58 protein-coding genes (2 of these 58 cut by a window edge) are annotated in these 55,145 nt (G+C 64.5%); 30 read left to right on the forward strand and 28 right to left on the reverse strand.

Features of this window, described 5'->3' with window-relative positions:
- A protein-coding gene (locus ACTUWL_RS00310; RefSeq protein WP_021079663.1) for an MBL fold metallo-hydrolase crosses the window boundary here: on the reverse strand, positions 1–10 show its 5' portion. The gene continues 866 nt to the left of window position 1, outside the view; the window shows 10 of its 876 coding nt (coding positions 1–10); it begins with the start codon at positions 8–10; its stop codon lies beyond the left edge, outside the window.
- A gap of 273 nt (positions 11–283) precedes the next feature.
- Here ACTUWL_RS00310 and ACTUWL_RS00315 point away from each other — a divergent pair, with 273 nt between their 5' ends.
- On the forward strand, positions 284–916 hold the full coding sequence (locus ACTUWL_RS00315; protein ID WP_021079664.1) for a DapH/DapD/GlmU-related protein: 633 nt from the start codon (positions 284–286) through the stop codon (positions 914–916).
- A gap of 1 nt (position 917) precedes the next feature.
- Here the strand turns inward: ACTUWL_RS00315 and ACTUWL_RS00320 are convergent, their stop codons facing one another.
- Positions 918–2,540: an ABC-F family ATP-binding cassette domain-containing protein gene (locus tag ACTUWL_RS00320; RefSeq protein ID WP_021079665.1), complete on the reverse strand. Its 1,623-nt coding sequence runs from the start codon at positions 2,538–2,540 to the stop codon at positions 918–920.
- 159 nt (positions 2,541–2,699) lie between these two features.
- On the opposite strand from ACTUWL_RS00320, the gene ACTUWL_RS00325 reads away from it, so the two are divergent.
- The 5 genes from ACTUWL_RS00325 to ACTUWL_RS00345 all read left to right on the forward strand — a co-directional run bounded on the left by ACTUWL_RS00325 (position 2,700) and on the right by ACTUWL_RS00345 (position 8,557).
- Positions 2,700–3,143 carry a DMT family transporter gene (locus ACTUWL_RS00325; RefSeq protein WP_021079666.1) on the forward strand — a complete coding sequence of 148 codons (444 nt, stop codon included), beginning with the start codon at positions 2,700–2,702 and terminating at the stop codon, positions 3,141–3,143.
- A gap of 280 nt (positions 3,144–3,423) precedes the next feature.
- Entirely contained in the window at positions 3,424–4,515 is a 1,092-nt protein-coding gene (locus ACTUWL_RS00330; RefSeq protein ID WP_021079667.1) for a hypothetical protein, read from the forward strand.
- 121 nt (positions 4,516–4,636) lie between these two features.
- Entirely contained in the window at positions 4,637–7,411 is a 2,775-nt protein-coding gene (locus ACTUWL_RS00335; RefSeq protein WP_035651860.1) for a xanthine dehydrogenase family protein molybdopterin-binding subunit, read from the forward strand.
- The gene (locus ACTUWL_RS00340) at positions 7,408–7,932 is read left to right on the forward strand and encodes a (2Fe-2S)-binding protein (RefSeq protein ID WP_021079669.1); all 525 of its coding nucleotides are present in this window, start codon (positions 7,408–7,410) and stop codon (positions 7,930–7,932) included. Before ACTUWL_RS00335 ends, ACTUWL_RS00340 begins: the two co-directional genes overlap by 4 nt.
- Before the next feature lie 7 nt (positions 7,933–7,939).
- Complete coding sequence (locus ACTUWL_RS00345; protein WP_021079670.1) at positions 7,940–8,557, forward strand: hypothetical protein; 618 nt, start codon at positions 7,940–7,942, stop codon at positions 8,555–8,557.
- 12 nt (positions 8,558–8,569) lie between these two features.
- Here ACTUWL_RS00345 and ACTUWL_RS00350 read toward each other — a convergent pair whose 3' ends face one another.
- The 5 genes from ACTUWL_RS00350 to ACTUWL_RS00370 all read right to left on the reverse strand — a co-directional run bounded on the left by ACTUWL_RS00350 (position 8,570) and on the right by ACTUWL_RS00370 (position 12,259).
- Positions 8,570–8,719, reverse strand: a complete 150-nt coding sequence (locus tag ACTUWL_RS00350; protein WP_021079671.1) for a hypothetical protein — start codon at positions 8,717–8,719, stop codon at positions 8,570–8,572.
- A 63-nt stretch (positions 8,720–8,782) separates the two neighbouring features.
- Positions 8,783–9,601 (reverse strand): tetratricopeptide repeat protein, encoded by an 819-nt coding sequence (locus ACTUWL_RS00355; RefSeq protein ID WP_021079672.1) that lies wholly within the window; start codon positions 9,599–9,601, stop codon positions 8,783–8,785.
- Positions 9,602–9,633: 32 nt separating this feature from the next.
- Positions 9,634–10,320 carry a substrate-binding domain-containing protein gene (locus tag ACTUWL_RS00360; RefSeq protein ID WP_021079673.1) on the reverse strand — a complete coding sequence of 229 codons (687 nt, stop codon included), beginning with the start codon at positions 10,318–10,320 and terminating at the stop codon, positions 9,634–9,636.
- Positions 10,321–10,325: 5 nt separating this feature from the next.
- Positions 10,326–11,030, reverse strand: coding sequence for a GrlR family regulatory protein (locus ACTUWL_RS00365; protein WP_021079674.1), 705 nt, complete (start codon positions 11,028–11,030; stop codon positions 10,326–10,328).
- A 194-nt stretch (positions 11,031–11,224) separates the two neighbouring features.
- Positions 11,225–12,259 (reverse strand): glutamine synthetase beta-grasp domain-containing protein, encoded by a 1,035-nt coding sequence (locus ACTUWL_RS00370; RefSeq protein ID WP_021079675.1) that lies wholly within the window; start codon positions 12,257–12,259, stop codon positions 11,225–11,227.
- Positions 12,260–12,798: 539 nt separating this feature from the next.
- Here ACTUWL_RS00370 and ACTUWL_RS00375 point away from each other — a divergent pair.
- Positions 12,799–12,999, forward strand: a complete 201-nt coding sequence (locus tag ACTUWL_RS00375; protein ID WP_021079676.1) for a DUF2735 domain-containing protein — start codon at positions 12,799–12,801, stop codon at positions 12,997–12,999.
- A gap of 87 nt (positions 13,000–13,086) precedes the next feature.
- Here ACTUWL_RS00375 and ACTUWL_RS00380 read toward each other — a convergent pair whose 3' ends face one another.
- Entirely contained in the window at positions 13,087–13,398 is a 312-nt protein-coding gene (locus tag ACTUWL_RS00380) for an MliC family protein (RefSeq protein ID WP_021079677.1), read from the reverse strand.
- Between the two features lie 93 nt (positions 13,399–13,491).
- Between ACTUWL_RS00380 and ACTUWL_RS00385 the strand changes: the two genes are divergently transcribed.
- Positions 13,492–14,235, forward strand: coding sequence for a tyrosine-protein phosphatase (locus tag ACTUWL_RS00385; RefSeq protein ID WP_021079678.1), 744 nt, complete (start codon positions 13,492–13,494; stop codon positions 14,233–14,235).
- Positions 14,236–14,262: 27 nt separating this feature from the next.
- Here ACTUWL_RS00385 and ACTUWL_RS00390 read toward each other — a convergent pair whose 3' ends face one another.
- Together ACTUWL_RS00390 and ACTUWL_RS00395 are read right to left on the reverse strand one after the other, a co-directional pair.
- The gene (locus ACTUWL_RS00390; RefSeq protein WP_021079679.1) at positions 14,263–14,469 is read right to left on the reverse strand and encodes a hypothetical protein; all 207 of its coding nucleotides are present in this window, start codon (positions 14,467–14,469) and stop codon (positions 14,263–14,265) included.
- A gap of 124 nt (positions 14,470–14,593) precedes the next feature.
- Positions 14,594–15,313: an SGNH/GDSL hydrolase family protein gene (locus tag ACTUWL_RS00395; protein WP_021079680.1), complete on the reverse strand. Its 720-nt coding sequence runs from the start codon at positions 15,311–15,313 to the stop codon at positions 14,594–14,596.
- A 123-nt stretch (positions 15,314–15,436) separates the two neighbouring features.
- Here ACTUWL_RS00395 and fabG point away from each other — a divergent pair, with 123 nt between their 5' ends.
- Positions 15,437–16,117, forward strand: coding sequence for a 3-oxoacyl-ACP reductase FabG (gene fabG / locus ACTUWL_RS00400; RefSeq protein ID WP_021079681.1), 681 nt, complete (start codon positions 15,437–15,439; stop codon positions 16,115–16,117).
- Here the strand turns inward: fabG and ACTUWL_RS00405 are convergent.
- On the reverse strand, positions 16,114–16,458 hold the full coding sequence (locus tag ACTUWL_RS00405; protein WP_021079682.1) for a GrlR family regulatory protein: 345 nt from the start codon (positions 16,456–16,458) through the stop codon (positions 16,114–16,116). The genes fabG and ACTUWL_RS00405 overlap by 4 nt on opposite strands.
- A 140-nt stretch (positions 16,459–16,598) precedes the next feature.
- Here ACTUWL_RS00405 and ACTUWL_RS00410 point away from each other — a divergent pair, with 140 nt between their 5' ends.
- The 3 genes from ACTUWL_RS00410 (at position 16,599) to ACTUWL_RS00420 (ending at position 18,000) form a co-directional block, all read left to right on the forward strand.
- Positions 16,599–17,282, forward strand: a complete 684-nt coding sequence (locus ACTUWL_RS00410) for a DUF2161 domain-containing phosphodiesterase (RefSeq protein ID WP_021079683.1) — start codon at positions 16,599–16,601, stop codon at positions 17,280–17,282.
- A 20-nt stretch (positions 17,283–17,302) separates the two neighbouring features.
- A complete protein-coding gene (locus ACTUWL_RS00415) occupies positions 17,303–17,602 on the forward strand; it encodes a putative quinol monooxygenase (RefSeq protein WP_021079684.1) in 300 nt (99 codons plus the stop codon).
- Between the two features lie 89 nt (positions 17,603–17,691).
- Positions 17,692–18,000 (forward strand): hypothetical protein, encoded by a 309-nt coding sequence (locus ACTUWL_RS00420; RefSeq protein WP_021079685.1) that lies wholly within the window; start codon positions 17,692–17,694, stop codon positions 17,998–18,000.
- Between the two features lie 82 nt (positions 18,001–18,082).
- On the opposite strand, the gene ACTUWL_RS00425 is transcribed toward ACTUWL_RS00420, so the two are convergent.
- Both ACTUWL_RS00425 and ACTUWL_RS00430 read right to left on the reverse strand, forming a co-directional pair.
- Positions 18,083–18,706, reverse strand: coding sequence for a GNAT family N-acetyltransferase (locus ACTUWL_RS00425; protein ID WP_021079686.1), 624 nt, complete (start codon positions 18,704–18,706; stop codon positions 18,083–18,085).
- A gap of 140 nt (positions 18,707–18,846) precedes the next feature.
- Positions 18,847–19,245, reverse strand: coding sequence for a PaaI family thioesterase (locus tag ACTUWL_RS00430; RefSeq protein WP_021079687.1), 399 nt, complete (start codon positions 19,243–19,245; stop codon positions 18,847–18,849).
- Positions 19,246–19,383: 138 nt separating this feature from the next.
- Between ACTUWL_RS00430 and ACTUWL_RS00435 the strand changes: the two genes are divergently transcribed.
- A complete protein-coding gene (locus ACTUWL_RS00435) occupies positions 19,384–20,172 on the forward strand; it encodes a cobalamin-binding protein (protein WP_021079688.1) in 789 nt (262 codons plus the stop codon).
- A 45-nt stretch (positions 20,173–20,217) separates the two neighbouring features.
- Here the strand turns inward: ACTUWL_RS00435 and kynU are convergent, their stop codons facing one another.
- From kynU to ACTUWL_RS00460, 5 genes are all read right to left on the reverse strand, one after another.
- A complete protein-coding gene (kynU, locus tag ACTUWL_RS00440) occupies positions 20,218–21,432 on the reverse strand; it encodes a kynureninase (RefSeq protein WP_021079689.1) in 1,215 nt (404 codons plus the stop codon).
- Between the two features lie 10 nt (positions 21,433–21,442).
- Positions 21,443–22,282 (reverse strand): tryptophan 2,3-dioxygenase, encoded by an 840-nt coding sequence (kynA, locus tag ACTUWL_RS00445; RefSeq protein WP_021079690.1) that lies wholly within the window; start codon positions 22,280–22,282, stop codon positions 21,443–21,445.
- Positions 22,283–22,309: 27 nt separating this feature from the next.
- Positions 22,310–23,119, reverse strand: a complete 810-nt coding sequence (locus ACTUWL_RS00450) for an alpha/beta hydrolase (protein ID WP_021079691.1) — start codon at positions 23,117–23,119, stop codon at positions 22,310–22,312.
- Between the two features lie 160 nt (positions 23,120–23,279).
- Positions 23,280–24,557 (reverse strand): ArgE/DapE family deacylase, encoded by a 1,278-nt coding sequence (locus ACTUWL_RS00455; RefSeq protein ID WP_021079692.1) that lies wholly within the window; start codon positions 24,555–24,557, stop codon positions 23,280–23,282.
- A gap of 56 nt (positions 24,558–24,613) precedes the next feature.
- A complete protein-coding gene (locus ACTUWL_RS00460; RefSeq protein ID WP_021079693.1) occupies positions 24,614–25,354 on the reverse strand; it encodes a pyridoxamine 5'-phosphate oxidase family protein in 741 nt (246 codons plus the stop codon).
- Positions 25,355–25,427: 73 nt separating this feature from the next.
- Here ACTUWL_RS00460 and pdxR point away from each other — a divergent pair, with 73 nt between their 5' ends.
- From pdxR to ACTUWL_RS00475, 3 genes are all read left to right on the forward strand, one after another.
- Positions 25,428–26,921, forward strand: coding sequence for a MocR-like pyridoxine biosynthesis transcription factor PdxR (gene pdxR, locus ACTUWL_RS00465; RefSeq protein WP_021079694.1), 1,494 nt, complete (start codon positions 25,428–25,430; stop codon positions 26,919–26,921).
- Positions 26,922–27,078: 157 nt separating this feature from the next.
- A complete protein-coding gene (locus ACTUWL_RS00470; RefSeq protein ID WP_021079695.1) occupies positions 27,079–27,228 on the forward strand; it encodes a hypothetical protein in 150 nt (49 codons plus the stop codon).
- A gap of 11 nt (positions 27,229–27,239) precedes the next feature.
- The gene (locus ACTUWL_RS00475; RefSeq protein WP_021079696.1) at positions 27,240–27,485 is read left to right on the forward strand and encodes a DUF6719 family protein; all 246 of its coding nucleotides are present in this window, start codon (positions 27,240–27,242) and stop codon (positions 27,483–27,485) included.
- A 51-nt stretch (positions 27,486–27,536) separates the two neighbouring features.
- Here the strand turns inward: ACTUWL_RS00475 and ACTUWL_RS00480 are convergent, their stop codons facing one another.
- A complete protein-coding gene (locus ACTUWL_RS00480) occupies positions 27,537–27,842 on the reverse strand; it encodes a hypothetical protein (protein WP_291733886.1) in 306 nt (101 codons plus the stop codon).
- A 141-nt stretch (positions 27,843–27,983) separates the two neighbouring features.
- A complete protein-coding gene (locus ACTUWL_RS00485) occupies positions 27,984–28,133 on the reverse strand; it encodes a hypothetical protein (protein WP_168470986.1) in 150 nt (49 codons plus the stop codon).
- A gap of 436 nt (positions 28,134–28,569) precedes the next feature.
- Between ACTUWL_RS00485 and ACTUWL_RS00490 the strand changes: the two genes are divergently transcribed.
- A complete protein-coding gene (locus ACTUWL_RS00490) occupies positions 28,570–28,797 on the forward strand; it encodes a hypothetical protein (protein WP_035651835.1) in 228 nt (75 codons plus the stop codon).
- A gap of 43 nt (positions 28,798–28,840) precedes the next feature.
- Here ACTUWL_RS00490 and ACTUWL_RS00495 read toward each other — a convergent pair whose 3' ends face one another.
- Complete coding sequence (locus ACTUWL_RS00495; protein WP_106939939.1) at positions 28,841–29,371, reverse strand: CreA family protein; 531 nt, start codon at positions 29,369–29,371, stop codon at positions 28,841–28,843.
- 261 nt (positions 29,372–29,632) lie between these two features.
- Between ACTUWL_RS00495 and ACTUWL_RS00500 the strand changes: the two genes are divergently transcribed.
- The 4 genes from ACTUWL_RS00500 to ACTUWL_RS00515 all read left to right on the forward strand — a co-directional run bounded on the left by ACTUWL_RS00500 (position 29,633) and on the right by ACTUWL_RS00515 (position 33,760).
- Positions 29,633–31,384 carry a L,D-transpeptidase gene (locus ACTUWL_RS00500; RefSeq protein WP_021079701.1) on the forward strand — a complete coding sequence of 584 codons (1,752 nt, stop codon included), beginning with the start codon at positions 29,633–29,635 and terminating at the stop codon, positions 31,382–31,384.
- 80 nt (positions 31,385–31,464) lie between these two features.
- The gene (locus ACTUWL_RS00505) at positions 31,465–32,034 is read left to right on the forward strand and encodes a glutathione peroxidase (RefSeq protein ID WP_035651863.1); all 570 of its coding nucleotides are present in this window, start codon (positions 31,465–31,467) and stop codon (positions 32,032–32,034) included.
- Positions 32,035–32,198: 164 nt separating this feature from the next.
- On the forward strand, positions 32,199–33,182 hold the full coding sequence (locus ACTUWL_RS00510) for a polysaccharide deacetylase family protein (RefSeq protein ID WP_106939940.1): 984 nt from the start codon (positions 32,199–32,201) through the stop codon (positions 33,180–33,182).
- Between the two features lie 20 nt (positions 33,183–33,202).
- Positions 33,203–33,760 (forward strand): hypothetical protein, encoded by a 558-nt coding sequence (locus ACTUWL_RS00515; protein ID WP_021079888.1) that lies wholly within the window; start codon positions 33,203–33,205, stop codon positions 33,758–33,760.
- A gap of 113 nt (positions 33,761–33,873) precedes the next feature.
- On the opposite strand, the gene ACTUWL_RS00520 is transcribed toward ACTUWL_RS00515, so the two are convergent.
- Entirely contained in the window at positions 33,874–34,326 is a 453-nt protein-coding gene (locus ACTUWL_RS00520) for a DoxX family protein (protein ID WP_021079887.1), read from the reverse strand.
- 101 nt (positions 34,327–34,427) lie between these two features.
- Entirely contained in the window at positions 34,428–36,737 is a 2,310-nt protein-coding gene (locus ACTUWL_RS00525) for an NADP-dependent malic enzyme (RefSeq protein ID WP_021079886.1), read from the reverse strand.
- Positions 36,738–36,960: 223 nt separating this feature from the next.
- Between ACTUWL_RS00525 and ACTUWL_RS00530 the strand changes: the two genes are divergently transcribed.
- Positions 36,961–38,973: a hypothetical protein gene (locus ACTUWL_RS00530; RefSeq protein WP_021079885.1), complete on the forward strand. Its 2,013-nt coding sequence runs from the start codon at positions 36,961–36,963 to the stop codon at positions 38,971–38,973.
- 182 nt (positions 38,974–39,155) lie between these two features.
- Here ACTUWL_RS00530 and aspS read toward each other — a convergent pair whose 3' ends face one another.
- Positions 39,156–40,928, reverse strand: a complete 1,773-nt coding sequence (gene aspS, locus ACTUWL_RS00535; protein ID WP_448213031.1) for an aspartate--tRNA ligase — start codon at positions 40,926–40,928, stop codon at positions 39,156–39,158.
- A 196-nt stretch (positions 40,929–41,124) separates the two neighbouring features.
- Between aspS and ACTUWL_RS00540 the strand changes: the two genes are divergently transcribed.
- From ACTUWL_RS00540 to ACTUWL_RS00550, 3 genes are all read left to right on the forward strand, one after another.
- Positions 41,125–42,597: a protein adenylyltransferase SelO gene (locus ACTUWL_RS00540; RefSeq protein WP_035651910.1), complete on the forward strand. Its 1,473-nt coding sequence runs from the start codon at positions 41,125–41,127 to the stop codon at positions 42,595–42,597.
- A gap of 493 nt (positions 42,598–43,090) precedes the next feature.
- Entirely contained in the window at positions 43,091–44,305 is a 1,215-nt protein-coding gene (gene chrA / locus ACTUWL_RS00545; RefSeq protein WP_021079882.1) for a chromate efflux transporter, read from the forward strand.
- A gap of 71 nt (positions 44,306–44,376) precedes the next feature.
- On the forward strand, positions 44,377–45,531 hold the full coding sequence (locus ACTUWL_RS00550; RefSeq protein ID WP_168470991.1) for an acyltransferase family protein: 1,155 nt from the start codon (positions 44,377–44,379) through the stop codon (positions 45,529–45,531).
- Positions 45,532–45,760: 229 nt separating this feature from the next.
- On the opposite strand, the gene ACTUWL_RS00555 is transcribed toward ACTUWL_RS00550, so the two are convergent.
- Positions 45,761–46,378, reverse strand: a complete 618-nt coding sequence (locus tag ACTUWL_RS00555; RefSeq protein ID WP_203369015.1) for a hypothetical protein — start codon at positions 46,376–46,378, stop codon at positions 45,761–45,763.
- Positions 46,379–46,455: 77 nt separating this feature from the next.
- Positions 46,456–47,667: an OpgC domain-containing protein gene (locus ACTUWL_RS00560; RefSeq protein WP_021079879.1), complete on the reverse strand. Its 1,212-nt coding sequence runs from the start codon at positions 47,665–47,667 to the stop codon at positions 46,456–46,458.
- A gap of 588 nt (positions 47,668–48,255) precedes the next feature.
- Between ACTUWL_RS00560 and rnd the strand changes: the two genes are divergently transcribed.
- Together rnd and ACTUWL_RS00570 are read left to right on the forward strand one after the other, a co-directional pair.
- Positions 48,256–49,404 carry a ribonuclease D gene (rnd, locus tag ACTUWL_RS00565; RefSeq protein WP_021079878.1) on the forward strand — a complete coding sequence of 383 codons (1,149 nt, stop codon included), beginning with the start codon at positions 48,256–48,258 and terminating at the stop codon, positions 49,402–49,404.
- 326 nt (positions 49,405–49,730) lie between these two features.
- Positions 49,731–49,934 (forward strand): cold-shock protein, encoded by a 204-nt coding sequence (locus ACTUWL_RS00570; RefSeq protein ID WP_021079877.1) that lies wholly within the window; start codon positions 49,731–49,733, stop codon positions 49,932–49,934.
- Between the two features lie 79 nt (positions 49,935–50,013).
- Here ACTUWL_RS00570 and purN read toward each other — a convergent pair whose 3' ends face one another.
- Entirely contained in the window at positions 50,014–50,664 is a 651-nt protein-coding gene (gene purN, locus ACTUWL_RS00575) for a phosphoribosylglycinamide formyltransferase (RefSeq protein WP_021079876.1), read from the reverse strand.
- Positions 50,661–51,734 carry a phosphoribosylformylglycinamidine cyclo-ligase gene (purM, locus tag ACTUWL_RS00580; RefSeq protein ID WP_021079875.1) on the reverse strand — a complete coding sequence of 358 codons (1,074 nt, stop codon included), beginning with the start codon at positions 51,732–51,734 and terminating at the stop codon, positions 50,661–50,663. The genes purN and purM overlap by 4 nt, the downstream gene beginning before the upstream one ends.
- Positions 51,735–51,894: 160 nt before the next feature.
- Here purM and ACTUWL_RS00585 point away from each other — a divergent pair, with 160 nt between their 5' ends.
- The 3 genes from ACTUWL_RS00585 to ACTUWL_RS00595 all read left to right on the forward strand — a co-directional run.
- The gene (locus ACTUWL_RS00585; RefSeq protein WP_021079874.1) at positions 51,895–52,437 is read left to right on the forward strand and encodes a CDP-alcohol phosphatidyltransferase family protein; all 543 of its coding nucleotides are present in this window, start codon (positions 51,895–51,897) and stop codon (positions 52,435–52,437) included.
- Positions 52,438–52,531: 94 nt separating this feature from the next.
- A complete protein-coding gene (locus ACTUWL_RS00590; RefSeq protein ID WP_021079873.1) occupies positions 52,532–53,209 on the forward strand; it encodes a DnaA/Hda family protein in 678 nt (225 codons plus the stop codon).
- 132 nt (positions 53,210–53,341) lie between these two features.
- Positions 53,342–55,145, forward strand: partial view of an RNA degradosome polyphosphate kinase gene (locus ACTUWL_RS00595; RefSeq protein ID WP_021079872.1) — the 5' portion only. It continues 401 nt past the right edge of the window; 1,804 of the gene's 2,205 nt are visible here — the first part of the coding sequence; its start codon is at positions 53,342–53,344; the stop codon falls past the right edge of the window.

Consider the following 55,145-nt stretch of genomic DNA (forward strand, 5'->3'; position numbering starts at 1 on the left):
TCTGCTTCATGGCCGTCTCGCTCCCGCTTTTTTGTTCAAGCGTAGCGGGCGACGCCTGGCCTCACAAGCCGAGCAGCACGCAGCGTGCCATGCTGCTTTGCATCGCTGAAAGCGCCAGTCGAACCCTGCCAACAGCGCGGTGCTTAAGGACGCGATGGTGCGGGCGATTGCCGCAGGCGACGCACTGAAAAACCAGACAGCAGGTGCCTGCTCTCTTCTCCTGTCATCTCGCCGTAATAGAAATCGTGCGACTGAAACGGCCCGCCGCATCGAGGACAGATTCATGGCCGATCCGAAGCCTTCCCGCCCCAAGATTGCCGAAACCGTCATCGAGCCGACGGTCAAGCTGCGGGAGGTCAAGGTCGGGCGTTGCTGTGAAGTGCTCGGCGACACCGCAATCGAATACACCGAGCTCGGCGATTACTCCTATCTCGGCAGCGGCTGCATGGTCGCGGACGCCGTGATCGGCCGCTTCTGTGCGATCGCGGCGCAGGTCCGGATCGGCGCGCCCAATCATCCGCTCGAGCGCCCTTCCCAGCATCGCTTCACCTATTGTCCGGAATATTACACGGACACCGCCGAGCGCGATCATGACTTCTTCAAGAACAGACGCGCAGATCGCGTCGTGATCGGAAACGACGTCTGGATCGGCCATGGTGTGATCGTGCTGCCCGGCGTCACCGTCGGCGACGGCGCGGTGCTGGCGGCCGGCGCGGTGGTCTCGCGCGACGTCGCCGCCTACACCATCGTGGGCGGCGTGCCGGCCCGGCCGATCAAGGAGCGGTTCAGCCGCAAGATCGCGGCCGAGCTGTCGCAGATCGCCTGGTGGAACTGGCCGCCGGAAACCATCTGGGAGCGCCTGCCGGAGTTTCAGTCCGGCGATGTCGAAGCGTTCTGCGCGCGGTGGCGAACTTGAGCTAGCTCCGCAAGCCCGGTGCTTCCTGACCGGTGCGCGCGACGTATTCGGTGTAGCCGCCGCCATATTGGTGGATGCCGTCCGGCGTCAGCTCCAGCACGCGGTTGGAGAGCGCGGCGAGGAAATGCCGGTCGTGCGAGACGAACAGCATCGTGCCCTCGAACTCTGCGAGCGCATTGATCAGCATCTCCTTGGTGGCGAGATCGAGATGGTTGGTCGGCTCGTCCAGCACCAGGAAGTTCGGCGGATCGAACAGCATCTTGGCCATCACCAGGCGTGCCTTCTCGCCGCCGGAGAGCACGCGGCACTTCTTCTCGACATCGTCGCCGGAGAAGCCGAAGCAGCCGGCGAGCGCGCGCAACGAGCCTTGGCCTGCCTGCGGAAACGCGTCCTCCAGCGATTGAAACACGGTGCGCTCGCCATCGAGCAGATCCATCGCATGCTGGGCGAAATAGCCCATCTTGACGCTGCCGCCGATCGCGACCGCGCCGTCGTCCGGCTCGGTTGAGCCGGCGACCAGCTTCAGCAGCGTCGACTTGCCGGCGCCATTGATGCCCATCACGCACCAGCGCTCCTTGCGGCGGATCATGAAGTCGAGCCCGTCATAGATCCGCTTGCTGCCATAGGCCTTGTGAACGTTCTTGAGGCTGACGACGTCCTCGCCCGAGCGCGGCGCCGGCTGGAATTCGAACGCCACGGTCTGGCGCCGCCGCGGCGGCTCGACCCGTTCGATCTTGTCGAGCTTCTTGACCCGGCTCTGCACTTGAGCCGCGTGGGAGGCGCGCGCCTTGAAGCGCTCGATGAACTTGATCTCCTTGGCGAGCATCGCCTGCTGCCGCTCGAACTGTGCCTGCTGCTGCTTGTCGGAAAGCGCGCGCTGCTGCTCGTAGAACTCGTAATTGCCGGAATAGGTGGTGAGCTGGCCGGCGTCGATCTCGACCACCTTGTTGATGATGCGGTTGATGAACTCGCGGTCGTGCGAGGTCATCAGCAGCGCGCCTTCATAGCCCTTCAGAAACTGCTCGAGCCAGATCAGGCTTTCCAAATCAAGGTGGTTGCTCGGCTCGTCGAGCAGCATGACGTCTGGTCGCATCAGCAGAATACGCGCAAGCGCGACGCGCATCTTCCAGCCGCCGGAGAGTTTTCCGACGTCGCCGTCCATCATCTCCTGGCTGAAGCCGAGGCCAGACAGCGCCTCGCGCGCACGGCCGTCGAGCGCATAGCCGTCGAGCTCCTCGAACTGATGCTGCACCTCGCCATAGCGCGCGATGATGTCGTCCATCTCGTCGGCCTTGTCGGGGTCGGCCATCGCGGCCTCGAGTTCCCGGAGCTCGGCCGCGACCTCGCTGACCGGCCCCGCCCCGTCCATCACCTCGGCGACCGCGCTGCGACCACTCATTTCGCCGACATCCTGGCTGAAATAGCCGATCGAGATGCCGCGATCGAGCGAGACCTGACCTTCATCAGGGATTTCCCGGCCCGAGATCATCCGGAACAGCGTGGTCTTGCCGGCGCCGTTCGGGCCGACAAGGCCGATCTTCTCGCCCTTCTGGAGCGCCGCGGAGGCTTCGATGAAGAGGATCTGGTGGCCGACTTGCTTGGAGACGTTATCGAGGCGGATCATTCGAATACTGGAGAATTGAGGGTTTCCGGCCTCTTATTCGATCTGGGACGTGGGTGGAAGCCCATTCCCGTGGGTTTTGCGCCGTGCTGCATGCATGCCACGATCATGGCCGATGGAATATGACATGACATCCTTCGGTGATCGGGTCTGGGGCATCACATGCAAGTCTGGTTTCTCTATCTCCTCGCACTCGGCGCCGGCATCAGCGTGGCCACGCAGCAGGTCCTGAACGGCAATTTGCGGTCCGCCCTCAACTCCCCCGCCTGGGCCGGGCTGATCAGCTATCTCGGCGGGCTCCTGACCATGGCGGTCGTGCTGGTCGCGACGCGGGAGCCGGTGCCATCATGGAAACTGGTGACGGCCGTGCCCTGGTGGGCCTGGAGCGGCGGCATCCTCGGCGGCGTGTTCATCCTGTTGATGATCCTGCTGCTGCCCTCGCTCGGTGCCGCAACGTTGCTGGCGCTGGTGGTCGCGGGCCAGATGATCGCAGGCATCGCGATGGACCATTTCGGCGTGTTCGGTCTGGCGCAGCATCCGGTATCGATTTCACGGCTGGCCGGCATCGCCCTGATCATCGGCGGCGTGCTTCTGATCAAGGATTGAGGCGATCGACGAGCCCGTCGACGCGAATGATTCCCTGAATGAGAAAGCTTCGCTGAATCCGGCATCGCGTGACGTGATGACGCAACCACCCGCGTCATATCGAAGTGTGGACACCCGCCGATTCGTCACTTAGCTGTAGGCACCCGCTCGCGTTGTGCTGCGTTGCGCGGGATCTACACCCCCTGTTCACCACTCTCCAGTTCATTGCGTCCAAGCATTTGCGCATTCCGCTAATGTTCGCGCGGCCGCGACGTTGGCCCGAGGCCTCGAGGTGCATCACATGATCAATCGCTTTCGCTTGGCCGCTGCGCTGGCGCTGCTGCTCGGCAGCGGTGGCGCTGCGCCGGCACAGTCGATGCCCGACTACATGGCGCCGATCTCGGGCAAAACGACGTCAACGCCGGCCGATGTCGCGACCAAGGACGTGCTCGCGCTCAACACCGGCATGTTCGAGCTCTATGGCGATGCGGCGCGGATCTTCCAGAAGAACATCCTCTACAAGCACCCGGTGATCCTCGGCCTGTTCTCCGGCGCCGGCGGCCGCCTGATCCTGTACCGGCCGGGCAAGCCGCCGACCGAGGCGCCGCAGGTGCCGGTCGTCTATCAGCTGCTCAAGTCGGTCGGCCACAGCACGATGGCGCTGGCCGAGGTGGTCGGCCCCTATGTCGACAATCCTGACGACAAATCGTGGCGCGGGTCGATGCTGGCCTATCGCAGCCGGATGCAGTCGGCGCTCGACGGGCTCGATGCGACGCCGATGCAGGCGGACTGGCGGGACAACAACCGCGCTATCCTCACCAACAACATCGCCTTCATGGACGAATGCCTCGCCGCCGGCGCCATCCCCTTCGTGAAGCTCGAGGCCTTCGGCAAGAAGCAAGCGCCGCTGCTCGCCAGGAACGTCGCCTGGGCGGCGCAGACCCAGGTCGCGCACTGGATGACCGTGATGGCCGACTGGAAAACCCAGCTCGGCGCCGACTGGGACAAGACCTATGCCGCCAGCAACACGATCTATGTGGCGCGGCAGAACAATGTGATCTTCAGCGTGCTGGCGCAGTTCTTCGGGCCTGACGCCATCAACAGCCGCCTGATGCTGATCGAGACCATCTCCTTCACCACGACGCCCTCGGACATGCTGGAATCGCTGACCCGGATCATCGCCGACCGCTCGGTGGGCGCGCTGTTCTTCGGCAGCTATCACTTGATGGACTATGAGTTGATGGGCGGCGACGCGCGCGAGGCGATCATCGCCGAGACCAGGAAGCGCGGCATGACGGCCTTCCTGCCGCCGCTGGTGCCGTTCGGTTCCAAACAATGGCCGACCCTGATCACGCCGGGCCCTGGACCGGCAACGATCGCCGACCTCAAGTGAAGCTACGACCTATTCCGGCATTGCCGTTGCACTCGCTTTGCCGCAATACTTTCACGTGTATTTCAAATATTGTTAAACCCCGGCGCGATACGCCGTCGAGGTGTCGATGAAAGATCGGACCATGCGGCCCTCGCGACGCGAATTCGTGAAGTGGTTGTCGGCAGGCGGCATCTCGGTCAGCCTGTCGCATCTGGCGCTGGCGAAGGAGCCGGCATTCGGGAGCCGCGAGACGCTTCCGGGGCGCGGCCATTTCAATCCAGCGGCGAAAGGCGCCGGCCGCGTCGACGGTGTGGCCAAGGTCACCGGCGCAAAGCTTTACGCTTCCGACTTTCGTGCCGCCGACCTGCCGGGCTGGCCTGCGACGACCTCGCACGCCATCCTGGTCCGCGCCAATGACGCAACGCATGTCTATGCCGGCATGGACCTCGCCCGCCTCGACGGTCCGGCGAAACCCTCGATGATCGTGACGGCGGCCGACCTCGACCGGATCGGCACGCGGGTGCCGGAGTTCTACACCGGCGACCTGTTCTGTCCCGTCGGTAAGACCCCGCTCTACCTCGGACAACCGGTCGCGTTGTTGATCTTCGAGCAGTTCGACGCCTACGATCGCGCGCGGCTCGCGCTGCGCGACGTCGGCTTCGTCAAGTTCGGCGACGAGACCGGGCCGGTGATCCTGCCGGATTACGGCGCGTATCGCTTCACGCGCGTCGCCGGCGCGACATCAGATGCGCCCGACGTCTATTCGCCGATCCAGGCGGGTTGGGTGTCGCCGAGCCGGATCCAGAACGCGGCGCTGCCGGTCTGGCTGCCGCTCGCCAAGGAGACCAAGGCCGACTACGCCAAGGCTGCGACCCATGGCGAGCAGATCCGCGCCCAGCTTGCCAAGGATGATCCCTCGCAACTCGTGCTCGACCGCGAGTTCGAGACCCAGTCGGTCGATCCGATGTTCCTCGAACCGGAGAGCGGGCTCGCCTGGTACAGCGACAACAACGGCCAACTCGAACTGGTGCTCGGCGTGCAGTCGCCCTATGAGGCGACCGAGTCGATCGCCTTCATGCTCGGCAAGGCCCGTGCGCCGTTACGGCCCGCGCACATCAACGCCCAGTTCGCCCATGTCGGCGGCGGCTTCGGCGGCCGCGACCACACCCCGTTCGTGCTCTACGTGGCGCTGGCGGCAATGTTCTTCCCGGGACGGCCGGTGCGGCTGGCGCACGACCGCTACCAGCAGTTCCAGGGCGGCATCAAACGCCACCCGATCAAGATGCGCTCGCGGATCGGGATCGATCGCAAGAGCGGCAAGATCACGGCATTCGCCGCCGATCATGTGCTCGACGGCGGCGGGCTTGCCAACTTCTCCGCCAATGTCGCCACCGTCGCTGCGACCGCGGCGATCGGCATCTACGACATCCCGAAGGTCGACGTCACCACTGTGGCGGTGCATTCGCGCGGCGTCACCGCCGGTTCGATGCGCGGCTACGGCACGCTGCAGACCATGACCGCGCTGGAAGTGCTGATCGACGAGGCGGCGAGCGAGCTCAAGGTCGATCCGATCGCGTTCCGCCGCAACAACGCGCTGAAGCAGAACGGCCGGACCATGACCGGCAATCCCTACATCGTCTCGGTGCGCACGCCTGAGATCCTCGACAAGCTCGAGAAGCATCCGGTCTGGCAGCAGCGCGCTGACTTCAAGCAGAAGGCGCCGGAGGGGCGGCTGGTCGGCACCGGCCTCGCTTGCGTCACCAAGGATTACGGAGCCGGCGCGGATTGCTCGCTCGGCCGCGTCGAGATCGATCAGGAGGGACGGATCGCGATCCACTGCGATCACGTTGAGATGGGCAACGGCATCGGCACCGCGCTCGCCAACCGGGTCGCGGGCCATCTCGGCACTGTGGCCGACGAGGTCGCGGTCTCCCGGGTCGACAGCTACGACGCGCTCGGGCTCGTCACCTCGGGCGATCCCTACACGATGGATCAGAAGACCCAGGATCTCGCCGAGAAGAACCCGTGCTGGGTGCCTGCGATCAGCTCGGCGACCAGCGCATCGATCGGTGCCCATGTCGGCACGCATTCGGCGGCCGAGGCGGCGCGCGTCATCTTCCGCTTCGGCCTGTGGCCGGCGGCGCTCGAGCTCTGGCACATCGCCAAGGCCGATCCGCGCGCCCGGCAATGGGACAGAGCACGCTGGCAGGACGGCCAGCTCGTGCTCGACGATCTCGCGCCGCTGCCCTTGTCCAAGCTTGCCGCGACCGCGCATGCGCGCGGCTTCGTCACCGGCGCAATCGCGCACAGCTTTTCGCGCTGGGCCTGGTCGCGCGCGCGCTTCCCGCTGTTCGGCGAGCAGGTTCGTGCCGAGATCGATGCGCTGGCGATCCGCCGCGGTAGCGGCAAGTTCGAAAGGATCGATCGCGTCAGCGTCAAGTTTCCACCGACCGACAACAACCGGATCGGCACCGCCTACACCTCGATGTGCGGCACGCTGGTCCGCGTCGAGATCGAGCGCGCGACCGGTATCCTGCGTATCGCCAAGGCCTACAGCGTGTTCGAATGCGGCCAGGCGCTGGTGCCTGAAGTGGTGCTCGGCCAGTCCCATGGCGGCTTCGCCATGGGCGTCGGCTACGCGCTGCTGGAAACCCTGCCACCATTCGAAGGCGGTCCCGGCAACGGGCAGTGGAATCTCGGCCAGTACCTGATTGCGCGCGGCTCCGACCTGCCGCTGCACGACCTCGAGATCGAGATGCTGCCGCAGCTGACGCCGGACGAACCGCCCAAGGGCATGGCCGAAGTGGTGATGATCCCAATCGTGCCGGCGCTGCTCAACGCCATCAACGATGCCACCGGCCACCGCTTCCGCTCGTTGCCGGTGACCTCGAGCCTGCTCAAGGGAGCGCTTGCGTGACGACGCTCAGCCTCACCATCAACGGCCAGAAGCATGGTCCGATCGAGATCCGCGACGACCTCTCGATGAACGATTTCCTGCGCGAGATGCTCGGGTTGACCGGCACCAAATTCGGCTGTGGCGCCGCGCAGTGCCTGAGCTGCGCCGTCATCATCGATAACCCTGACGGCACCAGCTACACCACGCCGACTTGCGTGGTGCCGGCGGCGAATTTCGACGGCAAGGCGATCCGCACGGTCGAAGGCCATGCCAAGGACGGCGAGCTCTCCGCATTGCAGCGCGCGTTCATCGACCACTTCGCGTTCCAGTGCGGTTACTGCACGGCGGGTTTCCTCAACGAGGGCCAGGTGCTGCTCGAGCGGCTTGCGAAGACGCCGGTAGCGCGGGACCAACTTGAGACCGTCATCGCGGATGCGCTCGACGGCCATCTGTGCCGCTGCACCGGCTACATCAAATATCACCAGGCGGTGCGCGACGTGATCCTCGCCGATTCCAACCGCTATCTGACCGCCAACAAGTGAGCCCGCGATGACATCGGAAACGCGGTTTCGGATCATTGCGGTGCTGACGGCTCTCGCGACCAGCCTGTGCGCCGGCTACGCAGCGTCGGAGAGCGCAAGCCACGCCCTCGCCTCGCCGGAAGGCTTTGCCGGGATCGAGAATGTCGAGCAGCGCTCCGCTGCGATCTTCACCGAGCTCCGCAAGGTCCTGACCCATCCGCGCTGCACAAATTGCCATCCTGCCGGTGACAGCCCGCGGCAGGGCGACATCAGCCGCATCCACCAGCCGCCGGTCACGCGCGGCGCCGATGGTCACGGCACCAGCGCAATGCGCTGCTCGATCTGCCATCAGCACGCCAATTTCGATCCCGGCCGCGTACCGGGTCACCCGGAATGGCACCTCGCGCCGCGCGAGATGGCATGGGCCGGCAAGACCGTCGGTGAGATCTGCGCGCAGCTCCGCGACCCCGCACGCAACGGCGGCCGCAAGGTCGAGGACCTGATCGAGCATATCGGCAAGGACACGCTGGTGGGTTGGGCCTGGCATCCCGGCTTCGGCCGCTCGCCGGCGCCCGGCACGCAGGCGCAGGCCGGCGCGCTGGTCGAGGCCTGGGTGAAGACCGGTGCGGCCTGCCCGGCGCCATGACAACGCCACCGGCTAGTGGCGCTTGAAGTACTGCACGTCACGCTCGTGCTTCTGTGCCGCGGCGCGTGACTTGAAGGTGCCGAGATTGCGGCGCTTGCCGGTCTTCGGATTGACCTTGCGGGAATACAGCCGGTACTCGCCGGAAGTCAGCTTGCGGATCATGACGTCGCCTCGCCAATGCCTGTCACGGGCCAACGATACGCGAGAACGAGCGTTCCTGATTGATCAGAAGCAAAGATTGGTCACGGCATTGCCGCGCTTGTCCTTGATCACGTAGGGACAGCGTGCCCGCTCCAGTGCCTTCTTGGCTTCCTCATCGCCGAGCGCGGCGGCGCGCTCGTAATAGGCCTTGGCGGCATCGCTGTCCTTCGGCCCGCCGCGGCCGGCCTGCGCGAAGGCACCCATCCGTTCCAGTGCGCCCGGATGGTTCTGCGCGGCGGCCTTCTCGAACAATGCCCGCGCGCCGGCATCGTCCTGCGCGCCGCCCTTGCCCTCCGCCAGCATCAGGCCGAGCTGGTATTGCGCCTCGGCATTGGTCTCGGCGGATTTCGCGAGCAGTTCGCGCGCACGTGCCGGGTCGGATGCCGTGCTGCCGCCGAGCGCCGCGAGATTGCTGACACCGCGCGCGTTGCCGGCCTGCGCCGCGCGCTCGAACAGTTTGCGCGCCTGCGCCTCGTCCTTGGCGACGCCGGTGCCGTTGCCGTAGAGCACACCGAGCTCGACCATCGCCGACGTCGAGCCCTTGTCGGCGGCCTTGCGCCAGGCGCTTGCTGCCTCCAGCGTCTGCTTGTTGGCGGCATAGGCGCGGCCGAGTTCATACATCGCGCGGCGCGAGGACTTTGCCGCCACCGCGCAGTACCTGATCGCGGTCGCAATATCGGCCGGCGCGACGTCAGGCACGCCTTTCACGTCGGCCGGCTTGTCGGGATCGGTGGGATCGGCGGCGAGCCGGTCGCACAGCACAAGGTCGGCCGACTGCGCATGGACAAATGCCGGCGCTGCCAGCGCTGCAACAACGAAAATGGTTTGGAGGGGTCTGAACATGGACATCAGGTTGCGTCGCGGTGCAGGCAAATTCAAGGCTCGAGCCCGGTCTCGCGCAGCACCGGCGCGACCTCGGGTGCCGACAGATAGTGTAGCAGATGCTCGGCGGCCTCCGCGCACCGCGTGGCGGCCATGCGGCCTGCCGAGAACACTGCCGGGGTCTGCAAATCCAGCGGAATTGGCCCGACGACCTCGACGCCATCGACCTGCTTCAACTCGCTGATCTGCTGGATCGCAAGCTCGGCTTCGCCGCTGACGAGCTTCTCCGCGGTGAAGCCCATCGGAATGATTACCGCGCGCGCATTGATCGCCCCGGCGATGCCGAGACGCGCGATCAGCTGCGCGAACAGGATGCCGCTGGCACCGAGCCGCGAATAGGCCACCGCGCGCGCGCCGAGCAGCGCCGTACGAAGCGCGGCTTCGGTCGCGATGTCGGGATGCGGAGCTCCAGCCTTCACCGCGACGCCGACATAGGAGCGCGCCAGGTCGATCGCGCTTGCTCGCGCAATGCGCCCCTCACCGATCATCGCGTCGAGGCCTTCGCGGGTCAGGATCACGAGATCGGCCACCTCGCCGCCAGCCAGGCGTTCGAGCAGAGCCAACGTCGGCGCGAAATCCGCATCGATCCGCACCCCGCTCGCCGCCTGATACGCCGCGGCAAGGCGCACCAGCGCGCCCTTCAGCGCCAGCGTCGAGAGCACACGAACCGTGTTGTCCATTTCGCTTACGCCCGCCGCATCAGCTTGAGCGCGGCGGTCAGGCGAAGACTGCGCTTGCCGGCCAGCGCAGTCGCTTCGAGCACGGCGCTTTCCGCATCGCAGGTGCCGGCGAAGCCGATGCCGACCTCATGGCCGCCGAAGACCGGGTTCTCGCCCATCGCCGAGGTGTGCTCCTGGTTGAGGATCTGGCCCTTCCAGCGGCCCTTCTCGGAGGTATAGGTGCCGAGATAGTAGAAGAACGCATCGCCGCCGAGGATACGGCCGTCGTTCAGCAGCATCACGCCGGTCAGGCCGCCATCGACGCCGTCGAGCACGTGGATGCGGATCGAGTAGAGACCATTGACGATACCACCCTCGCCGACCCCGCCTGCGATCGGGACTTCGTCCTCGGTGATCGGCGTCATCACCGACTGGAACGGCACGCCGGGCAATTCCTTCAGCTCGCCCTTGAAACGATAGAGCTCGCCATCGGGCGCACCCTTAGCAATGAGCGTCGCGTCATCGGTGCCGGCCATCGCGCGGTAGTTCGGATCGGGGTTGTGGCGGACGGTCTGGATCTCGACCGCGACATCCTCACCGTGCTTTTCGTAGGTGCCGATATGGGCGAAGGCCGAGTTGCCGCCGAGCATCTTGCCGCCACCGACATACATCACGCTGCGGCCGACGGCGCCGCCCAGCTCGAACCGGACCTTGTAAAACCCTTCAAACAAGCGCCGTGTCCCCGGCAGCCAACATGCAATCGTTATCTAGCTTGGTTCATAACGCAGCGAAACCGCTTTCGGCCGAAGGCCGCCCACAAAGACAGTCGTTAAAATGCAAGGGTCCGCCAAGGCTGTTGCCCTGGCGGACCCCATTGGGGTACCGGATGGCTCCATCCGGGTCCGATAGCGCTAGGTTGCGGCCATTAAGCGGCGGCCTTGGCGCCGGTCGGAACCTCGGAGATCGTCTTCAGGATCTGCGAAGCGATCTGGTAGGGGTCGCCCTGGGAGTTCGGACGGCGGTCTTCCAGATAGCCCTTGTAGCCGTTGTTGACGAAGGAATGCGGCACGCGGATCGACGCACCACGGTCAGCCACGCCGTAGCTGAACTTGTTCCACGGAGCGGTCTCGTGCTTGCCGGTCAGACGCTTGTCGTTGTCCGGGCCGTAGACGGCAATGTGGTCCATCAGGTTCTTGTCGAAGGCCTTCATCAGGCTCTCGAAGTACTCCTTGCCGCCGACTTCGCGCATGTACTTGGTCGAGAAGTTGGCGTGCATGCCCGAGCCGTTCCAATCGGTGTCGCCGAGCGGCTTGCAGTGGAATTCGATGTCGATGCCGTAGCTCTCAGTGAGGCGCAGCATCAAATAGCGGGCCATCCACATCTGGTCAGCGGCGGTCTTGGAGCCCTTGCCGAAGATCTGGAATTCCCACTGGCCCTTCGCCACTTCGGCGTTGATGCCTTCGTGGTTGATGCCGGCGGCGAGGCAGAGATTGAGATGCTCTTCGACGATCTTGCGGGCGACGCTGCCGACGTTCTTGTAGCCGACGCCGGTGTAGTACGGGCCCTGCGGCGCCGGATAACCCTCTTCCGGGAAGCCGAGCGGACGGCCGTCCTTGTAGAAGAAGTACTCCTGCTCGAAGCCGAACCAGGCGCCTTCGTCATCCAGAACGGTGGCGCGCTTGTTCGAGACATGCGGCGTCCTGCCGTCCGGCATCATGACTTCGCACATCACCAGCACGCCGTTCTCGCGCGCGGCGTCGGGATAGCAGGCAACCGGCTTCAGCACGCAGTCAGAGCTGTGGCCTTCAGCCTGCTGGGTGGACGAACCGTCAAAGCCCCACAGCGGAAGCTGTTCGAGGGTCGGGAACGACGCGAATTCCTTGATCTGCGTCTTGCCGCGCAGGCTCGGCGTCGGCGTATATCCGTCGAGCCAGATATACTCGAGCTTGTACTTGGTCATTGAACCTCTCTGTTGATGATGCAAATCCGTGAGGAACCGAAAGCCAGTCGGCCGCCGCACGCGTACCCGGCCACCATCGGCCGGCTCTTACTAAGCAATTAAAATGCCAGTCGCTGCACTGCGGCACCGCCCAGCCTGCGGATGTCCACAGCGGGCATCGCATTTTTTGCTGCGACAAAGTAGCGCGGCAAACATGCGCCACGGTCAGCCAAAATCTTCTCTCTGTCCCCTCAGCCGCCCGTTTCTGCAGCAAATTCGGCTACGGCATCATCCGCCGATTAATGCGGCGGCAGCGCCGTGTGACAGTTCGTGTCCAACCGCCCGGTGCCCGGCAACCATCGGCTCGGCCCAAGCGTTGGTCAGCTGCATCCTGCCTCGCAGGAAGCAAACCGGGATTTGCACACGAATTGGACAAAACCTGACTATTTCTTGGTCACTTGCACCCTGCCGAGCCCGGACCGATGTTGAAAGCACGGTAACCACACGCGAATGGGTCGGGCGCACCATGGAGGCTCGCACCGGCCAAAGGAGACTTTGACATGATCACCACGGGCCAAAATCAGGGATCGGCAACGATCTATCAATTCCCAGCAGGGGGCCGCGCGGCTCTCGGCGGACGCCGCTACGGCGAAGTGCGGATGGCGCGCGATCTTGCCGCTGAGGTCGAGACCTCGGCATGCAGCGAGAGCTGGTACCACCAGGCCGCCATCGACGACGCCAAGCCGAGCCGCGATCACTGATGTCGATCAGGCAGAGAGGCGTGATACACAAACGTCAGACGACAGAGCAGTAAGAGAGGGTCGGAACGCAGCGTTTCGGCCCTTTTTTCATGCCTGCTCGCAGGCCGTCACCGGCCGCTTCGCATGCCGCAGCCTGGTCAATCCGGCCCGGCCGATCTCGAGCGTGACGCCACCGCCCTTGTAACGCGTGCCGGTCAGCGACAGCCGCTTCGTCAGCGTCACCGCCTTGCCGTCGACTTGCAGATGCGCACGCGTGTCACCATCGAAGAACGCTGTAATGAACTGCGTGCCGTCGGCACAACGATAATTCCGGAAGTCGGACTGCGCCGGCGCTGCCGAGGAACCAAAGACCGTTGTAAGAATTGCGCCGATGACAACGGCATCCCCGCGATAAGTCATATTCTCCCCCCGAGAGGCCGGTTATAGACCTTCCGCGCCGATACTCGTGCGCCAAGACGTCCTGGATCAAGATCTTATCAACAGGCCCGCCCGATGTCAGAAGCTCCTGCCCGTCACCTCAATCTCGCCGGCGCCAGCAATTTTCGTGACCTCGGCGGCTACCAGACGCGTGACGGCCGGACAGTGCGCTGGCGGCAGATCTTCCGCTCCAATCATCTGGCGCATCTCACCGAGCAGGACGTCGCCGTGGTGCGTGGCCTCGGGGTCAGAAGCGCATTCGATTTCCGCGGCGTCGCCGAGCGCGCCGAGGCGCTGTGCGGCATGAATGACGTCACCGTGCATTCCCTGCCCGTCGAGCCGACGGTAGTGGCCGCGCTGCGTAAGATCGCTGGCAACCGCGAGCTGTCCGAAGCCGACGCGATCGACGTGATGCGGGATTCCTATCGCGGCTATGTGCAGGACAACACACCGCGCTATCGCACGCTGTTTACCCATCTGCTCGAAGACCGCGCGCCGCTGGTGATCCACTGCACGGCGGGCAAGGATCGCACCGGCTTTGCCTGCGCGCTGATCCTGCACGCGCTCGGCGTGTCCGAGCAGGTGATCGCGGACGACTATCTCCTGACCAACCGGTTCTACAAGCGCGATCCGGCTCACAGCACCGAGCTGCCCGACGACGTCAAGCAGGTGCTCGGCACCGTGCGCGAGGCGTTTCTGGAGGCTTCGTTCGAGGCGATCGATGCCGACTATGGCAGCCTCGACGGCTATTTCCGCGATGGCCTCGGGCTCGGCCCGGCCGAGCGGAAGGCGCTTGAAGGCCGCTATCTGCAGACCTGATCAGGTCGCTCGATCAGTAGACTTGGCTCAGGCCGCCGCGGCCTCAAGCTCGAGCTCCGCATCGAGATCGGCGATCACGTCCTCGAAGGCCGAGATGGCCTGCTGGATCGCCGCGATCTGCATCAATTCCCAGCTGCTCACCGGTCCGGTACGATTCTGCAGCGCCACGACGAGGTCACGCCGCTGCTCCTTAAGCTGAACGAGCGGTAAACCGTGATCCGGAAGATATCCCATTGCAAACCCCTACCTTGGCTGAGGTTCCGCTTGTACGGAAAGGGTTCTGCAAACGACTTACAGAACTGCCGCAAATTTTATCGAACCTGTCCTCCCCGTAGTCTTACGTAGTGAAGCCCGCACGTCAGGTTTCGGCGCTCTGGGTCGCCTTCAGGATCGTGTCGCACAGCCCGCGGGCGAGCCGCTGCGTGCTTGCGTCGCTCTGGTGCAGTTGGTCCGGATCGGTCGGATCGATCATGCGCTCGAACGAGATATTGTTATGCACGTGCCAATGCCGCATCAGCGCCCAGCGGTGAAAAACGCTGACACCCTTGAGTTCTGCCTTTTTCGAAATCAGCTTCACCATGCATTCCGAGAGCTCCGCCTTGTCATCCTTCAGCATGGCCGTGACATATTGCGGATCAATCAGCATGACGTCCATCTTGGTCGACTTGGCACGCAACAGATCGAGTCCCGCTTCGATCTTCTGGGCAACGGCTTCGATGTTGTAGTCCTGTCGGTGAAAGACCGCGTTGGTTCCAACCTGCCAGATCACCAACGTCGGCTCGAGCTCGAAAATGTCCTCCTGAAAGCGATCGAACTCCTTGTCGGCCTCCTCGCCGCCTCGGCCGCGATTGATAACATCGATCCGCGCATTGCCGTGGGTCGCCGGATCGTTCCGCAAATACATCTCGAGCCAATAGGGATACGGCAGGACATCCGCTCTACCGGCGGTCGACGACGATCCCATAGCGACGATCTTGATCGGACCGCCGCCGGCGATTGCCCTAGCTAGGCAAGGCAATTTGTATTTGAAACCGATGACATCGGCAGGCAGATCGGCAAACATCAAACTATCAACCATTTGAAATACTCGCTCGTTGGCGCCATCTCACGTTGCATATCTCGCCGCAAAATGGCCCTGCATTGCAAATGAAATCCGCCTGATCATAGTGGACAGGAACCTGTTGCTGATACGGAGACCGCCATGAACGGAAAAGCCATCGTCATCACCGGCGCCCTTGGCGCGCTTGGCAAAGTGGTCGCCGAAGAAGCCCTCGCGCGCGGGGCGCGCGTCGCCGGCATCGATCACGCCGCCTCGCAGCTTGCGGCAACCGCCGATCGTATCGAGCTCGGTGGCGTCGATCTCACCGACACCGTGCATGCGACCGCTGCGATCGACAAGGCGGCCGCGCATTTCGGCCGGCTCGACGGACTGATCAACATCGCCGGCGGCTTCACCTTCGAGGCGGTGAGCGACGGCGATCCCGCGACCTGGCAACGCATGTATGCGATGAACGTGATGACGGCATTCAACACCTCGCGCGCGGCGATCCCGCACCTCATCAAATCCGGCGCCGGACGCATCATCAATATCGGCGCGCTCGGCGCCTTGCAGGCCGCCTCCGGCATGGGTCCCTACGCCGCCTCGAAGGCCGGCGTGCACCGCCTCACCGAGTCGCTCGCCGCCGAGCTCAAGGGCAAGGTCACGGTCAACGCCGTGCTGCCGTCGATCATCGATACTGCCGCCAATCGCGCCGCGATGCCGAAGGCCGATATCTCCAAATGGGTGACGCCGAAGGAACTCGCCGAGGTGATCCTGTTCCTCGCCAGCGACGCCGCGAGTGCCGTCACCGGCGCGCTGCTGCCGGTCAACGGGCGGGTCTAGTCCGCAACCAAGAGCCGCAGCTTCGACCTGAAGCGGATGCTCTGCTTGCCGGCGAGCGCTATGCCTTCGCCCTCCGCGGTCTCATCGGTGTAGGAGCCGGTAAACCCGATGGTCACCACCTTGCGTTCCCAGATCGGACGCTCGCCATAGGTCGGCGAATGTTCCTCGTTGGTGACCTCGCCCTTCCACTTGCCGTCGGCCGCGGTGTAGCTGCCATAGGCGAAGAAGAACGAGTCGCCGCCGCGCATCTGGCCGTCGCGCAGCACCATGACGCCCTGGTTGCCGCCAGAGACGCCGTCGAGAAATTCGACGGTGATGTGATAGAGCCCGTTCCGGATCATGCGAATGGTCGCGCCATTGTCCCCGGCCCGACAATAGCCGCTCGGCCGCGCTCTGGGCAAATTCGATCCGCCGCAATGGGCGCAATTCCGCGCTATGCTGCGGCACCGAGTCGCGGCCGGATGCCGCAGGAGCCTGCCTGTTGGAAACCACGCTTTATCCGCCCATCAAACGCTTCCTCGAAAAGCTCGGCTTCACGGTGAAGGGCGAGATCGGCGGCTGTGACCTCGTGGCGCTGAGCGGCGATGATCCGCCCGTTGTCGTGGTTGGAGAGCTCAAGCTCGCCTTCAATCTGGAACTGATCCTGCAGGCGGTCGATCGCGCCGGTGCTGCCGACGAGATATGGATCGCGGCCAAGGTTTCGGCCCGCGGCAAGGGCCGCGAGAGCGACGCGCGGTATCGCAATCTGTGCCGGCGGCTCGGCTTCGGCATGCTCGGCGTCACCGACCGCGGCGACGTCGAGGTGCTGGTGCCGCCGCCGACCGCGACACCACGGCGCAATCCGAAGAAGCGCTCGCGCCTGATCACCGAGCATCGCAAGCGCAAGGGCGATCCTGCAATGGGCGGATCGACGCGTGCGCCGATCATGACCGCGTATCGGCAGCAGGCGCTGGCCTGCGCCTCCGCGATGTCGGATGGACCGCGGCGCGTCAAGGACCTGCGGGCCGAATGCCCTGACGCCGGCAAGATCCTGCAGCATAATGTCTACGGCTGGTTCGATCGCGCCGAGCGCGGCATCTATGTGCTGACCGATGCCGGCCGCGCCGCGCTGAAGCGCTGGCCGCAGCAGCCGAATGGTACGTCAGGGGCAGAAGCTGCCCCGTAACTAACCAACTGGGGGAGATCATGATTGTCGTCACCGGCAGCGTCACCGCCCGCCCCGACTCGTTCGACGAGGTGAAGCGTTTGAGCCTCGAGCATGTGCATCGCTCACGCACCGAACCCGGCTGCATCTCGCACGCAGTCCATGTCGACTGCGAGAATCCGCTCAGGCTGGTGTTTTTCGAGCAATGGGCCGACCGCGCCGCGCTGGCGGCGCATTTCGCGGTCCCCGCATCGCGCGATTTCGTCCGCTCCCTGCAATCTCTGGCAGCTGCGACGACCACCATCGAACTTTATGACGCTCACAAGATTGAGAGACTCTAGCTGCATGGCTGTATTGCCATCCTACATTCATATTGCAATGCAACATTGGGCACCTTACGTATCTTCCGCGATTCAAGGATGAGGCGGCGATGAGCGGAGACTGGAACACCAAATACGGCACTAGGCGCGTGCGGCACGATCCGCCGACGCTGGAAGAGGCAATCTTCGCCGCCATCGGTATCACCGACGACGTGGAGGCCCAGGCCGAGATCGCATCGTCCCTGATGGGCCTGCCCTATGACGAGGTGCTGGCCGAGGTGAAGAAGACCGCGCGTGTCAGCGCCCGCACCGGCACCGCAACCCGCGTGATCGCCGGCGAACAGGGCGCCCAGCGCTCCGTCGTGGTCGAGCGCCGCGTGGTCCGCCGCTTCGCGATCGACAAACGCACCGGCACCTGAAAAGCAACATCCGTTGGTTCAAAGAAAAAGGGCAATCCGCTGAGCGGATTGCCCTTTTTGTATTTGATCTGAGTTTTTGAGCTCAGGCGGCCCGGCCCCAGCCGGACATCTGCATCACCATTCGCCAATAGGCCCGGTTCATGTCGACGAGCGCGCACGCGGCCGCGACAGCTGTCACCGGGGCGATCGTCGGCGCAGGCACGGGTTGGTGTTGCTCGGTCAGGTCGATGCTGCCGGTCGACTCGCCGTGGCGGAACGTCAGCTGCGCACCGAACTTGGTGGCAAGCGCGCGCATCGCGTCGTTCTGCGCGCCGGTGGTGATGCGCAGGCTTGTGTAGCCCTTGGCATGCGCCTCGGCGATCAGCTTGCGGAACAGCGTGCTGCCGACGCCCTTGCGCCGCACCGACCGCTCGACGCTGAAGGCGATCTCGGGCTGCGCGTCGGGCGACTGCTCCGGCGGATGCAGCTCGGCCGCACCGCGAACCACGCCATCCTCGAAATAGGCGATGATGACCGTGCCGTCGTTGGCGCAGCGCTCGGCATAGCGGCGGATGAAACTGTCGTCGATGAAGCCATGAAAACGATCATGACGGCTGGTTCGATCCAGTCTCAGCAGATGATCGCGCAGCAGAGGAAGCTCCTCCTGCTGGCTCAACGTCCGCACGGTGCCTCGGGCAGATGTCGAACTGATGGAATCGTGGTTCACTTCATAACTCCTCTTGGTAGCCCTCGAGGAGGCGTCGACTCCCTAACCCGTCCTATATTGTGCGCCGCACCATATAATTCAAGTGTCTAGATTCATTTAAATAAACAGTGATGTGATCAGAAAATCACATCATTGCCACATCATAATACCAGCTGCGTCTGGGTAACGACCGCAACCAGTTTCCCATCCTCGGTTTCCAGCCTGGTCTGCCAGACCTGGGTCCGGCGGCCCCGGTGAACCGGCGTCGCCGTGGCGATCACAGTGCTCCCCTCCTTGGCGCCGCCGATGAAGTTGGTCTTGCTCTCCAGCGTCGTGGTGCCTTTGGCGTCCTCAGGCAGGTTGATCACGGTGGCGGCCGCGCCGACCGAGTCGGCAAAGGCCATCACTGCGCCGCCGTGGATCGTGTTCCGCAGGGTACAGAGGTCTGGCCGCACCACCATCCGCGCGACCACGCGATCCTGGCTGGCCTCGGTGAAGATGACGCCCTTCAGTTCCGCGAACGGCATCTTCATCGACTGGATCTTTTCGAGCGGCGTCATGGGCACTCCCTGCTTTGTAGCCTTCGTACCGGCATGATGGATGGACCGGCCGGGCGCGGCAATGACGTCCGAGGTAATGGCGACCATGACGTTATGCCGTCGGTGACAACGGGCCGCCAAGCCTGCATACCGTCGTCGATGCGCGACTTCCCTCCCCGCCGGATCGTCTGCTTGACCGAAGAGACGGTCGAAACGCTGTATTTGCTCGGCGAGCAGGACCGCATCGTCGGGGTCTCAGGCTACGCGGTGCGCCCGCCGCAGGTCCGCCGCGAGAAGCCGCGGGTGTCGGCATTCATCTCCGCCGACATACCGAAGATCCTGGCGCTCGACCCCGATCTGGTGCTCGCCTTCTCCGACCTGCAGGCCGACATCGTCGCCGATCTCGTGCGCGCCGGTGTCGCCGTTCATGTCTTCAATCAGCGCGACGTCGCCGGCATCCTCGCAATGATCCGCAGCCTCGGTGCGATGGTAGGCGCGGCCGATCGCGGCGAGCGGCTCGCGCAAGGCCTCGAACAACGGCTGGCCAAGATTGCGGCAACGCCACGTCCGACGCCGCGGCCAAAAGTCTATTTCGAGGAATGGGACGAGCCGCTGATCAGCGGCATCGGCTGGGTGTCCGAACTGATCGAGATCGCCGGCGGCGAGGACGCTCTGCCGCACCTGCGTGCGCACAAGGCCGCCAGGGATCGCATCGTCTCGGCAGATGCCGTGCGCGCAGCGATGCCCGACGTGATCCTGGCATCCTGGTGCGGCAAGAAGGTCGTGGTCGACCGCATCAGGGCCCGTGGCGGCTGGAGCGACATTCCGGCCGTCCGCAACGATCGCATCGTCGAGATCAAGTCGCCGATCATTTTGCAGCCCGGCCCCGCCGCGCTGACCGATGGGCTCGATGCGATCGTCAATGCGTTGTGGTCGCGGCACCCATGATTACTCGCCTCAATCAGTATAAGGCTTTGGGATAGCGCTCGTTGCTCACGTCACCGCATTCACGACCTGATATTCTTGCCGGCGCCACACCTCGCCATTGATCACTTCCTCAATGATCTCGGCGGCCTTCAGCACCTCCGCTTCGCCGATATAGAGCGGTGTGATCCCGAACCGCATGATATCAGGCGCCCGGAAGTCACCGATCACGCCGCGGGCAATCAGCGCCTGCATGGCGGCATATCCGCCGGCGAAGGCGAAGGAAACCTGCGACCCACGCTGCGCATGCGCCGGCGGCGTTACCAGCCTCAGCGACGGACAGCGTCGCGCGATCTCAGCTATCAACAGGTCGCCTAGCGCGAGCGAGCGAGCGCGGACTTCGCCCATATCGACACGATCCCAGATGTCGAGCGATGCCTCCAGCGCGGCCATCGCCAGCACCGGCGGTGTGCCGACACGCATGCGCTCGACGCCATCAGCAGGTTGATAACCAAGATCGAAGGCGAACGGCTTTGCGTGCCCCATCCAGCCCGACAACGCGGCGCGCGCTTGATCGGCATGCTTCGGCGCGACGTAAAGGAAGGCCGGCGCGCCGGGTCCAGCGTTGAGATATTTGTAGGTGCAGCCGGCTGCGAAATCGGCGCCGACGCCGGCGAGGTCGACCGGCAGCGCGCCGGCCGAATGGGCCAGATCCCAGACCGTGACGATGCCGAGCGCATGCGCCTTCGCCGTCAGGGTCCGCATATCGTGGCGACGGCCGGTGCGGTAGTCGACCTCAGTCAAATAGAGCACCGCAACCTCGTCCGACAGCGATGGCTCGACCTCCTCCGGGGCCACCAGCCGCAATTGATGGCCGCGCCCGAGCGTGGCGATCAGGCCTTCCGCCATATAGAGATCGGTCGGGAAATTACCCGTGTCGGACAGAACGACCTTGCGCTCCCGGTTCATCTCGAGTGCGGCCGCAAGCGCCTGATAGACCTTGAGCGACAGCGTGTCGCCAATCATCACCGTACCGGACGCGGCGCCGATCAGGCGAGCGATGCGGTCGCCCACGCGGCGCGGCTGCACATACCAGCCGGCACTGTTCCAGGCGCGAATGAGCTCATCGCCCCACTCGGCCGTGATGACATGCGCAACGCGTTCGGCAACGCCCAGTGGCAGCGCACCAAGCGAGTTGCCGTCAAGATAGATGACGTCAGCAGGCAGATGGAACATCGCCTTGGTGTCGTCGTAGACGCGCAGCTGCGATTTCGCTTCGATCATGACAATTCGCCTAGAGGACGGTGCGGACACGCCACAGTTCGGGAAACAGCTCGACCTCGAGCATCCGCTTGAGATAGCTGACCCCGCCAGTACCGCCGGTGCCGCGCTTGAAGCCGATGACACGCTCCACCGTCGTCACGTGATTGAAGCGCCAGCGGCGAAAATAATCCTCGAAGTCGACCAGTTTCTCGGCGAGCTCGTAGAGCGTCCAATTGGCCTCCGGAGCTTCGTAGACGCGGCGCCAGGCTTGCATCACGCCCTGGTCGAAGTGATGGGTCTCGTGGACGTCGCGTGACAGGACGGTCGCGGGCATGGTGAGCCCCTTGCGGTCGGCAAGCCGGAGCACCTCGTCATAAAGACTCGGCGTCGCAAGCTCGGTCTTGAGCAAAGCCGTCACCTCGGAGTCATGCGCATGCGGCTTCAACATCGCGCCGTTGCGATTGCCGAGCAGATACTCGATCAGCCGGTATTGATACGACTGGAGGCCCGAGGATTGTCCCAGCCGCGAGCGGAAATGGGTATATTCGCTGGGCGTCATGGTCCGCAGCACGTCCCAGGCATTGTTCAACTGCTCGAAGATGCGGGAGACACGCGCGAGCATCTTCATCGCCGGTGACACTTCTTCGCGGGCGATGGCGTGGCGGGCGGCCCGGAGCTCGTGGATGGCGAGCCGCATCCACAATTCGGAGGTTTGATGCTGGATGATGAAGAGCATCTCGTCATGCGCGTCGGAAATCGGGTGCTGGGCGCCGAGCAGCGCATCGAGTTGCAGATAGTCGCTATACGACATTTTCCGGGCGAAATCGGTCTCGGCGCCCTCGACCGCGGGATCGTAGTCGTTGCTGCTCATGACACATCCTCTCGATCGATCTCCGCCTCAAGCAAGGCCCAGAAGGCACCTCGTGATGGCAGAGGATGGATCCTTCAGCCCATCGACAACAGTAAAATGGTTATGCCCGGGGTCGACGACGAGATGCGTGGGCACGTCGAATCCGGTCCAGATGTTAGCCATCAGCTCAGCCTGACGGATGAACTCGGGTCGCTCGCTTCTGCCGACCCAGGTGGTCAGCGGCGACTTGCCTCGTGGCAGATGCAAAGCGGCGCTTTCGAGCGCCGCCTCGCCCATGTTCATCCGCAGCGTCCCGTTCATTGCCGTCTTCAGGAGCGGTCGCAGGTCGTGCAGACCGCTGATCGACAGCGTCGCCACGATCCTGTCGTAGACCTCAGGTTCGAGACGGCTATCGTCGCACAGCATGCGCGTAACGAGATGGCCGCCTGCGGAATGACCGACCAATCGAATAGGCCCGGAGACTTGGGCAGCAGCCGAAGCGATCGCGCCCGCGATCTCGGCCGTGATGTCCGAGATGCGCGCGGCCGGTGCCAGCGTGTAGCTCGGCAGCGCCACCGTCCAGCCGTGGCTTCGCGCACCCTCGGCGAGGTCGGTCCATGACGATTTGTCGAAGCGCATCCAGTAACCGCCATGCACGAAGACGACGAGACCTTTGCTGTCGCCGTCCGGCAGGATCAGGTCGAGACGCTGCCGCTCTCCCGATCCATAGGCAATATCCGCCTTGAATGATTTAAGTCCGGCACGATAGGCCGCAGCCCGCTCCGCCCACCGCGCCGGCAGCGCATCCGACCCCGGCACGTGGGCCGAATTGGCGTAGGCATCATCCCAATCGCGCATCGTGGCTCCTCGGAGACTCGCCGTCGATCAGGCGCCATTTTGCCACCGGCGCGGCTGTTCGCCCAGCCTTTATTTTAAACCTAAAGCATCTGGTTGACCCGCGCCCGATCCCTCCCCGGCAAACGGAGCGATAGCGCGGCGGGCCCGCAATGCAGAAAGGCTACGCCTTCTCCACCCCGCACCACTCCGTGATGAACAGCGCCATGGCCTTGGTCGCTTGCCGCAGCGAGTCCAGCTCGACATACTCGTTGAACCCGTGCATCGCCGCGCCGCTGGCGCCGAAGCAGAGGCTCGGGATGTCGTAGTTCAGGCCGTAGAACCGTGTGTCGGTCAGCGCGGTGAAGGCGCGATCCTCCACCGCCCCGCCATAGACCGCCTGGTGCGCCCTGGCGAATGCGGCTTCCGGCGCCTCGGAATTCACCAGCTCGTAGCCCTCCGACAGGAAGCCCGACCATTCGACCTGCGGCGGATTGTTGGAAAGGAAGCGGTGGTCGCGCGCCGCCGCCGACACGCAGGCCAGAATCTCCTTCTGGCACTCGGTGATCGACCAGCCCGGCAGCACCGCAATGCGGCAGTCGACGTCGCACCAGGCCGGCACGCTGGAGGCCCAGTCGCCGCCCTTGATGATGCCGGGGTTGAAGTTGATCGGATGATTGACGTCCTTGAAATGCTTGTCGGCCTTGGCGCGCTCGTTCCAGGCGATCTCGAGCTTCTCCAGCGCGTGCACCAGGTGATACGCCGCCATGATCGCGTTCGATCCGGCACCGGCCTCGAACACATGCACCGGGAAGCCACGCACCTTCAGGCGGAACCAGATCACGCCGACCTGCGAGCGGATCATCTTGCCGTTGGTCGGCTCCGGGATGAAGCAGGCATCGGCGCGATAGCCGCGCTGCAAGGTCGAGAGCGCGCCGACGCCGGTGCTCTCCTCCTCGATCACGGACTGGAAATGAATCCGCGCGGTCGGCTTCAATCCGGCCTTCTTGATCGCATCCAGCGCATAGAGCGCGGCGATGGTGCCGGACTTCATGTCGCAGGCACCGCGGCCGTACATCCTGCCGTCCTTGATGACGGGCGAGAACGGCGGCGTCTCCCACATCTCCAATGGACCGGTCGGCACAACGTCGCAGTGCCCCTGCAGGATCAGCGATTTGCCGGCATTGGTCGCGGGGCGGTAGGTGCCGACCACCGTGCGCGCCTTCGAGAAATCATGCTCGATCGGGCCGAATCCGCGCAGATCTCTGAGATCGTCGAGATTGATGTGCCAGTCGTCGACCTCGTAGCCGCGCTCGCGCAGCAAATCGCCGATCATGTCCTGGCACGGCCCCTCGGCGCCGCGGGTCGAGGGGATCGCGACGAAGGCCTGCGTCGTCGCAAGCTGCGCATCGAATCCCTCGTCAACGGCGGCAAGGATTCGTTGTTGCGTCTCGGCAGTCATGCGGCAGCTCCATGGGGGGACATCAGACAAGGTGGGAGCCGCAGCGTAACCTGCTTTCACCCGGCCGGGTATTGCGCAAAATAGGCATCCCGCAATGCATCTTCGAGCAGACGGCCTTCGGAATAGCCATCGAGCGTCTTCGGCCGCGTCACGCCGTCGAGCAGCCGCGGACACGGCTCGGGCGCACCGAGCACGGTGCGCACCGGAATCCGCTCGGCATAGATCGGCAGTTCGTAATCCTCGTCGTCGTCGGCGACGCCCTTGGCGCGTACCTTGGCCGAGGCCTCCTCGATCTCCATCGCGATGAACGAGGTCGCCTTGATCTCTTGCTTGTTGCTGGCGCGCAGGCCCGCGGTGCGGTCGGGAAAGAAGCGATCGACCATCGCGACGACCGCCCGCTCCTTCTCCTCGGGATCGGTGACGAGATAGGCCGACCCGAACGCCATCACCGCGCGATAGTCGGCCGAGTGATTGAAACCGCAGCGCGCCAGCACCAGGCTGTCGAGATGGGCAACCGTCAGGCACACGCGCTGGCCCTCGGACTGGTTCTCCAGCATGCGGCTCGCGCTCGAGCCGTGCCAATAGAGTTTGGTGCCCTCGCGCCAGAAGAAGGTCGGCGTGCAATAGGGCTGGCCGTCGATCACGTAGGAGACGTGGCACAGCATCGAAGCGTCCAGGATCCTGTGCACGGTGGCATGATCGTAGAAGCCGCGGTCATGGCGACGCTTGACCCGGTTGCGGGACGACGTTGGGTAGGACGACTTGGGATAGGACGGAGTGGATGCGCCTTCGGTCACGGCTCGCCTCATTGAAATCTGGAATCTGTCCAGAGTTGTAGCTGTTCATTTGGTCTGCGATAGTGCCAATTCCATGCGAAAAATTCCGACCAATTCCCGAGAACCAGCGGCGCGCAAGCCGGAGCTGCCGCTCGACCTCACCGGCCCGCATGTGACGCCGGGCGCGGCCTCGCAGCAGCGGCTCTATCAGGCTCTGTGCCACACCATCGTCGGCGGCCTGGTCAAGCCGGGCGAGCCGCTGCCGCCGTCGCGCATGCTGGCCAAACAAACCGGCTTTCGCCGCAACGCCGTCACCACGGCCTATGAGCGCCTGATCGCCGACGGCTTTGCGGTGGCGACCACTGGCTCCGGTACGTTCGTCGCGCCGCGGATTCCGGCGCGGGCCGGTGCAGAGCGACGCACCAAGATCGAGATCGAGCCGCCGCAGCACAATGCGCTCTCGCTCGGCTGCACCCATATCGACGAGCGCGCGCTGCAGCGCTTCCGCGCCTTTGCCGGCCGCAGGCTACGCGCCTTCGGGTCCGAGCATCTGCACTACGGCGATCCCCGCGGCAGCAGCGAGTTGCGCGCCGCGATATCGGATCATCTGCTGTCGGCGCGCGGGCTGCGCTGCGACCCCGACCAGATCATGCTGGCCTCGGGCACGCTGCACGCGCTGCGCATCGTGCTCGGGGCCATCCTCAAGCCTGGCGACAAGGTCTGGTGCGAAGACCCCGGCTATCCGGCGGCGCGGCGCGCGATCGAGCATTGCGGCTATCGGCCGGTCTCGGTGTCGGTCGATGGCGCCGGCATGCGCATCGACAAGGGGCGCATCTCCGGGCCGCAGGCGCGCGCCGCCTATGTCACGCCGTCGCACCAGTTTCCGCTCGGTGTGCAGATGTCGATGCCGCGCCGGCTCGAACTGCTCGACTGGGCCAGGGACGCCGGCGCCTTCGTGTTCGAGGACGACTACGACAGCGAGTTCCGCTATGACGGCGCGCCGCTGCTCTCGCTTGCCGGCATCGATCATCTGCGCCGTGTGATCTACATGGGCACGTTTGCCAAGACGCTGTTTCCGGGATTGCGGATCGGTTACTGCGCCCTGCCCGAGGCCTTGATCGGTCCGGTGACGGCGGCGCGCGCCGCGCTCGACCGCTTTCCCGGCACGTTGATGGAAGGCGCGGTTGCCGACATGCTGAACTCCGGTGCCTTCGCTGCCAATCTGCGCAAGTCGCGAAAGCTCTATCGCGAGGCGCGCGACGTCCTGGCCGCGACACTTACCGACGCATCGGAGGGTGAGCTCACGGTTCCCGTGCCGTCACAGGGCCTGCATCTCGTGGCGCGGCTCGATCCCGCAACCGACCCGCTGGTTGCTGCGCAGGCAAAGGCAGCCGCAGGCGTCGGCGGCTGGCTGCTCGCCGAGACCTATCGTCGCGCGCGGCCACTGCCTGGCTTCGTGCTGGGATTCTCCGGTCATCCGGTTCCGCAACTCGTCGCGGCGGCGGAACAACTGGCGAAGACAACGCTGACAGCGCTGCGCGCGACGCGCAAGCAATCCACGAAGGCGCGAGGTCCCAAAGCGCGATGAGATTGGATTGAATCGTCATGGCGCTTTAGCTCGTTGTTTGAGCATGGTCTTTTCGGAAAACCGCTTCGCACTTTTCCGGATCATGCTCTAGGAGAATCGGAGCCGCCTGACTATGGTCGCCGCTCGTTCAGTCAGTGTCCGCCCAAGGAGATACCGGATGCCCAATCGCAACGTCCTGTATCTCGTGATCGGCGCGCTGGTCGTGATCGCAGGCATGCTCGGTTACAATCTTTATCAGGCGAAGAAGCAACCCGAAGGCTTGCAGATCAATGTCGGCCCCGACGGGCTCAAGATCCAGAACAAGTGAAGGAGACAGCGATGCTGCGCATGAGGCTGGTCGCGCTGGTCGGCGCCGTCGCACTTGGTGCGATCGCTCACTCCGCCTCTGCGCAGCAGGCCTTGATGCGCGAGGGCGACATCGTCGACCTGAGGGTCGGTCAGCGGGTCCTCGTCGATGATGGTTCGTGCCCGGCCGGGCAGATCAAGCAGGTCATCGGCTCCAGGCTGAGCGAGACCGGTGTGGTTCGGACCCTCACCTGCGTGCCGCGGCTCGCCAAAAAGTAAAACGCCTCGCTGTCGGGAGGCGCTTCCTTCATCCCAACATCGAAACGCTACTCAGTTCGAGATCGGCTCGAACATGCATTGCAGGGTCGGCTTGGCGATCTTGGTGAACGTCGGGCCGATTTCGCTTTGCTTGGAGGGCGGCACCCAATCGGTCTCGATGGTCGGCACGCCGGTCTCGCTGATTCCGCGCAACAGCGCCTGGCGCAGATCGGGATCGTCCACCGTCGCAGCCGCGTGGTCATGCAGGCAACCGCAGACGGCTTCCGGATGCGCCCAGCGGCCGAGCATATGCGGCGCGCACTGGCGCACGAATTCGTCGCGCGGCTCAGGCACCCGGTACAGCGACCGGATCTGCATCGATTCGAGCGGAAGTTGGGATTGGGCCTGCGCGGAACCCGCCAAAACGCCGGTCAAGGCGAACGATGCGAACATCGCGGCGGAACAAATTCGGAGCAACATGGGAAGCCTTTACCGGCGTTTCTGTTTTGCGCGTCGCGATCAGTTGGCCTGCGCCACCACCATCGGGGCCGAGGTGACGACCGGCGAGCCGTTATAGGAGAAGGTGCCGATGCCGGGCAAACCGTTGTCGGGGGTCCCGGCCATCGACGAACCGGCCATCACGAAGGCGAAGGCGAGGATAAGGCTCATGGTCCGCATCTGACAGTCTCCGTCATTCGGGTCGGCGCCTGGCGCCGTTGTGTTGACGGATTGATAACGATCTGCCGTTTCGGGAGTTCTGCGGAACAAGCCGAAAATGGTTTCGTCGGAATGAGAATTGTTTCGTCGGCCGATGCTCGACGAAACATTCGGCGGAAAATCCCAATGCTTTCAATGGTGGCGCTCGATAAAGCAGCCTGATCAAGATTTCGAGCGGTCAACCGACCCGGCTGTCGGTGGTTCGATTATGCCTGCGAATTGAGTGGGCTACCGCGCTTTCTTAACTTTCCTCTGCTGAGACAGGAAGCAGCGCAGAAGGGCGGCGTGAACCAGCGGACGGTTCGGTCGACTCATCTGGGCACCGTGCAACCATCTCCGCGGTGGCACGTTGTCATGATCGTGATCCAACGATCCAATCCAACGAGGGATGTCAGTCGTGGGCAATGGCAACATCGGTGTTGGCAATGAATCCGTGGCCGGCAAGTCCGGCCAGCGGCAGCAGATGACCGCCGCGATGCCGCAGCAGGGTGCTCATGTGATGGGCGACAATGAGTGCGCGCCGCAGAAGCTGGTCCGCCTCGTCGGCTGCCGCGACTCAAAGCTCAAGCCGGGCTTCAGCATGCGCGCGAACCAGTTCGGGCAAACCAAGCGCTAGCTCGCCAGTTGCTTGAACCACCCGGGCCAAGCCCCTGCTTCTGCTACTGAATGAACTCGCCGCACTTCTGCACGGCGGCATCGGTCGCGCCCCATGGCATGATCGGCACCGATGACGTGGAGTTCTTCGGCGAGCCCTCGATCAGCTTGTCCGAATAGACCATGTAAACCAGCACATTGCGCTTGGCGTCGCAGCCGCGCACGATCTGCATCTTCTTGAAGAACAGCGACCGTCGCTGCCGGAACATGTCGTCGCCCTGGCCGAGCTTGTTCTTGAAGCGGATCGGCCCGATCTGCCGGCAAGCCAGCGAGATATCGGAGACTTCTTCGGCGAGGCCGAGCCAGCCCTTGAAGCCGCCCTTCTCCGGCACCGTAAAGTGACAGGCGACGCCGTCGACTTCGGGGTCGTCGACGCCATAGGTCGCGAGCTTGTCGTTGGGGCTCACCCATTTGAACACCGTCGAGCGGCGGAAGATCAGGTCCGGTTCGTCGGCTGCGATCGCGGGAACTGCCTGCCCCAGGGTCACCAACGAGGTCAGCAACACCAGCAGCGCCGCACAGCCCCGTCGAGACATCCGACGCACGTCACACAAGCTCACAGTTCTCGATGTCATAGAGGTCTCCGCGGGTGGGTCTCGCCTATGTAGTGCGCAAACGCCGCACAGGAAGGCGCTGACAGTTCGGTGATCAGACCGGGCGCTTTAACCTCTTGTGAGGCTTTTTTGCTACTCTTTCGTCGAAAATTCGCCGCTCACGGAAGGGTTAGATCGCTTGCGCTGGTGAACGCATTCCGCGTCTGCGACAACCAAGGAATAGTTTGGACTGGGATTCGGAATATGCGCGCAAGCGGACATCGGATTTCTATTTTTGATTCTGCGAATGGGCGGTTCTGGCAGTTTGCAATTCTGACGGCGGCGGGCACCATTGCCGCCTCCTCGCAAGCCGATGCAGCGCTGTTCTACTGGAACCGTGACTCCGCCTATTACGGCGATGTCGAGCCGATGCCGCAGCCGGTTCGGCCAAAGCCGAAGCGCAACCCGGCCAAGAAGACTCCGGCGATCGAGAAGGAGGCCGGCAGCAAGCCGCAGGGTCCCCTGATCATCTCGGTCTCGATCGACCACCAGCGGGTCAGCGTCTACGACGCCAACGGCCTCTACGCCGAGAGCCCGGTGTCGACAGGCATGAAGGGACACTCGACCCCGATGGGTGTCTTCAGCGTCATCCAGAAGCAGAAGTACCACCAGTCCAACATCTACAGCGGCGCGCCGATGCCGTACATGCAGCGCATCACCTGGTCGGGGATCGCCATGCACGCCGGTGTACTGCCCGGCTATCCGGCCTCCCATGGCTGCATCCGCATGCCGATGTCGTTCGCGGTCAAGATGTACAATTGGACGCGGATGGGCGCCCGCGTGTTCGTGACGCCCGGCACGATCTCGCCGGAGAATTTCTCGCACCCGTTGCTGGTGACGCAGAAGGTCGCGCCGCAGCAGCCGGTGGCGGACGAGATTCTGAAGATGGATGCGCCGCTCGGCGTCAAGAGCGACAAGGGCGCGGACAAGCCGCAGACCGGTCTCGATTTGCGCAGCAGCGTCGGCCATGCCGCCGCCGCGTCGCTGCGCGACAATACCCACACCGCCGACGCCAGCGGCGCGATGCCGGCGGCGAGCGCGTCGGTGACGATGTCCGACGCGTCGGCCGCGGCGAGCGATCCCATCGCGGAGAAGCTGGCAGCGGACCCGTCGCAGCCGACGAAGCCCGCGACTGCGACAGCCGACAAGCCGGCAGAGACCAATTCCGCCGGCAACGGCAGCGTTGCCGCCGACGACAAGACGGTCGGCGAAACCACCGGCAGCACCGACACTCCAAAGACCGAGGTCTCGGCGAACGACCCGGCGAAGGCCGAAGCCAAGGCCGACGAGCCGAAGCCGGATGCTGCGAAGCCTGATGTCGCCGCGGCGCCCAACAGCGAAGCTTCCAAGGCCGGCGCGACCAAGAGCGCCGACAAGCCCGCCGAGGCCGCAACCGCGGCCGATGCGCCCGACGCCAACAAGGATATCGCCAAGGATCCGGCCAAGGATCCGGCCAAGGATCCGGCACGGTTGCCCGGCATCGCCAAGATCGACGTGTCGAAGCGCGCCGGCCAGATCGCGGTGTTCATCAGCCGCAAGGATTCCAAGCTCTATGTGCGGCAGAACTTTGCGCCGCTGTTCGAGGTGCCGGTGACGATCGCGGCCAGCGATCGGCCGCTCGGCACCCATGTGTTCACCGCGGAAGCCGACAAATCAGATGCCAACCTGCTGCGCTGGTCGGTGGTGACGCTGCCGGCCCGCAACGCCGCCCGCATCGACGTCGAGGAGCGCGCCTCGCATCGCCGCAAGGTCGCGGCCGCAGCACCGGTCGAGGCCAAGCCGCAGCCGGCGACCAACAGCCCGGCCGAAGCACTCGACCGCATCTCGATTCCATCCGACGTGATGGCGCGGATCAATGAAGCGCTCGGCACCGGCGGTTCGATCATCGTCTCCGACCTCGGCGTGAACCAGGGCGAGACCGGCGAAGGCACCGACTTCATCCTGCCGCTGCGCTGAGCCCCTCTATAACGGCTTGTTGAATGCCTGCGCCTGCCCGCCGGACTATGATGCCCCGCATCCGTTCCGGGGACGAGACCATGATGAACCGCAGGACACTGATCATGGCGGCCTTCTCCGCCGCCGCAGGCTCCCGCGCGCTGCATGCCGAGCAGCCCGCGATGAGCCGGATCACCGCCTATGCCTTCTCATTTCCGGCATTGTCCGGCGGCGACATTCGCCTGGCCGACTATGCCGGCCATCCCCTGATGATCGTGAACACGGCCTCACTCTGTGGCTTCACGCCGCAATATGCCGGCCTGCAGCAATTGTGGACCGAATTCCGCGATCGTGGCTTCGTCATCATCGGCGTACCATCCAATGATTTCGGCAGCCAGGAACCCGGCGGCCCGACCGAGATCGCCGAGACCGCGCAGCATCAATACGGCGTCACCTTTCCGATCGCGGCGAAAGCCGTGGTCAAGGGCCCAAACGCGCATCCATTTTACCGGTGGGCGGCGGAAGCGCGTCCGAAGGACGTGCCACGCTGGAATTTCCACAAATACCTGATCGGCCGCGACGGCTACATCGCCGACGCCTTCCCTGAGTCGGTGACGCCCGACGACACCCGTATCAAGACCGGGATCGCACGGGCTTTGGCGGCGGCTTGAGAAGCACCGATAATCCCCGGAATTAACTGGGATTTCGGACACAACCCCGCCAGGTTCATTGCCTTGGCGCCGCCACTGCGACTAGGGTACGATGAGTTGGGGGCGAAAGCGGCCCGGTCGCGGCAAGGCCGCCACCCGGAACGCGATCAGCAGGGAAACACGCCATGCGCATTGCAGCAGGTCTGATTTTCGCAGGGACCGTATCGTTGCTCGCGTCGAGCGCGGCTTGGTCGCAGCAGACGCCGCCGGCCAAGGGCGCCGCAGCGGCTCCCGCGGCCGCCGCTCCAGCGCCTGCCGCGGCGGCGCCCGCGCCAGCCACCGCAGCCGCGCCGCCGAAGCAAGCGCCTCAGCCGGCGCGTGCCGCCTGCAACAATCCGAACGCGCTCGGCGTTGCCCGCACGGTCGAGATCGACACGACGGGCGGACCGGGCTTTGGCTTCGAGCATTTCAAGCAGCTCGACTTCCTGCGCGACCATGAAGTGGTGCTGACCTTCGACGACGGACCTTGGCCGGGCAACACGCCGGCGGTGCTGAAGGCGCTGGCGGACGAATGCACCACGGGCATCTTCTTCCCGATCGGCAAGCACGCCACCTATCACCCTGAAATCCTGCGTCAGGTCTATGCCGCCGGTCACACCGTCGGCTCGCACACCTGGTCGCACGAGAACCTGAACAACAAGAAGCTGACCGAGGATCAGAAGAAAGACGAGATCGAGCGCGGCCTCGCTGCGGTGAAGTGGGCGCTCGAGACCTCACCCTCGCCGTTCTTCCGCTTCCCGGCGCTGCAGCATCCGCCGGAAATGGTCACCTATCTCGGCAACCGGAACATCGCGATCTTCTCCTGCGACCTCGACTCCTTCGACTTCAAGTCGAAGAACTCGCAACAGGTGGTCGACACCGTGATGAAGAAGCTCGCCAAGCTCGGCAAGGGCATCATCCTGATGCACGACTTCCAGAAGCACACCGCGGAAGCTCTGCCGACGCTGCTGACGCAGCTCAAGGCCGGCGGCTTCAAGGTGGTCGCGATGCGCGCCAAGTTCCCGGCGACCGTGCTGCCGCAATACGAGCAGGATCTCGCCAAGGACGTCAAGCTGCCGACCGTGAGCTCGCGGCCGGTCAACAGCGTCGTCACCACCGTCGATCAGTAAAAGCGCCGGCGATCGTCTCGGTGTCTGAGTTGCGTATCGAGGGTTTCGTCATCGTCTCGGCCGATGGCCGGCTGGCCAATGCGCACAACGTGATGCCTGACGAACTCAAGATCGAAGGCGACAAGGAATTCTTCACCGCGGCGCTCGAGCGCGCCGACCTCGTCGTGCACGGCCGCCATTCCCAGGAAGAGCAGCCGAACGCGCCGAAGCGCCGCCGCCTGATCCTGACCGGCAAGGTCGCGGCGATCGCGTCCGATCCGACCAATCCAAAGGCGCTGCTGTGGAATCCTGCCGGCTGCCCGTTCGACACGGCGCGCCGCGAGGCCGGCGTGACCTCGGGCATGGTCGCGATCATCGGCGGTCCCCGCGTGTTCGGCATGTTCATGGACCGCTACGACACGTTCTGGCTCTCGGTCGCGTGGAAGGTGCGCATCCCCGACGGCGAGCCGTGCTTTCCTGGCGTGCCTGCGCGCACCCCGCAGCAGGTGCTATCAGCGCACGGCCTGCACCCCGGCGCGCCGCAGCTGATCGACGCAGAGCACGACGTCAGCGTCACACCGTGGCGGCGGGCAGGTTGAAGACTTTCTCGTAGGGCGGGTTAGCCGAAGGCGTAACCCGCCGCCTCTCGCACCCAATGTGCCGGTCGGCGGATTACGATTCGCTAATCCGCCCTACGCAATTGCGCATTGTCCTACACATCCCCATACGCCGGATCGTCGCGGCGCGGGCCGCGGCCGTAGCCGGCGATGATGAACAGCGCGCCGATCAGCGACAGGTTCTTCAGCGCGTCGATCAGCGTCCTGAGGTTGTCGGGCGCCGGCTGATTCCAGAAATCGTGGAAGTAGAAGGTGGTGACGCACACGAAGATGATCAGCAGCAGCGCGAAGAACCGCGCCAGTACGTTCACCGCGATCATCAGCCCGGCGAGGATCTCAAAGCAACCGACCGCAATCGCCAGCAGCTGCATGAACGGCATGCCGACAAAGGTCTCGATCTGCTGCGCATAGGGCGCAACGATCGCAGGAATCGTCACCTTGGCCGCGAGCACGTCCGCCGTCGCCTGGATGCCGAACAGCTTGCTTGCTCCCGAATAGAGGAACAGCACGGCGAACAGAATCCGCCCGAAGGTGATCAATGCTGGCATGGGTCGGCCTCACTGGATGGCAGAAATCAGACGAAGCAGGCGCGACGATTATGGCCGCCCAGCCTGCTTCGATCAAATCGAATCCGTCTTGAGTCCCCTGCTCAACCGAACAGTGTCGGCTGCGCGCGGCCGGCACGCTCCTGGGCCTCGACCGCGGCGACCGCGGTCATGTTGAGGATGCCGCGCGCGGTCACGCCGGGCGTGAGGATGTGCGCCGGGCGCGCCGGACCGATCAGGATCGGCCCCACTGGCAACGCATTGGCCAGCGATTTGATCATCTGATAGGCGATGTTGGCGGCATCGAGGTTCGGCATGATCAGGATGTTGGCCTCGCCTTCGAGCCGCGATTGCGGCAGCACCATGCGCCGCGCCGCGGCCGACAGCGCGGTGTCGCCCTGCATTTCGCCGTCCGCCTCGATCTCCGGATGCTTGTCCTTGAGGAGCTGGGTGGCCCGCCGCATCTTGCGCGAGGAGTCCGTATCATAGCTGCCGAAGTCGGAATGTGACACGAAGGCGACCTTCGGCTTGAAGGCGAAGCGCTGCGCGTGGATCGCCGCAAGCGAGGCCACTTCCGCCAGTTCCTCCGCGCTCGGATTCGGCCGGACCTGGGTATCGGCGAGGAAATGGGCGCCGGTCGAGGTGATCATCAGCGCCAATGCGGCATAGTCGCTGACCCCCGGCAGGAAGCCGATGATCTCGCGGACATGGCGCAGATGGCTCATGTAGCGGCCTTCGACGCCGCACAGCATCGCGTCGGCCTCGCCGCGCGACACAGCCAGTGCCGCGATGACCGTGTTGTTGGTACGGACCACCGTCCGCGCAGCCTCCGGCGTCACGCCGCGACGTCCGGCAAGGTCGATATAGGACTGCACATAGGAGCGGTAGCGCGGATCGTCCTCAGGATTGACGAGGTCGAAATCGCGGCCGGCCTTGATCGACAGGCCGAAGCGCTTGATCCTGGTCTCGACCACTGATGGGCGGCCGACCAGGATCGGCCGCGCCAGCTTTTCCTCCAGCACCACCTGCGTCGCGCGCAGCACGCGCTCATCCTCGCCTTCGGCGTAGATTACCCGCACCGGCTGGGTCTTGGCCTTGGCGAACACCGGCTTCATGGTCAGGCCGGATCGGAACGCGTAGCGCTGCAGCTCGGCGCAATATTCGTCGAAATTCTTGATCGGCCGCGTTGCAACCCCGGACTCCATCGCCGCCTTCGCCACGGCCGGCGCGATGCGCAGGATCAGGCGCGGATCGAACGGGCTCGGGATCAGCGAGCCCGGGCCGAAGCCCTGCGTCTCACCGCTCTCGAAACCATGGGCCACCGCATCCGACGGCGGATCGCGCGCGAGCTGCGCGATCGCATCCACCGCGGCATGCTTCATCGCCTCGTTGATCGCGGTGGCGCCGACGTCGAGCGCGCCGCGGAAGATGAAAGGGAAGCACAGCACGTTGTTGACCTGGTTCGGATAGTCCGAACGGCCGGTGCAGATCATCGCGTCAGGACGCGCCGCGCGCGCCTCTTCCGGCATGATTTCCGGCACCGGATTGGCAAGCGCCATCACCAGCGGCTTGTCCCCCATCTGCTTGACCATCTCGGGCTTCAGCACGCCCGGCGCCGACAGCCCGATGAAGATGTCCGCGCCCGGAATGACATCGGCCAGCACGCGTGCGTCGGTCTTCTGGGTATAGACCGCCTTCCAGCGATCCATCGTGGTGTTGCGGCCGTCATAGACCACGCCGTCGATGTCGCAGACCCAGATGTTCTTGCGCTGTGCTCCCATCGAGACCAGCAGGTTGAGGGTCGCGATCGCGGCAGCGCCGGCGCCGGAGCAGACGATCTTCACATCGCTCAATTGCTTGCCGTTCAGCAGTAGGCCGTTGACGATCGCGGCGGCGACGATGATGGCGGTGCCATGCTGGTCGTCGTGGAACACCGGGATCTTCATGCGCTCCTTGAGTTGGGTCTCGATCTCGAAGCACTCCGGCCCGCGGATATCCTCCAGATTGATGCCGCCGAAGGTCGGCTCCAGCGCGGCGACGGTCTCGACCACGCGCTCGATCGTGTCGGCCTTGATCTCGATGTCGAACACGTCGATGCCAGCGAATTTCTTGAACAGCACCGCCTTGCCTTCCATGACGGGCTTGGAGGCCAGCGGGCCGATATTGCCGAGGCCGAGCACCGCAGTGCCGTTCGAGACCACCGCCACGAGATTGGCGCGGGCGGTCAGCGTCGCCGCCTCGGCCGGGTTGTTGGCGATCTCGGTGCAGGCGGCGGCGACGCCGGGCGAATAGGCGAGCGCCAGGTCGCGCTGGTTGGCCAGCGGCTTGATCGCCTGGATCTCGAGCTTACCCGGCCGCGGCAGCCGGTGGTAAGCGAGCGCTGCATTATGGAGTTCTTCGGACGATGACGACATGCATGCTCCCCGCGTTTCCGGCCCAAATTTCTTGTTTCTGTGCTAATCCAGGCAAAAGTCAGTTGTCCGGCAAATCGAGCTGGATGTGAAGCATGTCCAGCCGCTTGGATGCAACATCGGATACAATCCCCGTCAACAGGCCCGGGCAGGCCCGTCCGTCGATGCTGCACCTTCCGACCGCCGGTTGGCAATTTTTTTCCCTTGATGATCCGGAGTTGACCGAATGAAGAAAATTCTGCTCGGCCTGATCGCCGTCGCAGTCATCGCGGCCGGTGGCTATTTCGGTTTCGACCTCTATGCCCAACGCCGGGTCACGCGCGACGTCGAGGCTGCCTTCGAGCAGATCCGTGCCGCCGGCGCCAAGGCGAGCCATGGCAAGATCGCCTTCGACACCAAGAGCCGTACCCTCACGATTTCGGACATCACCACTGAGTCGGGGACGCAATCTCCGGTCAGCGTCAAGATCGCCAGCCTCACGATGGCAGGCCTCGGTCAAACCGACGCGGCGCGGGTCTCCGCCAGCAACGTCGAATTCGGCGACGTCGAGATCGGGGTGACGAGCCCGACGCCCACGATCGCCTCCATAACCTACAAGGCGCCGCGGATCACGGTGAAGGACTATTCCGGTCCGGCCGGCTTGCCGCAGCTCCCCGCCTCGTCGTCGATCTTCGAACTGTACCGGTTTGGGTTCGCGCAGCTCGCGAGCATCAACGCCTCATCGGTCACCGCCCCCAGCCTGACTGGATCGATGGCGTTCAGTGCCGCCGCCCATGTCGGCGACGGTGCCGGTGGCACATTCGATTACTCCGGCCTTGCCATCGAAAATATGAAGGACGGAAAGATCGCGTCGAGCAAGACCGGCAAGGTGGCGTTCACGATCAACCAGACGGCCGCAGGCAAGCCGATCAAGATGACCGGCGAGCTCGCCAATATCGTCGCGACGGATATCGACGTCGGCGCGACGGCGGCGATCTTCGATCCGGCCAAGACCAACGACGACCGGGATTATCGGGTTCAGGGGCATGTTTCGGCGGGTCCCTATGTCATCACCGTGACGCCCGATGCCGTCACAGCCACGCGTGGCCTGAACATGCGGCTCGACGGCATCGCCATCGACGACGTCAGGATCAACCCGTCGCGGATGCAGCTGCCGGCGCTGCTGACGATGGTCCCGCCTCCCGGGAGCCCGCCGCCGTCTCCGGCCCAGGCGCGTGAACTGCTGGAGAAGGTCGCCAGCCTTTACTCGGGCGCCGCCATCGGAAATGCCGAGATGCATGGGCTCTCGGTCGAGACGCCGAAGGGCCCGCTCAAGCTGTCCTCGATGCGGTTCAACTTCGAACACGGCAAGATCGGTGAGCTCGCGGTCGAGGGACTTGACGGCAATGCGCCGAACGGCCCCTTCAAGGTCGGACGCTTCGCGCTGAAGGCGCTCGACGTCGCGAGCCTCATGCGGCTGTCGGCACAGTTCGCCGGGCAGAAACCGTCGCCTGAACAGGCGCTGGCGCTGTTTCCGCTGATCGAGGGCGTTGAGATCAAGGGTGTCACCTCGCCCTACAAGGCCACCGGCAAGCCGGTCAACATCGATGTGTTCAGCCTTGACTGGGGCCAGTTCGTCGGAACGATCCCCAGCAAGCTGAGGTTGGTCGCGAAGATGGCTGCACCGCTGGATGCAGCCGATCCGCAGCAGCAGGCGCTGGTCGCCGCCGGGATCGACAGAATGGCGGTCGATGCCGATCTCGGCGCCGCTTGGACCGAGACGTCACGCTCGTTCGCGCTCGAGCCGGTCAAGCTCGACATGGCGGGCCTGCTCAATGCGTCGGCGAGGGTGGCGCTCGACAACGTGTCGCGCGAGGCATTCTCGACCAGTGCAGCGGAATCCCTCGGCGCGGCCGCGCAGATCGAGACCGGCACGATCGAGCTTGTTGTCCACGACCTCGGCGTCATCGACCTCGCGGTCGCCCAGTTCGCCCGCACCCGGAACGTCGGCCGCGACGAGGCGCGCAAGGCCATCCTCGACAGCATCCAGGCGCAGGGCGATGCGATCGGCGTAGGCAATCCGGATGCGACAGCCCTCATCACCGCCATCAGCCAGTTCATCGAGACGCCGGGGCAGACGCTGGTCATCAAGCTGACCCCGCGCGCGAAGGCGCCGGCGCTTCAACTGATGCAGCTGCTCAACACCGATCCGCAATCGGCGCTGGCGCAATTCAAGATCGAGGCCTCGACGGGGCTGTAAGCCAAATATCGAAAAACAACCCCATGCAAAGGAGCCGGCGGCTACTGGTGTTCGGCCGCCAGCTGTCGATAGCGGCCGCCAGCTTGACACGTCGGGCAAATCGGAGATATATTTCTAATATTTCGAAATCGCGCAAGTACCGTCCGGCCCGCAAGCGACTGCTTGCGGGGCGAGGTGGCCACCTACCCCTTAGCCGGCGGGTTGGGCCGGATATGCAGCTCCTTCAGCTGCTTCGGCGTCGCCTCAGACGGCGCGCCCATCAGCAGGTCGACGTACTGCTGATTCATCGGGAACAACGAGATCTCGCGCAGATTGTTGGTGCCGCAGAGCAGCATCGTGATGCGCTCGATGCCGGCTGCCATGCCGCCATGCGGCGGGGCGCCGTACTGGAACGCGCGGTACATGCCGCCGAACCGGTCGATGACCTCCTGCTCGCCATAGCCCGCGATCTCGAACGCCTTCACCATCGCTTCCGGCTTGTGGTTGCGGATGCCGCCGGACGCCATCTCGTAGCCGTTGCAGGCGATGTCGTACTGGAACGCCTTGATCGTGAGCGGGTCCTGCGACTGCAGCGCCTCGAGGCCGCCCTGCGGCATCGAGAACGGGTTGTGCGAGAAGTCGACCTTCTTGTTCTCCTCGTCGTACTCGTACATCGGGAAGTCGACGATCCAGGCGAACTCGAACCGGTCCTTGTCGATCAGGTTCAGCTCCTCGCCGAGCTTGTTGCGTGCAAGGCCTGCGAACTTCCAGAACTTCTCCGGATCGCCGGCGACGAAGAACGCAGCGTCGCCTTCCTTCAGGCCGAGTTGGTCGCGGATCGCAGCGGTGCGCTCCGCTCCGATGTTGTTGGCGAGCGGGCCTGCGCCCTCGCCGCCCTCGCGCCACATGATGTAGCCGAGGCCGGGCTGGCCTTCGCCCTGCGCCCAGGAGTTCATGCGGTCGCAGAACGCCCGCGACCCGCCGCCCTTGCCCGGGATTCCCCAGACCTGGTTCTTCGGGTCTTCCAGCATCCGCGCGAACACCTTGAAGCCGGAGCCGCGGAAGTGCTCGGAGACCTCCTGCATCACGATGGGGTTGCGCAGGTCCGGCTTGTCGGAGCCGTATTTGCGCACCGCCTCGGCGAACGGAATCCGCGGCCAGTTTTTCGTGACCGGCTTGCCATTGGCGAATTCCTCGAACACGCCGGTGATGACGGGCTCCAGCGCCGCGAACACGTCGTCCTGGGTGACGAAGCTCATCTCGACGTCGAGCTGGTAGAACTCCGGCAGGCGGTCGGCGCGCGGGTCCTCGTCGCGGAAGCACGGCGCGATCTGGAAGTAACGGTCGAAGCCCGACATCATCAAGAGCTGCTTGTACTGCTGCGGCGCCTGCGGCAGCGCGTAGAACTTGCCGGGATGGATGCGCGAGGGCACCAGGAAGTCGCGCGCGCCTTCCGGCGAGGACGCCGACAGGATCGGGGTCTGGAATTCGAAGAAGCCCTGCCCCTTCATCCGCCTGCGGATAGAGTTGACGATCGCGCCGCGGGTCATGATGTTCTGGTGCAGCTTGTCACGACGCAGGTCGAGGAAGCGGTACTTCAGCCTGATGTCCTCGGGATATTCCTGCTCGCCGAACACCGGCAGCGGCAGCTCGGCCGCCGGGCCCAGCACCTCGATCTCCTTGATGTAGACCTCGACCGTGCCGGTCGGCAGTTCCGGATTGTCGGTGCCTTCGGGACGGCGGCGCACCCGGCCATCGATCCGCACCACCCATTCCGAGCGGAACTTCTCGACCTCGGCGAACGCCGGCGAGTCCGGATCGGCCACGCACTGGGTGATGCCGTAATGGTCGCGCAAATCGACGAACAGCACGCCGCCGTGGTCGCGGACACGATGGACCCAGCCTGACAGCCTGGCCGTCTGGTCGATATCGCTCTCACGGAGCGCGCCGCATGTGTGTGACCGGTAGCGATGCATTTTCGTTCCAAAACTGATGTCGGAGGGTCGAATCGCGACAGCGCCAAAATGCCCTGTCCGAAGTTGCGGAGGGTTTACCCGACGAGGCCGGGTGCGGCAACCAATGGAACGCGGCCGTTTCGGGCCAAACCGCAGATTTTCGGCACCGACGCAGCCAATCGTTTGCCTATTCGGCCTGCCGGCCTATCTTTGCGATATGACCGTCCATTTTCCGTTCCAGAACACCTATTCGGCGCTGCCGGCGAACTTTTTTGCCCGCGTCGCGCCGACCCCCGTGGCCGCCCCCCGGCTGATCAAGCTGAACCGGCCGCTGGCGGTCCAGCTCGGGCTGGATCCGGACCTGCTGGCAACACCTGAGGGCGCCGAAATCCTCGCCGGCAAGCGGCTGCCCGAGGGGGCCGACCCGATCGCCATGGCCTATGCCGGCCACCAGTTCGGGCACTTTGTTCCCCAGCTCGGCGACGGCCGCGCCATCCTGCTCGGCGAAGTCATCGACAAGGGCGGCCTCCGCCGCGACATCCAGCTCAAGGGAAGTGGCCCAACACCGTTCTCGCGCCGCGGCGATGGCCGCGCCGCGCTCGGTCCGGTCTTGCGCGAATACATCGTCAGCGAGGCGATGTTCGCCTTGGGCATCCCGACCACCCGCTCGCTCGCTGCCGTCGTCACCGGCGAGCCGGTGATGCGCGAGACCGCGCTGCCGGGTGCGGTGCTGACCCGGGTCGCCTCCAGCCACATCCGCGTCGGCACCTTCCAGTTCTTCGCTGCCCGCGGCGACACCGACGGCGTGCGCGCGCTCGCCGACCATGTCATCGCGAGGCACTACCCCGAGCTCAGGGATGCCGCCCGGCCCTATCACGCGCTGCTCGCCGGCGTCGTCGCGCGCCAGGCCGCACTGGTCGCGCGCTGGCTGCTGGTCGGCTTCATCCACGGCGTGATGAACACCGACAACACCTCGATATCCGGCGAGACCATCGACTACGGCCCCTGCGCCTTCCTCGACGCCTACAATCCGGCGCAGGTGTTCTCCTCGATCGACGAGATGGGCCGCTACGCCTACGCCAACCAGCCGCGCATCGCGCTGTGGAATCTGACCCGGCTCGCCGAGTGCCTGCTGCCGCTGTTCGACAGCGAGCAGGAGAAGGCGATCGAGCAGGCGCAGACGATCCTCGGCGAATTCCCCGAAAAATTCACCGCGGCCTATCAGGCCGGGCTGCGCGCCAAGGTCGGCCTGTTCACCGCGCAGGATGGTGACGAGGCGCTGATCCAGGACTTGCTGGACGCGATGGCCAAGAACGCGGCCGACTTCACCCTGACCTTCCGCCATCTCGGAAACGCCGCAGCCGATGACGCCGCCGACGTCCGCGCGCAGTTCACCGATCCCGCAGCGTTCGACGAATGGGCAAACCGCTGGCGCGCCCGCCTCGCGCTGGAGCCGCAGAGCGCAGCCGAGCGCAAGGCCGCGATGGCCGCCGTCAACCCGGCCTTCATCCCGCGCAACCACCGCATCGAGGCGGTGATTGCGGCTGCGGTGAACGCGGACGACTACGCGCCGTTCGAGGAATTGCTGACGGTGCTGGCGAAGCCGTACGAAGACCAGACGCAGTTCGCCGCCTACGCCGATCCGCCGCTGCCCGAGCAGATGGTGACGCAGACGTTCTGCGGGACGTAAGGCAAGATTGTCGCTTCGTAGGATGGGTAGAGCGCAGCGAAACCCATCATCTCTCCCGGAGCTGCGAAGTTGATGGGTTTCGCTTCGCTCTACCCATCCTACGCATCTCGCCCGTTGTAAGCGTTAACTCACTCTCCACCATGCCGGGAGGCTCGCGGCGGTAACCATAAGGCTTAACAGCGCGTCAACGCTCCCCCAACAAGTCTAAATGTTTCCAAATGGGGGAGAACGGCCCGTGGACGCATTTGCATTCGAATTTATGGGACTGGCGATGATCGCGCTGTGCCTCGTCGTGCTGGCGATGCCCGCAGCGCGCCGGCCGTCGAAGAACATGCGCTACGAGTGAGCTATCGCCATATCCACCGACGTGCCGGTCGTCCCGTCCGACATTTCTCTCGCCGTAGCCAGAAATCGCGCTCAGGCGTCACCAAATCGCGATATCCTTGCCCTGATGAGTCCTGACATCGGACGCAAGCCAGGGAATTGACGGCGCTTGAACGACACCGACATCCAGCATTCGACCACGACGCCCGCCGCCGCGCATTCGCCGCTCGAGGTCCTGCTGATCTTTCTCAAGCTCGGCGTCAGCTGCTTCGGCGGCCCGATCGCCCATATCGGCTATTTCCGCGACGAATTCGTCACCCGCCGGCGCTGGCTCGACGAGCAGGCCTATGCGGATCTAGTCGCGCTCTGCCAGTTCCTGCCCGGCCCGGCCAGCAGCCAGGTCGGCTTCTCGCTCGGCCTGATGCGCGCGGGATATTTGGGCGCGCTGGCCGCCTGGACCGGCTTCACGTTGCCGTCGGCGATTGCGCTGGTGCTGTTTGCCTATGGCGCCAGCGGATTGAGCGGGCCGGCCGGCGCCGGACTGGTGCATGGCCTCAAGCTGGTCGCAGTCGCGATCGTGGCCCAGGCCGTCTGGGGCATGGCGCGCTCGCTCTGCCCCGATCGTGAGCGCGCATCGATTGCGACGGTGGCGGCGCTGGTCATTCTCACCAGCGCCTCGTCGATCGCGCAGATCGGCGCCATCGTGCTCGGCGCCATCGCCGGCCTCTGGCTCTGCCGGGCGCAAACGGCCAATGGCGCCACCCATATTGCGATGCCGGTGTCACGCCGCGTTGGCCTCGGTGCGCTGATCCTGTTTATCGCCCTGCTGGTCGGACTGCCGCTCCTCGCCCGGACATGGCCCGGCCTCGGCCTGTTCGAGGCGTTCTACCGCTCGGGCGCGCTGGTGTTCGGCGGCGGCCATGTCGTGCTGCCGCTGCTGCGCGAAGCGGTGGTGACGCCGGGCTGGATCGGCGACGATGCGTTCCTCACCGGCTACGGCGCGGCGCAGGCCGTGCCGGGCCCACTGTTCACCTTCGCGGCCTATCTCGGCGCCGTGATCGGCGGCGTGCCCGGCGCTATCACGGGCCTCGTCGGCATCTTCGTGCCCGGAATTCTCGTCCTGCTTGCAGCGCTGCCGTTCTGGGATCAATTCCGCAGGCGGCCGGCGGCGCAGGCGATGATGCGCGGCGTCAACGCCGCGGTGGTCGGCATCCTCGGCGCCGCGCTCTACAATCCGGTGTGGACCAGCAGCGTCCACCGTCCGCTCGATTTCGGCATTGCGCTGGCCGGCTTCGTGCTGCTCACGGCCTGGCGGGCGCCGCCGCTCGTGGTGGTCGTCCTCAGCGCCGCCGCCGGCATCGCAACGGGGCTTCTGCAATCGTGAACGGCCGCGCCGGCCGCCTCGCCGGCCGGATTAAGAACGCCTTCATGCCTCGCCGCCATGATAACGGGCCTATGCCGAGCGTTGCCAAACAACCGGATCCGACCCGGGTTCCTGTGCTGGACCTGCTGCGGCTCGCTGCGGTCGGGGCCGTGATCCTTTACCATTACGGCTTCTGGGGCCCGGCGTCGCACGGCTTGCAGGAGGTGGCGATGCCGTATCTGGCCCCGATCGCGCAATACGGCTTCCTCGGCGTCCCCGTGTTCTTCGCGATCTCCGGCTTCGTCATCGCCTATTCGGCCGAGGGCCGCACCCCGGTCGGCTTCGCCATCGCGCGCTTCAGCCGCATTTATCCGACCTTCGTCATCTGCATGACGCTGACCTTCCTCGCGACGCTGCTCGCCGGCCACGCCTGGTTTCAGGTGACGTGGGGTCAATGGCTGGCGAATTTGTTCATCGCGGCGCCGATGCTCGGCCAGCCCTACATGGATGACGCCTATTGGTCGCTGGTGATCGAGGTCGTGTTCTACGCCTGGGTCGCGCTGTTGCTGGCCTGGGGCATCTTCCCGAGGCGGATCGACACCATCATTGTGGCGTGGATCGCCGTCACCTTCGCCAACGAATTGACGCTCGACATTCCGCTGTTCGAGAAGCTGTTCATGGCCGACGACAGCGGCTTCTTCGCTGTCGGCCTCCTGATTTACGAACACTACCGTGGACGGCGCGACAGCAGGCTCTACAGCCTTTTGACGCTGGCGATGGGAACGGCGACGTTCCAGGCCGTGCACAAGCTGGAGCGGCTCGGCGTCCACACCCGTGGCAGCTTCGATCCGCGCGTCGTGACGGTGATCTGCATCGTTTCGCTCGGCATCGTGTTCGCGGCCACCCGGGTCAAGTCCGTGCCGCTGCCAGGCGGGCTCGTCAGGGCCATCGGCGGCATCACCTATCCGCTCTACCTGCTGCATCTGCAGCTCGGCTACGTGATCCTGCTCCTGATCACACCAACGCCGAATGCACTCTCAACCACGTTCGTCGTGGCGTGCATGGTGCTGCTGGCGTGGTTCGTCTGGCGCTTCCTCGAACGTCCCGCGCATGATCGCGTCAGGGACCGACTCACGATGCTGGCCTCGCGATATGGATGGCCGTCGCGCGTTCGTGCGGGCGAAGCGCGGATCGATCAGGGCAACATCGCCACGCCGGTCGAGGCCGGGCGGATCGCCAATCGCTGAGTTGCCCAAGGGCGCAAGTCCGCACGGCAGCCTCCCTCGACATTCCGGGGCTCGCGAAGCGAGAGCCCGGAATCCATTCATCCTCGATTCGCGCGGCCCAATGGATTCCGGGCTCAGCCCTTCGGGCTGCCCCGGAATGACCGAAGGATGGAGGCGCGCCGCTATCACTGATTGCCCGGCGGCGCACATCAGCGGCGGTCCAGTCGTTGCCAAGGCAATTCTTCGCCGCTCAGCGCCGCGACCAGCGATTACCAGCCCACCCGGCGCAGAAGACTGCGTCGGCGCAGTCGGGAATGGTCTGCGAGAACCATCGGTCGACGTCCGGTGACGTCTGGGTCGTCGGCTCGTCGCGATAGCGCAGCTGGCCATAGGCGCCGCGCATCGCCATCGTCTGCTTCTCGATGGTCTGATGAGGGTACAAGGTTGCAGCCAGCCTGAGACAAAGCGCGTCGAGATCGCCCCCGTTGGTCGCGGCTGGAATGGCCGGCACGACGCTGCGGCATTGCGCGCGCCCCAGCACGTAGATGACCGGATTCCTCGTCCGCCAGCACAGGCAGAATTCCGCCGGCGCCGCCGGGTCGGCGAACTCCGCCGCCATCGCGGTCTCGAACATCCGTTTGAAGAAGCCGCTGCCGCGATAGGCGTCGCGGACTGCGGTGCCTGACAGATAGATCACCGGCGTGCCGCCAACGGCCAGACGCTGGATGATCATGTAGGCCACGCATGCACCGCCGTGGTGAAGCAGGACGATGCCGTGGTCGGGTTTGAACGGCGAGTGCTGCCGCGACCAGAATCTTCCTTCCGTCAGCCAGTTCGTATCGATGATGCTGTTGATGTCGTCGAGCACAGCGTCGCGACGATGCTCCGGGACATCCGAGGCGATTTGAAACAGCTCGCTGGTAACGGCCGCCGGCTGCGGGGCGATCACGGCAGCTCCTTGTTGCTTATTATTCCAGTTCGGTCGCCAATTTTCCGTCGAAGCTCTGCAGTCGTCACATCGACGAACAAATTCGGAATGTTGTCGGCGCGATGCAGCAACCATGCCGCGACAACCATGATCGCGATTCCGGCCGCACTCACCACGAGCTGTGCGATGACCGCGCCGCTGTATTGGGTCAAGACCCAATGGGCGGAGAACGACAGCAAGACCCCGAGGCAAAAGATCGGCAGCGAATGTTCGCCGCACAAGGTCAGTGGACGCAATGATCGGGATTTCAGCGGCGGCCAGTCCCGCGGAATCAGGTCATGGACGACGACGGCGAGCGCAAGGAAATGGGTCAAGCGCAACATATCGAGATCTGTCTTGTCGATCGGGTAGATGAACTTCATCATCCATCCCGGTATGAACGTCTCCAGCGCATGGAAATGCCAGGTCATCACGATCAGGAACGCAAAGATCAGCCAGGCAATCGCCACCGCCGCGACGATCCGCGACTTGATCAGCCTGAAAATCTGGGACAATGCGCCCACCCCGCACCACTGGCCGAAAACGAACAGCAACTGCCAGCAAAATGGATTGAAGTACCACGTTGTGCCCGGTGGATATGATGCGATGTTCCAATCGAACCATCGCGCCAGCACGTAGAGAACAATAGAAGCCAGCAAGGTGAGATTGGGGCGACGCACCAGTCCCCAGATGACCAGTGGGGACGCGAGCAGCAAGACAATGAACAATGGCAGCACGTCGAGATCCACGGGCTTGTATCGCAGGGTGAGTGCCTGTCCGATCAGGATATCCGGATGCTGAAGAAAATTGAAAACGTTGAACTCGTTTTCATACATCGGATTGTCGAGCCGTCGGGAGGTTCTCGCGACCTGGGCCGTAAAGATCAGGAACAACATGATATGCGCCGCGTAGATATGCGCGGCCCGCGTCCACAGCCGCTTCGCTGCAGACAGCAGGAAACCTGAAGCGATGATCGGGCCGTATATGAAACCGGCAAGGTAACCCGAGATGAAAACGAAAAACTCCGCAGCGTCACTGAAGCCGTAGTTGCGCAGCGTAATCCAGCCGATGGCTCCATCGTTGGGGATGTGATCCAGAAATATCATCCACAACCCGAGCCCTCTGAACAGGTCAAGCCGAACATCGCGTTCGATCGTTTCCTCGATCTGATGCGCGTGGTGGGGCTCCATCGGGACGATCCTCGCTAGGCTGTTTCTGAGATCGCGATAAGCTGCACCCGTCGGAGCCTTGATCGCGTCGGGCTGGAATGCGTTAGCCGACAGCAAATCCGGGTCGACGGGAGATGATCATAGACATGGCGTCCTCATCTTCAACTGTCATCGCCCGCGCATGCAGACGATCCAGTCACCGCGGCTTCTCGATTCCAGCACCGGCGTCCCTGGGATACTGGATCGCCCGGGCCGGTCTTCGCCAAGGCTTCGACGAAGTCAAGCGCCCCTGCGCGCCGAAGCTTTAGCGGAGGCGGCGAGCCGGGCCTGTGCGCAATTGCGCAAGGGAGCCAGGCCCCATCACCCCCAGTGCCCAAGACCGCACGAGGCCGGAGCCGCGAACGAACTTCGGTGGTTATGGGTCCCGGCTTCCGGCTGGAGGACGGGCGAATTCGCAGCTCGATCAGGCCGAAAACGCCCTCGAATCACGCCCAATCAATTCAAAAATGACCCGTCCCTCACCCCATGCAGGGCCAAAATCCCTGCAAGACCCTTGACATAGCTGCCCTTTCGGCAGAACGCGTGGGGTCAAGCCGTCATGGATAGTTCATGGATCTGATTAGCACGACCTCCGACCTCGCCGCCGCCTGTGATCGGCTCGCCCAGCACAAGGTCATTACCGTCGACACCGAATTCCTTCGGGAAACGACCTACTATCCCCTGCTCTGCGTCGTGCAGATGGCAAGCGCGGACGAAGCCGTCGTGGTCGACGCGCTGGCGCCCGGCATCGACCTCAAGCCGTTCTTCGAACTGATGTCGAACGAGGCCGTGCTGAAGGTGTTCCACGCCGCGCGGCAGGACATCGAAATCGTCTGGCACCTCTCCGGCACGATCCCGCATCCGATCTTCGACACCCAGGTCGCGGCCATGGTGCTCGGTTATGGCGACAGCATCGCCTACGACCAGCTGGTCGACCGCGTCACCGGCCACCGCCCCGACAAGACCCATCGCTTCACCGACTGGTCGCGCCGTCCGCTGAGCGAGGAGCAACTGCATTACGCCGTCTCCGACGTCACCCATCTGCGCGAAGTGTTCGCGGCGCTCGACGCCGACTTGCGCAAGCGCGACCGCAGCGACTGGGTCAGCGAGGAGATGGAGATCCTGACCTCGCCGAAGACCTACGACTTCCACCCCGAGCGCGCCTGGGAGCGGCTCAAGACCCGCGTGCGCAAGCCGCGCGAGCTCGCGGTGCTGATCGAGGTCGCAGCCTGGCGCGAGCAGGAGGCGCAGAGCCGCGACGTGCCGCGCTCGCGCGTGCTCAAGGACGATGCGGTCGGCGACATCGCCACCCATGCGCCGACCTCGCTGGAGAAGCTCGGTAACCTGCGCTCGCTGCCGAAGGGTTTCGAGCGCTCGAAATGGGGCGCCGACATCATCGCCGCCGTGCAGCGCGGGCTGGCCCGCGACCCGGCGACGCTCCCCAAGCTGGAAAAACCCAGAAACAATTCCAACGGGGCGGCGACCGTCGAGCTGTTGAAGGTGCTGCTCCGCATGACGTCGGAGCGCCACGGCGTCGCCAGCAAGGTGATCGCCACCGTCGACGACCTCGAGCAGATCGCGGCCAGCGATCAGGCCGAGGTCGGCGCCCTGCATGGCTGGCGGCGCGAATTGTTCGGCGAGGCGGCACTCAAGCTCAAGCACGGCCAGCTCGCGCTCGCGATCGACAAGGGCCGCGTGGTGCGGGTGGACCGGGGCTAGCGCGCCAGGTTCCATCCGACCGCCGGCCAGTGGCCGAACGCCTTGGGCCTGTCGTTCGACCGGCACAGGCTGAGGTTGCGTCAGGCAAAACCACCGCGCTTGCTAAGGCGCAATTTTCGTGTTGCAATCCCTTCACAATCGGATTGCTGCCGTTCGACTGTGCGTTTCACGACGTTTTATCCAAGGCTTCGAGAGGCAAAACTTCGGACTTGAAGACTTTGGATCTGAAGACCCGGAAATTGAACAGACAGCGGAAGGCCCGCTTGTGGCGTGGCACGTGGAAAACGTGGCCGCGTCTTTTTTATGTCTAGACTAGGAGAGAGACGATGCCGAAGGGTACCGTCAAATGGTTCAACCCGACCAAAGGCTACGGGTTCATCAAGCCGGCCGTCGGCGACAAGGATGTGTTCGTGCACATCTCGGCGGTCGAACGCGCAGGTCTCAGCACACTGAACGAGAACCAGACCGTCGAGTACGAGCTGGTGGAGAACCGCGGCAAGGCGTCGGCAGAGAACCTCAAGGTTCACTGAACGCGGCTTTCGGCGGAATTCGTCCTGATGCCTCCCCGGCCGCATCACCCGGGGGATTTTCCAGCGGCACGGGCAAACCCTAGGGCGCCGGCGCGATCAGCGCGCCGTCGGTTGCGATGCTGCCTTGCGTGCTGCAGCGATCGCCGTCGAGCTTGAGCCGCCCGCTCGCCAGCAGCCGCAGCGCTTCCGGATAGATGCGATGCTCGATGGTGATCACGCGTGCGGCGAGCGTCTCGGGCGTGTCGTCGTCAGCCACCATGACCGCGCCCTGCATCACGATCGGTCCGGCATCGGTCTCCGGAATCACGAAATGCACCGTCGCGCCGGACAGCTTGACCCCTGCACGCAGCGCCTGGCCGTGCGGATCGAGGCCGGGAAAACACGGCAGCAGCGAGGGATGGATGTTGAGCATCCGGCCGTACCAGTGCCGGGCGAAGTCGGCGGTGAACAGCCGCATGAAGCCGCCGAGGCAGATCAGCTCGACCTTGTTGTCGTCGAGCGCCTTTTGCAGCACCGCCTCGAAGCCGGCGCGATCCTTGCCGAACGGCTTGCTCGCGATGACGATGGTCGGAATGCCGCTCGCGGCAGCCTTTTCAAGCCCGGGCGCGTCGGCGCGGTTGGAGATCACGACCGCGATCTCGGCTGGAAAATCCACGGCCTTCGCAGCCTCGATCAGCGCGGCCATGTTGGAGCCGCGGCCGGAGATCAGGATGGCGACCCGGCGCTTCATCGCGAAAGATCGAGATGACCGTTATAGACCACCCGATCCTCACCCTTGGCCTCGATCACCTCGCCGAGCAGCGTCACGGTCTCGCCGCCGGCGGTGAAGGCTTCGGTCACCGCTTCGACCGCATCACGCCTGACGATCGCGATCATGCCGACGCCGCAGTTGAAGGTGCGCAGCAGTTCGAGCTCGGCGATGCCGCCCTGCTCGGCCAGCCATTTGAACACCGGCAGCACCGGCAGCCGCGCCAGGTCGATGCCGACCCCGAGATGCTTCGGCAGCACACGCGGGATGTTGTCGGTGAAGCCGCCGCCGGTGATGTGGGCGAGGCCCTTGACCGCACCGGTGTCGCGGATCGCGCGCAGGCAGGATTTCACATAAAGCTTGGTCGGCGTCAGCAGTGCCGCACCGAGCGTCATGACCGGTGCGAACGGCGCCGGCGCGTCATAGGCAACGCCGGATTGCTCGACGATCTTGCGCACCAGCGAGTAGCCGTTGGAATGCACGCCCGAGGACGCAAGGCCGATCACGGCGTCGCCGGCCGCGATATCGGCGGTCGGCAGCAAGGTGCCGCGTTCGGCCGCGCCGACCGCGAAGCCGCCGAGGTCGTAATCGCCATCCTTGTAGAGGCCGGGCATCTCGGCGGTCTCGCCGCCGATCAGCGCGCAGCCGGATTCGCGGCAGCCCTCGGCGATGCCCGCGACGATCTGCGCGGTGGCCTCCGGATGCAGCTTGCCGCAGGCGAAATAATCGAGGAAGAACAGGGGTTCCGCGCCCTGCACGACGAGGTCGTTGACCGACATCGCGACGAGGTCGATGCCGATGCCGCTATGGATGCCGGTCTCGATCGCGATCTTCAGCTTGGTGCCGACGCCATCGGTCGCTGCCACCAGGACAGGATCCTTGAAGCCCGCGGCCTTGAGGTCGAACAGCCCGCCGAATCCGCCGATCTCGGCGTCCGCGCCGGGTCGTGCGGTGGCCCGCACCATCGGCTTGATCAGATCGACCAGACGATTGCCGGCGTCGATATCGACACCCGAATCCGCGTAAGTGAGCCCGTTTTTGCGCTCGGTCATGCCCAATTCCAGATGATAAGGGGCTGGTTACGAGGAATTCCGCCCCCGCGCAATGGCTCGCGGCAATGCTGCCGCGATACTATGTAGATAACACAAGGCCGCAGCTGAAAAGAGCCGGATATCGAGTAAAATCAGGCTTATAGCCGGGAAACGATTCAAGTTGAGCATTCCAAACATCATTACCCTTGCCCGCATCATCCTGGTGCCGGTGATCGTCTGGGCCATCGTGTCCAGCCAGATGGAGATCGCATTTGCGCTCTTCGTGATCGCAGGCGTGTCGGACGCGGTCGACGGTTTCCTCGCCAAGCGCTTCAACATGACGAGCGAGCTCGGCGCCCTGCTCGACCCGCTCGCCGACAAGGCGCTGCTGGTGTCGATCTATGTCGCGCTCGGAATCTGGGGCGCAGTGCCACGCTGGATCGTGATTCTCGTGGTGTCGCGCGACATCATGATCGTCTCCGCCGTGATTGTGTCATGGTTGTTCGACAAGCCTGTCGAGATGAAGCCGCTGATGGTGTCGAAGCTGAACACGGTGGCACAGGTCGCGTTCGCGGCCCTGGTGCTGGCCTCGCTCGGCTTCGGCTTTCAGCCGCACCCCTACGACCTGATCCTGATGGGTCTGGTGACGATCTTTACTTTGGGTTCGGTGTCCCTCTATCTCGTGGAGTGGGTGCGGCACATGAGCACGATCGAGGCTCGGTAGGCACGATCCGGAAAAGTGGAAACCGGTTTTCCCGCGACAAACGCGAAGCGTTTGCGCAGGGATCATGCTAGAATGAAGTGGTTTGGAGACTTGCGTGGCCGGTAGCGTTCAACCTCGTCAATTGGCCTTGGCCCTGCCGCACGAGGAGAAGCTGACCCGCGACGATTTCCTCGAGGGGCCCGCCAACGAAGCCGCGCTGGCGCTGATCGACGGCTGGCCCGACTGGCCGAACCGAATCATGCTGCTGATCGGGCCCGACGGCTCCGGCAAAAGCCACCTCGCTGCGATCTGGGCCGAGAGCGCCGGCGCCCGCTCGACCGCCGCGCATGCGCTGACCGCTGAGGCGGTGCCCACGGCCCTTGCGACCGGCGCGCTGGTGATCGAGGATCTGCGGCCATCGGATTTCGACGAGCGCGCGATGTTTCACCTGATGAATCTGGCGCGCCAGGACGATGCTTTCGTTTTGATCACGGCGCGCGTCCCGCCGTCGGCATTCGAGATCGAGCTGCGCGATCTGAGGTCGCGGCTTCGCGCGGTGCCGACCGTGACGCTGCTGCCGCCCGACGACCAGCTGTTCCGCGGCCTGATCGTCAAATTCTGCGCCGATCGCCAGATGAGCGTGGACGAGCCGCTGGTCAGCTACCTGACCAGCCGGATCGAGCGCTCCTATGCCGCCGTCCGCCAGGCGGTCGAGTTGCTCGATACCGAGGCGCTGCGGCTCGGCCGGCCGGTCACGCGGGCGCTGGCGGCGGAGCTATTGCGGGACGCCTGAGCCGACCTGCGGCTTGACGGCGCGGGCTGGCGGAACATCAATGTCATCGAAACGTCATCGCAATATCACATGGTCTCTGCGGCCTTCGGCTAGACCGCTCCGGCCCCCTGCCCCGAATTGGACCAGCACTTGATGGACTCGGCACAAGCTCCTGAAATCAAAGAGAAAGAGGCGGAACTCCCGCCCGTCCCCGCGATCGCGACCAGCCCCGAGCGTTTCATCAACCGGGAGCTCTCCTGGCTGCACTTCAACCGCCGGGTGCTCGAGGAATCGGTCAACACGGGCCATCCCGTGCTGGAACGGGTCCGCTTCCTGTCGATTTCGGCGAACAACCTCGACGAGTTCTTCATGGTCCGCGTCGCCGGCATCAAGGCGCAGGTCCGCGAGGGCATCGCCGAGCGCAGCCCGGACGGGCTGCTGCCGGCCGAGCAGCTCGTGATGATCAACAAGACCGTGTCGCAGCTCGCCTCCGACCAGCAGGCGATCTGGAGCGACCTGCGGGATATCCTCTCCAAGGTCGGCATCCAGCTGGTCGATGGCCGCGACGTCACCAAGTCCGAACGCACCTGGATCGAGGATCACTTCCTCCACAACATCTTCCCGCTGCTGACCCCGCTGGCGATCGACCCGGCGCATCCGTTCCCGTTCATCCCGAATCTCGGCTTCACGGTCGCGCTGCAATTGTCGCGGATCTCCGACGGCAAGGCGATGAACGCGCTGATCCGCATGCCCGGCAAGATCGACCGCTTCATCCGCATCCCCTCCAACAAGGAAGGCGCGCCGGCGCGGCTGATCACGCTCGAACAGGCCACCGGCCTGTTCATCGGCCGCCTGTTCCCCGGCTACACCGTCAAGGGCCAGGGCGCGTTCCGCATCATCAGGGACTCCGAACTCGAAATCGAGGAAGAGGCCGAAGACCTCGTTCGCCTGTTCGAGACCGCACTCAAGCGGCGCCGGCGCGGATCGGTGATCCGGCTCGAGATCGAGGCCTCGATGCCCGAAGAGCTGCGCGTCTTCGTGCAGCACGCATTGTCGGCGGCGGACGATGAAGTGATCCTGGTCGACGGCGTGCTCGCGATGAACGAGCTGTCGCAGCTCACCCGCCTCAATCGCCCAGACCTCGAATTCCCGCCCTACGTGCCGCGCCACCCCGAGCGCGTGCGCGACCATGGCGGCGATATCTTCGCCGCCATCCGCCAGAAGGACCTCGTGGTCCACCACCCCTACGAATCCTTCGACGTCGTCGTCCAGTTCCTGCAACAGGCAGCGCGCGATCCCGACGTGGTCGCGATCAAGCAGACGCTGTATCGCACCTCGAACAACTCGCCGGTCGTGCGCGCGCTCGCCGATGCCGCCGAGGCCGGCAAGTCGGTGACCGCGCTGATCGAATTGAAGGCCCGCTTCGACGAGGAAGCCAATATCCGCTGGGCGCGCGATCTCGAACGCGCCGGCGTGCAGGTGGTCTACGGTTTCATCGAACTGAAGACGCACGCCAAGCTGTCGATGGTGGTGCGCCGCGAAGGCGGCAATCTCACGACCTATGTGCACACCGGCACCGGCAACTATCATCCGGTCACCGCACGCATCTACACCGACGTCTCCTACTTCACCTCGGATCCGATCATCGGCCGCGACGTCGCACGGGTGTTCAACTACATCACCGGCTATGCCGAGCCGAGCGACATCGAGAAGATGGCGGTGTCGCCGCTGACGCTGCGCAAGCGGATCATCGAGCACATCCGTGACGAGATCGCCCACGTCAAACACGGTCGTCCCGGCGCGGTCTGGATGAAGATGAATGCGCTGGTCGATCCCGACATCATCGACGCGCTGTACGAGGCCTCGCAGGCCGGCGTCTCGGTCGAGCTCGTGGTGCGCGGCATCTGCTGCCTGCGGCCCGGCCTGCCCGGATTGTCGGAGAATATCCGCGTGAAAT

It is taken from the genome of Bradyrhizobium sp. WCU1 (assembly GCF_053474805.1).

Excerpts from the sequence above, each read along its gene's own strand:
- purM (WP_021079875.1), bottom strand. The coding sequence starts at position 51,734 with ATGACCGAGCGCAAAAACGGGCTCACTTACGCGGATTCGGGTGTCGAT.
- ACTUWL_RS00405 (WP_021079682.1), bottom strand. The coding sequence starts at position 16,458 with ATGATCCGGAACGGGCTCTATCACATCACCGTCGAATTTCTCGACGGC.
- ACTUWL_RS00480 (WP_291733886.1), bottom strand. The coding sequence starts at position 27,842 with ATGCAGATCCGGTCGCTGTACCGGGTGCCTGAGCCGCGCGACGAATTC.
- ACTUWL_RS00570 (WP_021079877.1), top strand. The coding sequence starts at position 49,731 with ATGCCGAAGGGTACCGTCAAATGGTTCAACCCGACCAAAGGCTACGGG.
- ACTUWL_RS00540 (WP_035651910.1), top strand. The coding sequence starts at position 41,125 with ATGACCGTCCATTTTCCGTTCCAGAACACCTATTCGGCGCTGCCGGCG.
- rnd (WP_021079878.1), top strand. The coding sequence starts at position 48,256 with ATGGATCTGATTAGCACGACCTCCGACCTCGCCGCCGCCTGTGATCGG.
- ACTUWL_RS00315 (WP_021079664.1), top strand. The coding sequence starts at position 284 with ATGGCCGATCCGAAGCCTTCCCGCCCCAAGATTGCCGAAACCGTCATC.
- kynA (WP_021079690.1), bottom strand. The coding sequence starts at position 22,282 with ATGAGCAGCAACGACTACGATCCCGCGGTCGAGGGCGCCGAGACCGAT.
- ACTUWL_RS00350 (WP_021079671.1), bottom strand. The coding sequence starts at position 8,719 with ATGATCCGCAAGCTGACTTCCGGCGAGTACCGGCTGTATTCCCGCAAG.
- ACTUWL_RS00370 (WP_021079675.1), bottom strand. The coding sequence starts at position 12,259 with ATGACCAAGTACAAGCTCGAGTATATCTGGCTCGACGGATATACGCCG.
- ACTUWL_RS00550 (WP_168470991.1), top strand. The coding sequence starts at position 44,377 with ATGCCGAGCGTTGCCAAACAACCGGATCCGACCCGGGTTCCTGTGCTG.
- ACTUWL_RS00420 (WP_021079685.1), top strand. The coding sequence starts at position 17,692 with ATGAGCGGAGACTGGAACACCAAATACGGCACTAGGCGCGTGCGGCAC.
- ACTUWL_RS00500 (WP_021079701.1), top strand. The coding sequence starts at position 29,633 with ATGCGCGCAAGCGGACATCGGATTTCTATTTTTGATTCTGCGAATGGG.
- ACTUWL_RS00430 (WP_021079687.1), bottom strand. The coding sequence starts at position 19,245 with ATGACGCCGCTCGAAAAGATCCAGTCGATGAAGATGCCGTTCGCGGAA.
- ACTUWL_RS00345 (WP_021079670.1), top strand. The coding sequence starts at position 7,940 with ATGACATCGGAAACGCGGTTTCGGATCATTGCGGTGCTGACGGCTCTC.
- ACTUWL_RS00330 (WP_021079667.1), top strand. The coding sequence starts at position 3,424 with ATGATCAATCGCTTTCGCTTGGCCGCTGCGCTGGCGCTGCTGCTCGGC.
- fabG (WP_021079681.1), top strand. The coding sequence starts at position 15,437 with ATGAACGGAAAAGCCATCGTCATCACCGGCGCCCTTGGCGCGCTTGGC.
- ACTUWL_RS00510 (WP_106939940.1), top strand. The coding sequence starts at position 32,199 with ATGCGCATTGCAGCAGGTCTGATTTTCGCAGGGACCGTATCGTTGCTC.
- ACTUWL_RS00505 (WP_035651863.1), top strand. The coding sequence starts at position 31,465 with ATGATGAACCGCAGGACACTGATCATGGCGGCCTTCTCCGCCGCCGCA.
- ACTUWL_RS00395 (WP_021079680.1), bottom strand. The coding sequence starts at position 15,313 with ATGGTTGATAGTTTGATGTTTGCCGATCTGCCTGCCGATGTCATCGGT.
- ACTUWL_RS00415 (WP_021079684.1), top strand. The coding sequence starts at position 17,303 with ATGATTGTCGTCACCGGCAGCGTCACCGCCCGCCCCGACTCGTTCGAC.
- ACTUWL_RS00435 (WP_021079688.1), top strand. The coding sequence starts at position 19,384 with ATGCGCGACTTCCCTCCCCGCCGGATCGTCTGCTTGACCGAAGAGACG.
- ACTUWL_RS00380 (WP_021079677.1), bottom strand. The coding sequence starts at position 13,398 with ATGACTTATCGCGGGGATGCCGTTGTCATCGGCGCAATTCTTACAACG.
- ACTUWL_RS00485 (WP_168470986.1), bottom strand. The coding sequence starts at position 28,133 with ATGAGCCTTATCCTCGCCTTCGCCTTCGTGATGGCCGGTTCGTCGATG.
- ACTUWL_RS00475 (WP_021079696.1), top strand. The coding sequence starts at position 27,240 with ATGCTGCGCATGAGGCTGGTCGCGCTGGTCGGCGCCGTCGCACTTGGT.
- ACTUWL_RS00470 (WP_021079695.1), top strand. The coding sequence starts at position 27,079 with ATGCCCAATCGCAACGTCCTGTATCTCGTGATCGGCGCGCTGGTCGTG.
- ACTUWL_RS00335 (WP_035651860.1), top strand. The coding sequence starts at position 4,637 with ATGCGGCCCTCGCGACGCGAATTCGTGAAGTGGTTGTCGGCAGGCGGC.
- ACTUWL_RS00525 (WP_021079886.1), bottom strand. The coding sequence starts at position 36,737 with ATGTCGTCATCGTCCGAAGAACTCCATAATGCAGCGCTCGCTTACCAC.
- pdxR (WP_021079694.1), top strand. The coding sequence starts at position 25,428 with ATGCGAAAAATTCCGACCAATTCCCGAGAACCAGCGGCGCGCAAGCCG.
- ACTUWL_RS00490 (WP_035651835.1), top strand. The coding sequence starts at position 28,570 with ATGTCAGTCGTGGGCAATGGCAACATCGGTGTTGGCAATGAATCCGTG.
- ACTUWL_RS00520 (WP_021079887.1), bottom strand. The coding sequence starts at position 34,326 with ATGCCAGCATTGATCACCTTCGGGCGGATTCTGTTCGCCGTGCTGTTC.
- ACTUWL_RS00390 (WP_021079679.1), bottom strand. The coding sequence starts at position 14,469 with ATGGGATATCTTCCGGATCACGGTTTACCGCTCGTTCAGCTTAAGGAG.
- ACTUWL_RS00320 (WP_021079665.1), bottom strand. The coding sequence starts at position 2,540 with ATGATCCGCCTCGATAACGTCTCCAAGCAAGTCGGCCACCAGATCCTC.
- aspS (WP_448213031.1), bottom strand. The coding sequence starts at position 40,928 with ATGCATCGCTACCGGTCACACACATGCGGCGCGCTCCGTGAGAGCGAT.
- purN (WP_021079876.1), bottom strand. The coding sequence starts at position 50,664 with ATGAAGCGCCGGGTCGCCATCCTGATCTCCGGCCGCGGCTCCAACATG.
- ACTUWL_RS00360 (WP_021079673.1), bottom strand. The coding sequence starts at position 10,320 with ATGGACAACACGGTTCGTGTGCTCTCGACGCTGGCGCTGAAGGGCGCG.
- ACTUWL_RS00560 (WP_021079879.1), bottom strand. The coding sequence starts at position 47,667 with ATGGAGCCCCACCACGCGCATCAGATCGAGGAAACGATCGAACGCGAT.
- ACTUWL_RS00325 (WP_021079666.1), top strand. The coding sequence starts at position 2,700 with ATGCAAGTCTGGTTTCTCTATCTCCTCGCACTCGGCGCCGGCATCAGC.
- kynU (WP_021079689.1), bottom strand. The coding sequence starts at position 21,432 with ATGATCGAAGCGAAATCGCAGCTGCGCGTCTACGACGACACCAAGGCG.
- ACTUWL_RS00385 (WP_021079678.1), top strand. The coding sequence starts at position 13,492 with ATGTCAGAAGCTCCTGCCCGTCACCTCAATCTCGCCGGCGCCAGCAAT.
- ACTUWL_RS00355 (WP_021079672.1), bottom strand. The coding sequence starts at position 9,601 with ATGTTCAGACCCCTCCAAACCATTTTCGTTGTTGCAGCGCTGGCAGCG.
- ACTUWL_RS00495 (WP_106939939.1), bottom strand. The coding sequence starts at position 29,371 with ATGTCTCGACGGGGCTGTGCGGCGCTGCTGGTGTTGCTGACCTCGTTG.
- ACTUWL_RS00530 (WP_021079885.1), top strand. The coding sequence starts at position 36,961 with ATGAAGAAAATTCTGCTCGGCCTGATCGCCGTCGCAGTCATCGCGGCC.
- ACTUWL_RS00450 (WP_021079691.1), bottom strand. The coding sequence starts at position 23,119 with ATGCGCGATTGGGATGATGCCTACGCCAATTCGGCCCACGTGCCGGGG.
- ACTUWL_RS00375 (WP_021079676.1), top strand. The coding sequence starts at position 12,799 with ATGATCACCACGGGCCAAAATCAGGGATCGGCAACGATCTATCAATTC.
- ACTUWL_RS00455 (WP_021079692.1), bottom strand. The coding sequence starts at position 24,557 with ATGACTGCCGAGACGCAACAACGAATCCTTGCCGCCGTTGACGAGGGA.